We start from the raw sequence: 46,078 nt of genomic DNA, 5'->3' as shown, positions 1-46,078 counted from the left end.
ATTTACGAACTATATGACAGGGCAGCCTTTATTCTGACATCAAATAAGGGGCCAGGTGAATGGGGAAAGTTCTTGGGTGATCCTACTCTGACTACAGCAATCCTTGATCGTCTTCTTCATCGCAGCGAAATTCTTACATTTAGTGAAGAGCAGGATAGCATTCGGATGAAATACAGAAAAACCCTTTTTACAGAATGAAGTGTTGAGTCTTAATTGATGAAAACTGTTGAAAGTTATTTATCGAAAACTGTTGAATTCTACTTGACGGTTACAAAAGGTTGGAAATCCTATAGCTATAATTTCTTTTAAAGTAGAAATCCTCATTCTTATATAGTTAAGATGAATTGTAAGAGAGCTATAGCCTTTATGATAATATATTAAAATGATTATACTCATGATCGCGTGTGAGATTACAGTTGCTATTCCAGCTCCCATAACTCCTAACCCAAAACCGAAATCGAATATAAGGATAGGGTCTAGGGTTATGTTAAGTATGGCAGGGATAATCATTGCATACATTGCAAATTTTGCATTTCCCTCTGCACGTATCACAATGTTTGTTGCCATTGAAAAACTAACGAAAATGAAACCTAAAAGAATGGGTAACATATAAGCAGAAGCATACCCAATAATGTTTTCTGTTGCTCCAAATAAAATTAAAAGATCATCTAATAAAAAAATTCCAACTAGTATACTCACTATACTAATGAGGAGAAGCAAATATATATAAGTCCCCAAAATTTTGTTGGACTCGTTGAATCGTTTTTCTCCTAATCTTCTAGCTATTACTGAAGACGTACCCACTCCTACAGCTGCTGCTAAAGTCATAACAATCATCATAACAGGGAAAGAAACAGTCAAACCCGCAACTGCATCTACACCTTCTGCAAGTGAAATGTAGAACATATCAACGAGATTGTATAAAGCCATTACGAATATACCTATCATTGCAGGTATAGATAAATTTACTATTAATTTAGAAGGTTTTTCAGTTCTAAGTTTGTCACTAGAACTCGGCTTTTCTTTTGAAAGCATTTAATACTCCTTTTACATTACCTAATAAAACTAGTTGTTAAATTTAAATTAACAACTAGTTCAATACTGTTTTATTTATTTTTTTGTGCCACAACTATATACACAGATTGGTTAGCCAATTTAGTTTGCGGATAAAGAACATCGACGAGATCAAAGCCAGCAGCAACAACTTCTTCTTTCATATTTTCGGATGAAACTCTCGGACCAGTTGATAAATCTGATTTCTCTAATTCAATGCAAAGAAACGTTCCTTTATTTTTTAAGACTCTATATATTTCGCCTAATGCAAGCGAAAGTGGTTTCACTTCGTGAAGTGATATCGAAGCAACAGCCTTATCAAATTCTTCGTCACCTAGTTGTATATCTTTGAAGTCTGATACAAGCGTTTTAATATTGGTAATTCCATTTTCTATAGCCTTTGTTTCCAAGTATTTTAAAATGTCTTTATCAAAATCAAGTGCAGTCACTTCATCTACATACTTAGAAATGGGAAGACTGATATAACCAACTCCTGCTCCAAGATCTAATAATTTATCCTCTTTATTAAGTGATACGAACTGAAATAACTCTTCAGCAGAGTCCCTCTCAATATTTTCCAGATTATTAATTTTCCTTAATAATTTTTCATTCATCTCATTTCCTCTTTTCATTATAGATATTCTGAATCTATAATTACTGTAATTGGTTTATTATTATTTGTAAACATTTTTGTTTCATATGATATGAAAATCGCATCCTTTATCAAAAGCTTATTGGAAATTTTAATTTAAGCTATCATGCTATTCCAATAGCGGAAAGCAATAGGAAAACAAATAAAAAAACAAACGGTCCCTATACGCAAAGGAATCGTTTGTTTTTGTACATGTGTTCTTGGTGTTGTAAATCGATATTCCTACTGTTATACCTTTTTAATAAAAGAGATAATTTTTGCGATTCTAACAGATTTACATTGTGTTAAATTCATCTTCCTTAATGTGCAATAGTTTGCACGTTTTCTCAGTTCTTGATATCCCAGAATCGCCGGCTTTAGCTCCGATCGACTAAGCGAATGCTTAAAACATTATTCCATAAACAATACACCCGTTTACTGAAATTTAATCAGGTAATATATTTTTGTGTTGTTAATTTTTTTTTACAGTGGATAAAATTGCAATTAATAAAACGATGACGCTATTTATTAATAAATAGTATCCTATCTGCATGCCGTAAAATATCGCAAAAGCATCACGAATAACAAAAAGTGCTAATACACCACCGATTGCTCCCAAAAAAACTGCTGATAACAATATTGTAAAAGCCGCATAGTATATACTTTTCTTTTTCTTGTAAGATATAAATCCAATAATATTTGCAACAACAATAAAAACACCCATAAGTATTAAGAAAAAATTACTCATATATCTGCCCCTCCTAAAAACACATCTCACCATTTAGATTAAAACTATTTGGCCAGATTGAAGCACAAACGTTATGCAAAATCTCTTAACTTCTCTTTTCGGCTTGAAAGTGCAGTTAAAAATGAAATGATTATTATGGAAATGACCACAATATCTCCAATTTCCGAGGTTCCGGTCACTTCAAACGGTGAGATAATGCTGGAATAATAAAGAAAGAAAACGATAACAAGGAAATAATATTTAAATATCTTCTTAATACAATTACTCAGCTCTTCTGTTCTTTGGTCCGATTGAAGTGTAGCCCTTATATTATTTCCGCACCCATTTATACAAAATCGACCTTTCCGAACTAATTTAGCTCGATTTCAGATTTTACTGTATGATAATCTAAAATGAATGAAGAATAAGAACTTTCTTCACAGAACTTTAATTCGTTATAAACACAGAAATTTGCAAATGATAAAAACCCATTAGTTATTCCATTGAGATACTCTTCTTTAGGGATATTTACGACTTTGTTTACATCATAATTCAACATACGATTTGGATCTTCTAATATAAGATGAAACATAGTGTCTTTTTCTGAAACGCCAACTGTAATTAAGGAATCTAGAAATACAATAGTAAAATGTTCATCCAAATCGTGACTCAATAAAGGAGCTATGATGGTTTGCCACGTAAATAATAAATCGTTTGTTTCGAAATCTTGGGTGAAAATAACTTCAGAATTATAAGTCGCAGTAATACAGCCTTCTAAGTAATCCCCATCATTACTGTCTATAATTAGTTGGGCAGCTTTTAAAGCTAAAGGATCGTGAATAGATAAGAATTGCTCTTTCTTCGATGTCATATATCCCAGATCGGGAAGGTGATTTGATATATAACTCTTAATACTAAACACTACATTCACCTCTTTTTCCCGATTACGATTTAAATCCTATCGTTTACAACGCAATCGCTAGAATCTGTTTATGCCGAGAAAACGTTTGCTGTCGGTTCACACCATATGGAAATTCCAATACATGTTATAGGATATAAAATAGTGTTCTTGCAATATAGTAGGCACTTAAAAAGATTAACAAAGGTTTTATAAAGGCTTTATCTTCTTTTTTATAAACAACCATTATGGAAATTGAAAATATAAGAGGTAACCATACAAACCAGAAAAGAATATTGTTGAAAATAATTTCTAGAATTTCAATCACTCCTTTAAATATCGGATCCGTTAATACCCACTGTATTATGTGTTTTCTTCAGTAATGGAAGTGTAGTTCATATGTACATACACTGCATGAGTTTACAACCGGTCTAAATAAATCGAAGTTATCACCATTATATCAATATACTCGACAAATACTTTAATTATTTAATAAAGAGGCTAAGGCAAAACTCAATAAAATGAAAAAACTGCGTGAATCCAAGTTACAAGAACTTTGGTTTCACGCGGCTTTAATTTTGCCTTTTGTTAATTGCAATTTAGGCTTTTCTTCATTATACAATCTGACTCGATTCTAGCGTACTGCGGATTCACTGACTACAAAATCTACTCTTTTAATTGAGACGGTTCTCCAATGATTCAATTGCTAATTTAAGCGCGGTTACACGACGCTCATTCACCGTTTTTTGAGGACTACCATCTTTCGCTTTTGCTAATTGCTTTTCAATAGACGGAATGATACTTTGTAGAATATCTTTAGATTGTACGACCACTTCTTTGTCATAGACAAATTCTCCATCATACCAAACGTCTTGTAAGCTCTCCAACCCAACCTTTACAGCGTCACGTCTTCTTTTTACAAGTGTTGTATTAGAACCTTTTTCCGTCATACTTGTATAAGCATTCTAAAGTTTAATAAATGTGGAATCTAAAGATTTAATGGACAATTCTTGTACTTCTTGGCTAACCGTTTTCATATAGGAACCTCATCTTTCATTTCAAATAATCCAAAAATTATTAGTTTTTATACAGATACCCTTCATTAAAGCTGCGGGAGTGACAGCCCTTTTCCGCTATTGCTACTGTATAGACTTTTCACTCCCTATTCCCTGCTCTTATCAAAATAAAAGTTACGCTATTTTAATCGGTGTTTCTTTCACGATTTTATAAACTGCTATAGCCGTGATCGTCGCTATTGCCAATGATGCAATAATTGCAACTACAACATTAGGTACTGGAATTTCAAAGTTAAATAATCCCATCAATGGTTTAGGTGTATTGAACGCCCACAGTAAATCATTTAAAGATACGACTACGAGAGCAACCACAATGGTTACAAATCCACCAGCCCCTCCATAACGATAAAACCCTAATCCAATTAGCCATCCGACTAGAAAATAGATCATGACTACGAAGAAATAAGAGACACTAGTCAGTAACCAACTATTTACTCCAAGTGAGGATAATACAACTTCTTTGAACACGTTGATGTTAAGTACACGAACTAGCCAAGTTAGAATGGTTGTTAGACCTATGACAGTAATTGCTAAGCCTATCGCTGACAGCAATGCTCCGTGAAAATACGCCTTTCTAGTAACGCCATACTTCACATACGTCGTTAGGAATACTGAGCTTGAAATGATCCCACAAACGAGCATAAATATTGTGGTTGTTTGAAATGTAAAGGTAAGCAACGACATGGACCTTATGTCTGGTTCATCGAGGAACCAAACAATTGCAAAGTAAGCAACATACAAAATCGGCAAATACCACGCTACCCATTTCATTTGGAATAAGTACAGATCAGCACCTATTTTCTTTCCCATTGCGTCCATTTTACATGCCCTCCTTTGTTAAATGAATAAATAATTCATGAAGTGAAACATTTCCTATTTCTAGATCTTTGCGCTTTATTTCGTCCTCTTTTTCTTCCGTTAATTCTCCGTACAGCATCATCGACTTTGTGCCACCTAGCTGCTCTTCATTTAATACATGAAGTCCGGCCACCACTTCTATTACATCGCTACTTGGACCTGTAACAGAATATCCTCTTTCTAGAAGCGTATCCACTTCCTCTTGAAGTAGTAATGTACCTTTATGAATAATAAGAACTTCGTCAAATAGGTATTCCATTTCCGAAATTAAGTGTGTAGATAAAATGAAAATTCGAGGATAGCGTGCTTGCTCTTTTAAAATTTCATTATAAAAAATTTCACGTGTCGGAGCATCCATCCCTTGATATGCCTCGTCAAAAATCGTGACTGGTGTTCTACTCGCTAGTCCGATTGTTACATTAAAAGCAGACTGCATACCTGCTGATAATTTCCTTAGTGGTTTATTTGTTGGGAGGTGAAATACCTTAACTAATTGTTCCGCATATTTCCGATCAAATGTAGGACGATAGCGTTCGGCTAAATCAAAGTATTTATTGATTGTGTCATAATTATCTTTATAGTCCGTTTGGTGAACAAACGTTACTTGAGCCATCGCTTTCTCGTTTTCAAAAATATGATCTCCATCTATTTTCATTTCCCCACTCGTCGCCTTTCGGTAGGCGGCTAATATAGATAGTAGACTCGTTTTTCCGGCACCGTTGCGTCCGATCAATCCATAAATTTTCCCGCTTTCCAACACGAAGTTAATATCACGTAACGCTTCAAACTCGTTATAAGTAACACGTATGTTCTGTGCCTCCACTTTTCTAGTCATCCTTTACACTCCCCTTCAACTTTTCCATTATTTTCACGATATCATGGTCTACCAACTTCAGTTTTTTCGCTTCTTTTAACATCGGCAAAACAAATTCCTCAGCAAATCCTTCTCTTCGTTTGAGTATCAACTTTTCTTTTGCGCCTTCCATCACAAACATTCCTACACCCCTTTTTTTATAAATAATCTCTTCTTCAACCAGGAGGTTAATTCCCTTCGAAACCGTGATGTGATTGATCTTATAAAACTGAACGAGTTGGTTTGTCGATGGAATTTGATCATGCTCTTGTAATTGATTATTAATAATCTGATCTTCAATCCTTTCTTTGATTTGAAGATAAATAGGCTTTTTATCATCAAATGATTTACTCATCTCTTACGTCACCTCTTCTCATGATATGCTGTACTTAGTTATATGGTTATATAGTTATGTATATAACCATATAACAAATGAAATTTCTAGTCAACTAAAAAAACGATCACTTTGGATGTGATCGTTTTTGAAAAGGTTATTTTTTAACAATATAGGTGTATATTGTCGCAATACATTATTCAATAGGAATAAGAGTAAAAGATATACACTTTCAGACTCATCTATAAGATAAGAGCCGTATCTCAATGTGTTGAATCTTAAAACGCACTTATTGCATATTGTCGAGCCTAAACTTCACACCAATTTTCTCGTCTGGTGATAATTGGTTTTTCCATAGATCATAGCTTTTTTCCATCATTGCCCGGGAAAGTTTTTCTGCTTGTTGATCGTCACCTAATAACGCAAAGGCCAATAACTTTTTATAATAACTTAATGAAGCTTCTCGGCGAAATGAGCTCTCAAAGTATTTCAACGCCATTTTCACATAAGCTGGCTCAAAGCTGTTTAGCACGAGCGAAAAGAGTGGATTCTCTGATAATCTGGCTAACTCCTTTTGAACTTTCCAATCATACGACGCAAAAGCTTCCGCTGTGTCTGGTAACTCATCGATTTCGGCGAGTAGTCCCACTACTTTAGGATAATTGAGCAGTATGGCTTTTTGTACATATTGAGGTGTTAGCGCGATACGCAATTCCAAAAAGTAGAGAACTAACGCATCGGGTACTTGATCAAAATATTCTACAATATCTACGATTGTAGTAATATTTCCTCCATTCCAATAATCATTGACTATAGCACGCTGTCCTTTTCGTAACGTCAGCCACCCCCCATGACTCAGGCGCTGTAAGATTTCTCGAATAGCTGGCCGTCCCAGTTCATAAATAGCGGCCAATTCTCTTTCCGTCTCGATTTGACTGCCCGCCAAATATTCACCTTGAAGAATTGCTTTAATCAGTTCTTTTTCAACAATTGCTGTTCGATTCATGGCTAGGTCTCCTTTATTCAACACTTACGTACGATTCTCTAAGTTTTTAGCGGTATCGCTTTTATCGACCTCTTTTTGATCTTTATATGTTCCGAATGTTTTATCGATAGATGTATGTGTAACACCAAACCAATAGTTTTCATTTTTAAAATGATGCCAAAGATGCGCTTTCTTAATACGTCTTCCCATTTCGGTACGCGGTTGAATGGGGCGATGCGCAATATAATGTTTCCATTCATAATACATGAAATAAACGATGATTCCTGCAAGATAAGCAATCGTGAATGGCAAACTACCTGTTATGAAATAGAAAACAAGCGCAAACACGGAAAAGCCAGGTAAGCTGAACCAAATCGGCAAGAATAATAGCTTTAAATTTGCCGGATCCACGTGATGATCAAAATGTAATCGTTTAATCGTTCTCAATAAAAATGGATTCGTTGGCGTTTTCATATGGAATAAAAACCTATGAATCATATACTCACTCATTGCATAAGTAGCCATCCCTACAATAAAGGAAATCCACACACCCAGTGAGAATGCATGTAAAAGAGTATAGCTTATGAGTGGAATAAACAGCACCAACATTATGGTGATATCCGGAAACGTGATGAACTCTTTCATATATTTCGTATTCATGAACCATCCTCCTATCTTATAGTTCATCAATCTATGAAGCATGTTAGTTAATAAATTTTCTTGGTATGACCAGAATATACTTTGGAATTACCAAAAGTATACAGCATTCAGAATTTATAGTCAATTTGGTTTTTTAGAAAATAAAAGCACCACATGAGAAACCATCATGAATGTGCCTTCTGTAGATGCTATTCTATTCCTCCAGTAATAGATGCATGGTATAATGCTCAAGCGGCAAGTTATGAATAGCAACGAACTTATTTCAGCTAAGGATATCTGCTTCTGGTTGTCGCCAGAGTGGGTATCCTTTGTTGCGTCAAAATATGTTTCATGCATATGTACTTTGCGTCAGTCTTTTTTTAGAAAGGAAGTAAATCGTGTCCTCATTACAAATCGTTCAAGTACGTTATCCAAAAGCAATGGCTTTTACTCTGATGTTTGGAGCTTTTATCGGGTTGTTTGGTGAAACAGCTTTAAATATGGCACTTACTAATATTATGGCCGACTTCTCCATTAACTCAGCCACTGCACAGTGGTTGACTACAGGGTATTTATTAACGCTAGGTATTCTAGTACCTGTATCGTCACTCTTAATCCGTTGGTTTACTACGAAACAATTGCTCGTTGCGTCTTTGGCCTTTTCCATAGCCGGTTCATTATTAGCTGGTCTCGCTCCAAGTTTTGCCGTGTTATTTATAGGTCGTGTCGTGCAAGCGATTGGAACAGGAATATTATTGCCATTAATGATGAACGTCATTTTATTAATATTCCCGATCCATAAACGCGGCGCCGTTATGGGCGTCATGGGGCTTGTGATCACGACAGCTCCCGCGATTGGACCTGCACTTTCCGGATTAATCGTCGACACACTCGGTTGGTCATACATTTTCTGGGTCAGCCTGTTATTTTATCTAGGATTAATCGTATTTGGTCTCAAACAAATTGACAACGTCTCACAAATCACGAAGCCTACAATTGATGTCATTTCGATTGTATTATCAACGGTTGGGTTTGGTGGAGTCATTTATAGTTTAAGTACTATGGCAGAAAAGTCTTTAACGTCTGCATACGTATATCTTCCACTAGTAGTCGGTTTCGTTTCTCTACTTTTATTTGCGGTAAGACAGTTCAAGATGAAGCAGCCGATGATCAATTTACGTGTGTTTAAATATCCGATGTTCACGTTAGGGATCGTACTATTGTTCATTGGCATGTTTTTAATCTTATCCACTGCCATTTTACTGCCATTGTATATGAGAACGTCTTTGCTCGTCAGCGCAGCAGTAGCGGGACTTGTTTTATTACCAGGCAGCGCGTTGAACGCATTGTTGTCTCCAGTCATAGGTATGCTGTCAGACAGATTCGGCGTCAAAACAATATTACCGATCGGCTTCCTATTAACTGCGAGTTCGAGTGTATTGTTCATTATCATAATTTCCGCTGAAACGCCTATTTGGCAAGTAGTCATCGCTTTCTTAATATTCTTCGTAGGGATTGCCATGATTATCATGCCTGCCCAAACGAACGGATTAAATGAATTACCGCGCGAACTCTATGCAGATGGTTCGGCTGTCACGAATACTCTCCAACAAATCGCTGGTGCTACGGGAACAGCTTTGGCGATTACATTCATGATACATGGAGAAAACTTATTTCTAGAAGCTTCTCCTAGTGCTTCGTCTGTTGATGTGATTGCAGAGGGTACGAAATATGCATTTTACTTTATAGCTGGATTCGCTATTACTGGTTTTATTGCATCGTTGTTTGTGAAACGTGTTCGGGTGTAAGTGGACACAGTTGGTAGAGGTACCAGGTCCCAACACAATTCTGAATAGTGTCTGGACCTGGCCTGTTAAACTGAAGATGAAAAGACCGCTAATTTGTCTCCATTAGCGGTCTTTCTTATTGGAAAAAGTACTTGGTCATGAAAACGCCACGTTAGTTTAGTACATAAATACTTACTCACTTCTTAAACACATACTTCTTCCCATCCTGGCTAGTTACGATCAGCTGCTTGTCAGTGACCGACATGTGCTTTCCTTGTATATTCGACAGTTTACTAGTCTTCTTTTCAAGCAAACTATACTTATATATACCTGTTTTATTGAAGTAAAACATCGTCGAATGATCGAACAGCACCGATGCATTATTTTGATTTTCATTTGGAATAAATGACTTTTCTTTTGGATCCTCGTAAAATAAGATTCTTGCATCAAAATCACGTTCTTTTTTTCTGTCCGATCCATTCATAGCGACAGAGTTGAGTGTCAACTTACTATCTTTTGGTATGTTAGGTGTTCGGTAATAATCTCTTTTCGTTGCTTCATTTGTATAATAGATGCGGTCATTCCAAATAAATACGTTTCGCATCGTCTCACCGGATAATGATGGCATAATCATAGAATCTTTCGGTCCCGTAAAACGTTCTGTTTTCGTCCGAATGACGCCATACTCCATCGGCAATTCTGAAGCTTGGCCAATTGCACGTAAATAGGGAATGAATACTTCATCATTATAGACAATTATATCAAACCAATTTTCCATATAACTAATCCAGATCCCGTCGCTACCTTCGAAATCTAGCTTACTCAAGATCTCTTCACTTTTATCCGTTTTCAAATCTTTTTTCATCAATCCATTACGTATACTGTATGAAAAACCATTCTGCTCAACCGTTTTTCCTTTTTGGCTGACATATGAATGGTATCGACCTAGTTTCATCGAATCGTCAAGCGCTCGTGTCAGAAAAGCCGAGAACTGCGCGCGCGTCACCGATTGGGATGGCATATACTTGCCTTCCGATCCGCCAGCAATGCGTTGTTTGGCAATGCCATTAATGTCGGCATACGCCCAGTGCGCCGGTACCACGTCGACAAATGTTGGCTGGCTATCAAACGGTATATCGAATGAACGGCGTAAAATGGCTGCCATTTGTGCTCGTGATGTATTTTCCCCTGGGCGCATTAAACCTTGATCCCCGCGGAGAATTCCCTTTTCATTCACCGTCGCCATAATTTTATAATAGGATGACTTTTTCGAAACGTCTTTAAAGACTATTTTTGGATTTTCCACGAGTGGAATCTTTAGAGCCTTAATGAGCATGGCAGATGCTTGTGCTCGTGTGATTGGTTCATTCGGTTTAAATGTTCCGTCTGGATAGCCACCTATAATATTGCGGTCGTATAAATACTGGATTTCCTTCTTCGCCCAATGTCCATTCATGTCTGTAAACTCGGTCGCATGTGCTTGAAACGGCATGGCTGCAACCATGAGTAGTAATGCGATGAATGACGCTGTAATTTTTCTCTTCATCTGTTTCTCTCCTTTATTCGAAATACGCGTTGTGTACTTGTTCCAATTGCGCACCCTACAGACGGAGAAATTCAAAAAAAGTTTCAAAAAAATACCATGTCCTGACATAATAGTGTCGGGACATGGTATCTGAAAATTAGTTATCACCTTGTAATTTATAAATAGTAGATGGCGTGACGTTGATTAAGCCTTCCAATTCTTGGACTACAGGTATTTTAAATCACTTTTTCAGTTTCTCCACTCAATATTTATTACAACCCATTTTCACGAATCAAATTTAGTTGACATCTATATCTTTGACGTCTTCACTTTATAATATAACATATGTTTATCTGGAACTTTCACTTCTACCACATAGCGCACTTCTTTTCCGTCGGTAAAGCGGACTGTCGCGATGAAGTTGCCCGGCTTGTTGACACGAATGAACACGTCCGGCGAATCGGCATACCCTTCAAATGGCATGTTGCTGGATAGTACTTCCCCGTCCGTCCGTACGAAACGAATGTTTTCAACTTCTTCATCCGCAGCCAGTTTCAGTCGCGCACGCGTCTTCAAAACATCGCTCGCGTATAACAACTGCACCTTCAATTTGCCGTCGACCTTCTTCACATCCACATAGTATTTATGATAGTAGCGTTTGATATTTTGATTTTCCATACCATAATTACCGCCTAGCTGCAACGTTCCTCTTCCTTCTTTCAACGGTGTCACTTGCACGCGATCACCGGTATATCCCGACGGCGTCTGCCTGCCTTTAATGATGGCTGCGTGATACAACTCCGAGTTGACCGCAAATTCATCCGTGTCCTCATCGGTCATTATTTCCGAGAAACGCAGCATCGGACCCCATGTCTTTAATGAATATGTCTCGGGATGGACACGCTCCGTTAGTTGCATCAACTTCGCCGCTTGTCCTCTCGTCACCCATTCATTGATGCCGAATCTGTCGGACGTTACGCCTGTCGTAATGCCGAGTTTATGTAGAATCAAGACGTTCGCGCTATGCGACGTGTTAGGCTTGACGTCATGGAATGGATTTTCTTCCGAGTTAAAAGCATAGCGCGGCAAATCGAACGCTTTGACGAGGATGGAAGCCAATTGTCCCCGTTTGACGGGATCATTCGGCCCGAAACTTCCATCTTCATAGCCCCCGATCACTTCGAGCTCTGCAAGCTTAGCAATGGCATTATGATAGCCATTCGCTTTCGAGACGTCCTTGAATCCAGGATCCTTCACCATATGATCCGGATTCAGTCCCATCAACTTCGCAATAATTGCCGATGCCTGACCCCGCGTAATTGGATTGCCCGGCTTGAACATGCCGTCCGCATACCCCGTAATAATATGACGTTCGGCCAATTCATTGATCGCCTCTGCAAAGTGCTTTGTTTCGGGAACATCCGTGAACTTCTGGTTGCTTGCGGCCATACTCGATAATGGCAGGCTGAGGGCAAGAGCCATCGTGCCAACTGTCATCCAAATCTTTTTCATCGTGTTTCTCCCTTTCTATCATGTAATCATAGATCGACGTACAGACGGGGAAATCCGTAAATAGTTTCATCGTAACCTCAATATATTTGTAGACAAAAGCAGGTCTATTCGCAATCTTAAAATGGTGTCAGGTTCCAACACTATTATCATGGCAAGAACATTTGATATGATGGAGTTAGCACTACGGAAGAAAGGACGGATGAAATATGCTGCAATGGATTTCAGTACGGCTAACACTTACCGGCACACCACTTGAGCAGATCAGCCAAGTTCAGACGCTTTTCGCCGAGAAATTTGAATTTGAAAACCTGGATGTTCTGCTTGCGAATGAAGAACCTATTACGAAACAATACCTTCAAGATAAAATGATGAAACAAGAACGTGGTGGTCTGTGCTATGAACTCAACGGCCTGCTGTATATCTTACTTAGGGATCTGGGCCTTCCCGTACAACTCGATGCTGGCACTGTTTGGGCGCCCTCTCCACGAGACAGCTACGTCATGGAGGGGACACACGTTGTGAACTTGCTCGAATACGAGGATACACTGTACTTGATCGACAGTGGTTTCGGCAACCATCTCGTCATGCAGCCTGTCGCATTGGATGGAGACGCCGTCACTTCGCCTGCCGGCACATTCCGGTTGCGGACCAAAACGACCGAAAAAGGTACGATGGTATTTGAACAATTAAAAGATAACGGCTGGGAACTTCGCTACGCCCTCTATCCCGACGCGATCGACTGGGAGCACTTGGATCATGTGAAACAGCAAATTCACCACAGCCCAGAATCTTCATTCAATAAAGCGTTGCTCATTGCTAAGTTAACAGACGACGGCACATATTCGATTAATGAAGACCGTTACTATCGTAAGTCTAGTGGCAACGAGGAAACTCTGACATTCCAAGACCATGATGAACTACTCAAGCAAGTCAGACAACATGCAGCTCCAGCTGTTTACGAAGCGACCGTAAACTATATTAATCAACAAAAGCTCTCCTGCTAAAAAGACATCAGGTCCCGACACAATTCCAAAAAGTGTCGGGACCTGATACCTTACCTCATTCTTGCAATTTTCTTTTTTCACTAAGTAGTCTTTGAAATTCCTTCTCTAATTCGTCTGTCGGACTAACACTTAAAAGACTAATGACTTCCGAAATCTTTGTTTCCAGCAAGAGTAATTCATTTTGCCGCAAGTCGTATTTTTTAATAGGATTGCGGTTTTGATACTGTTCGTAGGTACCATCAAAAACTGTTAGTGCTCTGTTATGAATATCCACTATTCGTGTCGAGACATTTTCTGTGAACTTTCTATCATGTGAAACAAAAATAATCGTTCCTTTGTATTGTCTCAATAATGTCTCCAACGCTTCCAGAGATTCCAGGTCCAGATAGTTTGTTGGTTCATCTAGTATAAGCATGTTTACGTCACTTAAAAAGATCTTTGTTAAAGCGACCTTTACACGTTCCCCACCACTCAAAACGTTCACGGACTTATATACATCTTCATCGAAGAAGTGCATTCTTGCTAGCACTGTTCGAATCAGTGTTTCATTCTGAATTGAAGTGGATTGAACATTTTCCAAAATAGTTTTATCAGGGTCCAAAATAGTTAAATTCTGCGCAAAGTAGCCGATCTTTATAGACGGTGAAATAGCGATACCCGCTTCTTGTTGAATGATCTTTTTAATTAATGTTGTTTTTCCGGTTCCGTTTGATCCAATAACGGCTACTTTATCGCCTCCACGGATATAAAATTTTGCAGCATCCCATAGGACATGTTCCCCCACCATTCCATTTAATTCTTCAGCTCGAACTACCACTTGATTTTTAAACGATTCTTCATTCGGCAAATTCATTTGTATAGGCGGAAGTTCCTTCTGCATTTCGATAATTTCTAGATTTCCTAATCTAGTTTCAAAAGCGGAAACAGTCTTACGTAATTTTTTTTGTTTATTTGCGAAGTATGGTTTTGCACCTACAATTCTTGCTTCTGAACTACTTAAGTTTTTAGGTTTCTTAGTAGCACGTTGGGCTTGCTCTTCTTTTTGTTTAATCGCTTCTTCCAATTGATTCTTTTGCTTTTGGTACTGTTCAAATGCTTGTTGTTTCTGTTGGTATTCCACTTCTTTTTGCTTGGAATAATAAGTGTAGTTTCCTTTATATTTAGTCACGTGTCCTTCATCTATTTCCCATATTGTCGTGCAAAGTGAATCTAAAAATGTACGGTCGTGGGAAATTAATATAAGGGCACCTGGCCATTTATTCAACTTCTTCTCTAACCATTCGATATGCTCTGTATCGAGATTTGTAGTAGGCTCATCCGCAAGCAACAGAGCTGCATCGCTATTTAGTGCCTGCTGAATATATTCTTGTGTAATTTCGCCGCCACTTTTGACTGTATCCGTTCGTTTCAACTGCGGCAAAAGCTCTATGCTAGCATGTTGGATTACTTGACCTCCTTCAGGAATAACTTTATTGGACAGTATATTTAATAAAGTTGTTTTCCCACTTCCGTTACCGCCGACTATCCCAATTCGATCTTTTGGATACACCTCTAGTTTATTTATGTCTAATAACAATCGATCTTGTACGTAGTGTTTTATATGGTTAGCTTCAACTATTATCATACGATCATTCCTCCTTTTTATCTTCGGGGGAATACAAAAATACCCCCTATCATCTTTTCAGAATAGGAGGCATGTATTATATAGGGGTACCAAAAAGAGATCCTTATCCCTTTTGTCCAACTATAGAAATACAATCCTATTCTGAAAAATACAATAAAAGGCATCAAAAATAAAGCAGGATCACCTGCAGAATACCTTTATTGTTTTTCGTAAAATAGGATTAATACTTCATGTAGTTGGGTCACCCTTTCGTTCTAATGGTTTTTAAACTATACACTGACACAATCATAGTTGTCAATGAGTGCTATTTTTCATTAGTATGGTGCCACGTCCTGAAAACTTTCTCAACTGCGACAGAAAAAGGCGCGTATAAATAACATCATTTATATCCCTTTGAAATAACGTATAATGTAAATAATAAAACTTCTAGATAAAGCCATTTCCCCCATGCTTTATCCAAAACCGGAAAGGAAGATCGACGTGACTATTTGTCCAATCTAATAAATCCCCTATGTACCAGTTAATTACGAAATGAACTCTCGGGGGAGTAATGTATGAAACTGAATAGAAATTTCAATTTGTTACTGACTGGCCAGTCTCTTGCCAACATTGGCGACGTACTATACATTGTCAGCATCATCTACTTCATCTTTGAATTGACTGGATCCGCCACCGCAGCTGCTTTCGTCTCATTTACTATCACAAACGCGATGTTTATCTCCAATGCCTTGACACCTTTATTAGTGCAACGCTTCAACCTTAAATGGCTGCTTGCTGCCTCCCAAATCGGAAAAACAATCTTGCTTGTTGCACTGCCTTTTTTCCTGCAGCACCTCTCATTATCCAATTTCTATTGGCTGTTTTTGATCATATTTCTAGTCGCCTTACTGGACGGCTGCGCTAATCCGGTAATCCAATCGCTAATACCAAATTATGTGAAGAGTGAACAGCTACTAAAAGCGAATGGAATTACTGAAACCGTTACTCAACTGATCCAAACTTCTATGTGGTTTGTCGGTAGCTCAATGTTAATTTGGCTCTCTGCAAGTCAGTTGGTCTGGCTCACAGTCAGTGCATTCGCCATATCTAGCCTATTCTTCACCAAGTTGGAAGCTGTTCAACTTACCCCAACTAAAGAAAAAGGCACATGGCAGCAAATGAGCCGAGGCTGGAAAACGGTCTCCACTTCACCTGTATTAAAACGAATTGTCTGGATGGATATTCTCGAAACGATTGCTGGTACGGTATGGATTGCAGCGATTCTCTATGTATTTGTCAGTGATGCTTTGGTAGCTGATGAGAAATGGTGGGGATTCATCAATGGCGCCTTTTTCATAGGGTTGATGAGCGGCAGTCTTTTCTGTCTCCGATTCTCCGACTGGATCAAACCAAAACTTAGCCAGTTCATTTTCCTGGGCTCGTTCTCTAGCGGATTACTCACCATCTTCTTTGGTTTAACTAGCATTCCTGCGCTGTCATTGATTTTCTCCTTTCTTGTCGGTGTTTCTAGTCAGGTCAAAAATATACCGCAACAGACCGTGATCCAGACGAGTGTTCCTAGAGATCGTTTGCCGACCGTATTTACAACAATAGGAGCAATTGGAACCGGAACCTTTGACGCTTACACTTGAAGTAACAGAGTTTCATCATAGCCACTCGTCACCTCGATATCCACATTGTTTACTTTTAACGAAATCGAATCTTCTAGCGATTCTTCCACTACACAGGAAACCCAACTGGTCTCCTGATGTGCGGCAGGATTAACTGGTGACTGCTTACGTAGCCAATACTTCATATTATGGACGGCAACCTCTGCAGTTTCGCACCATTCAGAAAGTGCTAGTCCGCTGTTTTGATATTCATCGATCTTCGCAGACCAGTATGCTTCTTTCTCTTTTCTTTTCAAATAAATTCCTCCCAAGATATGTTCTATGGGAGGAGTATCTCACGAATTCTCTTCTATTAAAATGTGTTCACTATTTGACGCTTACGTTGCTTCTCTCTTAACGGGTGTTCTGGCAGATGCATTTGGGATTCGGGGTGTTTTATCTTATCGGGTGTTTTGTTAATTTTAGTCGGGGTGATTGCTTACAAAGGTAGAGTCTTGCTTACCCGAAACGTGTAGGTGTCAATTACCAAAGATAACAGGGGACAATCGGAATATTTCCAATTGTCCCCTGTTGTTCAGCATTTTTTATACAAACATGTAATATCATTGCTGGTGCCAACAACATGCCTATTATCCTTGAATGGAGAATTATATGGGTACAGCGTATACTCGGTATTCGCTTAAGCTATAGGAACCAATTAAATATCAGTACCATGGTTAATAAAGAAGTGAATTTTTTAATGAGAGTGATTGCTTCTGATCCTTGCACAGTTCTGATTAGTTCTGTGACCTACCAACTTAAACACTGTTCTCCATTTATTCAACAGATAAACAACACTAGTGGATACCTTTAAATATTTAACTAACACTAAATATTATTGTTATTCCTGTTAGTAGCAAAAAGATAAGTATTGATTTATAAAAATTATAAATCGACAAAAAGTTACTTTCTTCTTTTTTTAAAAAGCTGTTATATAAATTTTTATAATCTAATCCAGTATCCGATTGTACAGAGGAGAATTGAATATAGCGTTGCAAATTAATCAATGAATTTTCATGTTGTTTTTTTATTTTGGTTCCTAAATATAGATTTGCTAAGAGAAAGATAACATATGACAAAATAAAAAAGTAGAGTAATTCTGAATTAAATTTAATTTTCAAAACACTTGGTATTAACACTACAAAAACAGAAACAATAAACGTTGATATTAATGTCCTAGTGTTACTTGAAAGATCTGAGGTGTTTTTAGCTATTTGTTTGGTTACCTCTAATGTTTCTTTTAATAATTGATTTTTTTGATCAATAAATATTTTTACTTCATTTTGAATATATAATTCAAAATGATGCTTGATAGTGGAATACATTTTTTCAATGTATTCATTTAAATCTGCTAAAGATGAATTGTTATTTAAATATGTAGTTGCTACATTTCTGGTTATCAACAATTTGTCTAAATGCCTTTTATCATCTAATACAAAATCTACTATATTACAAAAAACGCCAGAGTGTATTTGCGTAATACTTTCTAACTTTCTTGTATCTTTTAGCTTGTTAAATTCCAAGTTATGATGGCCTTTAATTAAATAAATTTCCTCTTTTTCATTCTTCAAAATCAGTTTATTACCAATCATTTTTAAGAACACTTCTAATGTTTTCAGCTTTATAGGGAAAAGAACACTATCGTTTGAAGAAAAGTCCCAAAAATGTGGCAAGTCAAAGTATGTACTTACTTCAATATTATCAAATATATTGTTTGCTGTAGTAACTAATTTTGTTTTGTTCGGTTTGATAAGAATTTTTTTCAGATTTATGAGATTAGATAAACAGTTAATTGTTATAAAACTATTTTCATGATATGCATTATCTAAAATTATTAAATTAACTTTTTCTTCTTGATTAACAATATGTTTAGCTGATTCTATATCATCTAAAAATGAATTTGTGTTTTTATAGAATAAATTATTTTTATTGTCTTGCAAAAAATAATTCATCATAATCTTTTTATTTATATTAATTTTAATTTGACCTTTAGTTAAATCAAAATCACTATAAATAGCAGTATCCTCTTTAAAACTTTCTTTCCTTATACTATCATCACTTAAATATGATATTTTATATTCAAAATATTCCTTATCTATTATCTCTTCTGGTAATAATTCACTATATCTTTCTAGTGTATTAAATTGTAGAGTCATTATATTATATTTATCTAAGACAATATAATCAAAATGGAGTTGTAAATATTTATATAAAGTGTGCAGTTCCTCTTCCATAAAAATACAACTCCTTCTCGTTAGATCATAGGTTTAACATTTAATTCTTTTTTAAATGTAAAAATTATATTTTCTTGTTCATCGACTTGATGAGTATAAAGTTCTTCTGATATATTATTACTAATTTTAATTGTAATACTTTTATCTTCATTTTTGAATTCCAAATCTTTTACTTTTTCAGGATTAGGTATAAACGAAAACACTGCATCTGGGTATTTTACCAAAGTTTTATCTTTAATTGCTTTTAAACTTTGTTCAATTGGAAAATCATTAGGTAATAAGCCTTCTAGCAGGGGTAATATATGTTGTTCAAGGTTAAATTCTTCGTTCGAGCTAAACCTTTTAGTGAGTCTTGAAACAAACGAACTTTTTTTATCATCAGTATCTATATATAAACAAATTTCATTCTTTATATTTTTAAGTAATTCTGGTGTTAAATTGTCCGCGTTTGCTTTTTCTCTCGCTATTAAAAAGTCCAACATAAAATACTTTGCGGGTTCATCCCTTGTCTGTTGTCTATCCAAGATGAATAAATCTGTCTTCAAATCGTCGTCGAACCTTTCTGAAAACTTGATGAATGCAGATTTATGTAGTTTTTCTTTTACGCTTGGAAGCATTTTTTTTCTTACTGTTAATGTAAGGTTTTCATTTACCTGTATCCCCAAGTTTGGATCCATTTTTAATATTCCTAAATAACGCTGTTCTTGGAGTGTATAAACAAAAATGAAAACTGCACCGTCACTCCGTGATTTCCCTTTCATAGATGTATGTAAGTGACCCGTTATAATTTTAGATTGTAAAATAAACTGTTCATCAAAATGATCATCGAAAGCATTTTCTTCTATTAATGGATATAATGTTGTAATTGTATTTCTCACATGATTTGCAGGGTTATTTAGAAATTTACATTGCTTAGTAAAGCCTTGTGTTCTATTGTTTTTAATATGTTCTTTAAAGAACTCTAATCCGTCTAGTGATTCAGAAACATTAATTTGTTCAACATAGTCTTCCGTTATATAATCTTCAAGAACACTCTCATCATCTGTATCAATCAACTCTGTCAGATTTATTAATTTCTCACTAAATTCAGGCTCATTTCCACCCAAATTCAAATCGTGTACTATCATTCTCTCTATTATTGGCAAAAAAACCACCTACCATATTTTATTTAATCAACAAAATTATAGCATATTATTCCTATGGAAGCTTGTGCTAATTTAAGTAATTCCTCTCTGTAATTAATATGTGTATTGAAAATTGCTTTATTTATAATTCAATTAGTAATACGTTCTATGCTTAAGTTCACAATACCCTCGCTATCTACCCAGGAAGTAAAAAATCCATTACAAACCCAATTCCCCTACCTATCTATTCGCCAAGATATAGATAAAATACTCCTCAAGTGCTTCATCATTTCTTATACTCATAATATATTTTCTTACTTCTTCACCTTCATAAACCTTAGTACTTTCGGCATCATTCAAACCAAATATATAATCTTTATCTATTATCACGTAACGGTTTGCTGTGTAACCAATTATATCTCACGCGCTATCTTCCCCATGCCAATCTTTTAACTCCAGTTCAATACATAAAATGCTATGCTTGTTTCATGTATCGCTATCTACTCCCTCCTTAGTAGGATTAATCCACCAGCCCAACTCCTCCAACCCTCTCCCTAATCAACAATCCTCTTCTATATTTGAACACCCCCAAAAATCACCACCGATCCCGCATAAAAAAGGAATAATAAGGACATGATGAATAAAAGAGTGAAGAACCACCAAGTATCATGCGTACAAACGCAAAATACCAAAAAGTAAATGAGGTAGTGTATGGGCTTTTTAAAAAGGAGAAATCATTCTAAAGTACAATCCACTTCCCCTAGCCAAACGAAGGAAACCAGTTCAACAAATGATCTTAAGACAAGTCTTCAAGACAATATACAAAACGTTAAGGATAGCCTAGGCGAAAGCTCAGATATTGTCATTCGAGAAATACGTATTGGTAAAGGTGGATCGGTGAAAGCGGGTATTTTCTATACCGACGGATTGACTGATACACCTGCGTTACAAAATTTCATAATGGAATCCTTGATGTTAGACATACAGGGTACCGAGTTAGAAGAGAAGTTAACGGCTGAACAAGATGTATTAACTTCATTAAAAGATTTTGCGATGACAGTGGGAGACATTAATGATGTAACCAATTTTGATGATCTTTTTACTTCCCTTTTATCCGGGGATACGATTCTGTTGGTTGATGGATATTCTGAAGGTCTGGTCATTGGGAATAGGCATTGGATTGAGCGTGGGGTAACTGAACCTATGTCTCAGACAGTAGTTAGAGGGCCACGGGAAGGGTTCTCCGAAAATTTGCGTGTGAATACAGCATTAGTTCGCCGGAAGCTTAAGGATCCGAGTCTTTGGATGGAGTCAAAGATCATTGGAACACGCACGAAAACGAATGTCGCCATTATGTATATCAACGGCGTCGTCAATGACAAAATTGTCGACGAAGTCCGATTACGTTTGGACCGAATAGATATTGATGGGATTTTGGAAAGTGGTAATATCGAAGGATTCATTGAAGATTCATCGTACTCCCCTTTCCCTACCATTTATAATACGGAACGACCGGATACAGTAGCTGCGGCACTTCTTGAAGGACGCATAGCCATTTTAGTAGATGGAACACCTTTTGTATTGATCGTTCCTGCACTATTCGTCCAGTTTTTTCAATCTCCTGAAGATTATTATGTGCATACGGGTATTGGAAGTCTGATTCGTGCCCTTCGTTTTATTGCATTCATAATTGCTTTGCTTGCACCTGCATTTTTTATTGCGATCACCACTTTCAATCAATCGATGCTACCGCCAGCCCTCCTCATTAGCTTGACAGCCCAACGAGAGGGTGTGCCATTTCCTGCATTTATTGAAGCGGTCATAATGGAAATCACATTTGAGATCTTAAGGGAAGCAGGCATACGAATGCCTCGCACCATCGGGTCAGCTATGTCGATTGTTGGCGCATATGTTATCGGAACTGCAGCAGTTGAAGCGGGCATTATTTCAGCTGCAATGGTCATCATCGTTTCCATCACCGCCATCTCTAGTTTTGTTTCCCCTACCTATAACCTTGCGATCGCTGTGAGGATCCTACGCTTTGGATTTATGGCGTTAGCCGCTTCGTTTGGCTTATATGGAATTGCGGTAGGTTTAGTGGCTCTTACTCTTCACTTATGCAGTTTACGTTCTTTTGGTATACCGTATATGACACCACTAGCTCCATTTAATGTTGCGGATCAAAAGGATACGCTAATTGTTGCACCTATATGGAAAATGTTTACACGTCCTCGCCTAGTTAATCAAAAAGATCAGGTTAGGCAACAAGATCCAGCCTCTGCTAAACCACAACCACCCCAAAAATGAGGACTATGGAGGGAAGTAAATGATGAAAAAGTGCATATTAATACTCCTAGTTCTCACCCTCTTCCTATCTGGATGTTGGGATCGTAGGGAGCTAAATGAGCTCAGTATAACAATGGCATTAGGAATCGATAAGGTGAAAAATGAATACTTAGTAAGCGCTCAAGTGATCGTACCTTCGGAGGTCTCTATGCAGGCAAGCTCGGGGCGTTCAGCAGTTACGCTCTATCAAGCATCAGGCGAAACAGTATATGAAGCCTTTCGGAAAATGACGAAGGATGCTCCTCGGAAAATTTATCCCGGACATCTTCGTATACTAGTCATCAGTGAAGAACTTGCGAAAGAAGGTATAAGTGAATCATTGGATTTGCTAGCAAGGGATTGGGAGCTTCGATCAGACTTCTACGTAGTAATTGCGAAAGATTTGACTGCTTCTGAAGTACTGAATGTGACGACACCCATAGAAAGCATTCCAGCTAATAAAATGTTTAATGCTCTTAAAACATCCGAAAGAATCTGGGCTGCCACGGAAGGTGTTATATTAGACGACTTATTAACCAATCTCACAAGTGACGGAAAAGAAGCTGTATTAACGGGGATTAAAGTAATAGGAGATAAAGAATTAGGATCTAGCAAACAGAACGTGGAATCGATTACTCCTTCTACGCGAATTCAGTATGACCATTTAGGTGTGTTTAAAGAAGACCGTTTAGTTGGCTGGCTAACTGAAGATGAAGGTAGAGGGTACTCGGATATCACCGACACTGTAGAAAAAACCGTAACCGCTATTTCTTGCCCTAAAGGGGGAAAAATCGCTATAGAGATTTTTGATTTTGATTCTACAATTAAAGGCTCTATAAACAAAGGAGAACCTGAGGTAGATATCCATATTCAGGCAAAAGGTAATGTAGGAGAAGTACAATGTTCAATTGATCTTACGAAACCAGAATCCATGAATGAGATACAAAAAATTTATGAAAAAGAAATGAAAGAGCTTATAGAACAGACTATAAATACCGTACAAAGTCAATACGAATCAGATATTTTTGGATTTGGTGAAGCTATTCATCGCTCCAATCCTAAAGAGTGGAAAGAAATGAAAGAGCATTGGGACGAAAAGTTTGCCAATTTGACTGTACATGTTCATGTTGAGATGAAAGATCTTCGAATCGGCACATTAAATAATTCATTTTTAAGAAAAATAGAGGACTAATTTGATATGCTAAATAGTATAGGAATACTCTTATTGGCAGCTGCCATTCTGTGGTTTGAAGTTCCTTCACTCTTGGATAAAAAATATAAAAAAGAATTGCTCGTGTTTTCAATTCTTCTAGCAATTGGAGTTGTGCTAGGCATAATACTTGGATTTGGCGTAATTATTCCACCCCCAGCGGAATTACTAAGTTTTTTGTTTACATTGCTAACTGACCTTATGACTCCATTGTTAAAGTAAAGGACCATATGGAGGGGAAGGTAGGAGATTACATGCAAAATGTTAAAATTAATCCATATCAATATCTAGTTTTGGTTATTTTTTTTACTGTTGGTACAGGTATCTTAATTGTCCCATCTGCTTTAGCTGCTGAAGCGAAACAAGATGCTTGGATTGCCGCTATAGTGGGTATAGGAATCAGCATGTTGGTCATATGGCTATTTACCACTATAGCTCTTTGGTTCCCACATCTCACCTATATCCAAATCAATGAAAAAGTATTTGGTAAATGGATTGGCAAAACCGTTTCGGTACTATTTGTAATCATGGCTACTTATTATACTTCTAGTCTTTTGTATTATTCCGCTACATTTGTAACGACCAATATGATGCCAAATACTCCTTTGGTAGCCCTCCATATTCTTATGATAGGAATTGTCGTGATGGGAATTCGTCTGGGATTGGAAACGATTGCGCGTTCTGCAGAAATCCTAATTGTTGTTTTCGTTGCCCTATTCCTCATTTTAGCAGTGTTTATTTCTCCACAAATCAAGTTTGAAAATTTACAGCCTGTGTATGAGGTAGGAACAAAAATGATCTTTCAATCAAGCATTTACTTAGTTTCTTCATCTTCTGTCAATGCGATTGTTTTATTAATGATCTTCCCTGTTTTTATTAACAAAGTAAAACAAGCTAGAAAGTCCTTTATAATTGGTCACTTAATAGGCGGAATCTTCATCTTCTTACTTACATTTTTGGGTGTTTCGGTATTAGGTGCTGAGGATACGGCAAGACAAATTTATCCAGGCTATGAATTAGCCAAAAGAATAAGTGTTGGGGATTTCGTACAGCGTATTGAAGGATTAATGGGTTCGCTTTGGTTTATTGCTCTCTACTTTAAGACGGTTCTTTATTTTTATGCTTCCGTTTTAGGGATTACACAAATTTTAAATTTGAGAGACTACCGCCCCTTAACATTGCCGTTAGGAATGCTTGCCGTGATCCTCGCTCTCGTGATCTATCCGAACGTCGTGTACCAAAAAGTGGTGGAACAATCGATTGAAATATTCTTTTCCGTATTTATTGGACTTTTCTTACCTCTTGTACTCGCTATCGTATATGCTTTTCGAAAAAACAAGTTTAAACAGGAACCCGACAGCTCTTAGAATGAATTTACTTACTAATGAACGTAAGTTATGTAGCAATCCAGCTGATCTTCTCATGGAAGTTCACTGGATTTTATTATTGTTCGTGAAAACCTAGTGTTTTACGATTCACTTTGCGACTCCACATCCACCCCTCCTCTCGCTCATAACGCACGATGCACCAAGCGCTTTCCCGCTTCTACATGCCCCACATACACTGGAAACTGCACTATGCGCTTTCGATACTCATACAAACTTTCCTCTATCCCCGATTCCACAAATGTTAATAAGTTCGGCATCAACCGGTCTGCGTGTGTGACCTTCACACCGGTTTCACGAAATGTTTCGCTATGTAACCGATAAGCGTCAGCTTCTTTCTTACCGAGATAAAACGCATACCAATTCGGTTGCTTACTTTCCACAACAAACAGCTTGATTTCCCCAATACGTAGCGTGTTTTCTCGCATCGATTGCTGGATTGCTTCTTCGTCGAATTCGATCTCTTTTAGTTTCACACTATCTTCATTTATTCCGATTTTTTGATTCGTGATCGCCCAGAAGATGCTATGAGCGGTCAATGACATATCGGTATCTAGTGCGTAATCAAATAACTCTTCAACTGTGATCATACGTACACTCTCCTTTTTGTGGCGCCAGGCCTCCAGAATACTCGGAATTGTTTGGGGACCTGGCACCGAAGCGGTAATGTGTCACCGAATCGACGCGAGTCGGCCGTTGTCTTTGTTGTAATACACCGTGAAGCCGCCAACTGGACCGTTTCGATGCTTGGCGACCGTGATTTCTAGATGGTTTTTGAGCTCTGATTCCTGGTCGTAATAATCTTCTCTGTAAAGAAAGCAAACGACGTCTGCGTCTTGTTCGATGTTGCCGGAGTCTCGTAGGTCGCTCATCATCGGTTGCTTATCCTGCCGTTGTTCAACTGCTCTCGAAAGCTGAGACAGTACGACGACCGGACAGTTAAATTCTTTAGCCATCGCCTTTAGATCTGCGCTAATTTGGCCGATTGCTTGGTTTTGGTTATTCGTTGTTTCTTCTGGTCGAATGATTTGCAAGTAATCAACGAAGATGATCGGTCGCTTGTTTGGTTGTGATTTAATGATTCTCCGGGCAGTGGCTTTTATTTGACTCACTTTTATTCCGCCTCTGTCGTCAATACGGATCTTAGCGCTTTGCAAATGCTCGAGTGCCGTCATCCACGAACTCTTCTGTGTGTTGTCAAAGTGGTGATATGGATCGCGCATCTTCAATCGACTGTATCCACCCGCTACGGATATCAAACGATTGATCATCGTTTTACGACTCATTTCGAGCGAAAAGACGATCGGTACATGATCGTTTAATCCAGCAGTTAGCGCCAGATGATTGAGTGTATCCGTCTTCCCCATAGAAGGTCTTGCAGCGATGACAATGAATTCACTGTCTTGGAAGCCGTTCAATAAATAGTCCATCGGCTGTAAGCCTGTGCTAATCCCTGTCATAGCCGGTCCTTTACTGAATGGGCGTTCGTACTGACTCACGAGGTAATCGTCGAGTAACAATGATTCATCTGACCTATGATCGGTATCCACTTCATCTAACGCTTTGACAATAGGATTCGTCTCCCATTGTTCATTCTGTGCCAACTGTAGAATTCTCGCCCTCTCTAGAGTCCTCCATTTTTTTACGACGATTTCTAAATACTCGTCAAATCGTGCAGGGTTAGCAAAACGACGTAGTTCTGAGACGTAATTGGCTCCACCAAGCTCAGCCGGTTCGCGTGTTGTCAGCAATGTGATGAAGTCAATCGTGTTCCCTTCGTTAGCTAGCTCTTTCATAGCTAGATAAATATTTTTGTGCAGTTGTGTTTCAAAAAATGCTGTCTGAATCCCACTGTCGAGAATCAAATAATTTTCCTCCATCATCGTACCGAGAAGACTTTTTTCCATTAGTTCGCTATTCATACGTGTTCATCCCCTTTATTGAAATCTAGCATTGGCAGAACGACTAGACGTTTTTTCGGTTTCTGCACCACAGCTAATTCATTCATATAGTTTTCGAAATTCGTTATGCTAAACAATGTGGATGGCCGCAGAAATCGGTTGAATTCAGCATGATTCATCCACTGGGAGGCTTTGAGATCGATAACTTTCATAAAGTCCTCCCGCGTATAGCCTTCTTTTAATCTGCCACCGATCAACTTCTTCGTAGCTGGTGAAGTAGCTTTGAATTGCTTTCCGGTTTTATCATTCAGATAGTCAATCACACTATGTGCGACGTCGAGATTTATCTCGACTTGGTCTTTATTCTTTATTATTAAAGATTCTTTAAGTTCTTTGGTTATTGGCTTGCCCAACTCCGGCACGTGGACTTGCTTAACTTCGACAGGTGCACATGGCACTTCTGAGCAAGTGACTTGCTCAAGTTCGAATGTACTTACTGGCAATTTGGTGTAGTCGATTCGATACCATTTCGTGTTGTCGATCTTCATCCGGTTATGATGATGTGCAGAAATGAGATAGCCCTTTTCTTCAAGATCATAAATAATACGTCTAATCGTGTTCGACGACCAAAACGTAAATTCTTTTGTCCAGTCACTATACGTTTTATAGATCCACCTATGGCCATCCCGAACATTCTTAGATATGAGCGAGCGGAAATGCACTTGTTGCATAACCAAGGCCCCATTAATTCCTACTAAGTGCACAAGCGACGGTAGTAGCGGTATCGGCTCTTCATCAATTAATAATTTCATTTGGTTGATCCCCCTGGAGATAAGTAGTAGATGAGTGCTCACTTTGCACTTCTCATACTCCATATAGAGAGTTTTTTAGAAAAGGATACTCATTTTAAAAAATAATTTTACATACGCTAAAAAAGGGGTGAAAGTTTAGTCCTTCGCCCCTTGTAAATTATGTACGTTTACACACACATCGCCTAATTGATTTTATAGCATTTCGACGTAATGTCTGGTCTGCCGGTCATGACGTTGAGATAGCCTATGTTTTCAAGTATTGCTTCATAGCTATTTGGTGCATATCCAATTCCCCCTCGATTTATATTGCTCGCTTCATAGGTTATATAGAGTAATTTCTGTTTATGGATACACACCAATTGAAACTTCCTAGTAATGGGTTGATCTGGATGCCTCGTTTCGTACTGTTTTTAATTTTCCAATAGCAATTTTGGATATTCTTGGTATAATTATGTAGAAGTATGAAAATCAAGTGGTATTCAACCATTGCGTCCATTTACAGACTGGTTACGAAAAATAACGGGGTTTAAAGAAAGAGGAGGGATTTTGTGTTCTGGTTAAGATTTGGGGTAATTGTAGTATGTGTTTTTGCTCTTAAATCACTACTTAAGACTCTTCTGAGGAAGCTACTTAAAATTGAAAAAGTAAAGAAAGAGTTTTTTTCTACTAATCACATAAATGAATTACATCGTAAAATTGATAAAAGTTTGCGTGTTTTTTCTGCGATTAGCCTATTCACTCTATATTCTGTTCTACTTTTTTATTATGAAGATTTCATTTATCTGTTTTTCTTCGCCATCATAGCTTTTACGATACTAGATTATATAATCACAGCATTTTTCGAATGGAAGTATACACGCTATCCAAAACAATCGATCCTGACGATAACCGAAATGCTAGTAATAGTAGTATCCACCATCATCGTGATTCAATTTAACTTACTTGGTCTCTATTGAACGAAACGACATGAATAAACAAAAGTACCTGTGTGAGAAACTAAAATGAAAGTTTCCTACACAGGCACTTTTTCACAACCAATCATGTATGCTTTTCACACAAGCACTCATCGTAAGGTGTCCGTTTCCTTCAGCCGGCACAGCACATCAGCGACCATGCCATTACTCGCATATTGTGCGAGCGCTCCTGCCGCGAACCGTTCTTCTCGGACCATGCGGGTCAGCAACGCCTTGAGCACTTTCATATCCGCAATTGGAATAGCCACTGCCATCTGTTCGGCAGTGGAGATACCCGCCGCTTCGAGCGTGTTCGGATAGCGGGTATCTGTCCAATCCAGATCATGATAGTCTCTAAGAAATTCATTCAGGTCCTGTTCGTATTCTGCATGAAACAGCAATTCTTCTGTTATGAAGCTCTCGGGGTTCCGTTCAGCCGCCTGTTCGAAATAAGGTAGGTGCTGATACAACTTCCGCCATCTTGTCATACGATTTCCTCCTTCATTGCAGATGCCTTTGTAACACTCAGCTCGGGACTTGTCTTCCGCACTCCGCCATCACCGTCCGAGCACATCCAAATTTAACAGGTTCCCCGGCTTCTTGCCTTCGAGCACAGCCGTCAGGTTATCCGCAGCAAGCTGCGCCATCGCCACTTCCGTTTCATACGTCGATGAGCCGATATGCGGCAAGGTGACGACATTTTTCATCTGCAACAGCGGATTACTAGGGTCGACGGGTTCCTGTGCGAACACGTCGAGGCCAGCTGCGGCAATTTCGTTTTGCTGTAGTGCATCGATCAGGTCTTCTTCTACGACAGTGCCGCCGCGCGAGATGTTGAGGAAGATAGCGGACGGCTTCATGAGACGGAACTGCTCACTGCCGATCATGCCCCGCGTTTCTTCGGTCAGTGGGGTAACGAGGCAGACATAGTCAGATTCTTTCAGCAGGTTCTCAAGGCTTCGGTAGGATGCATTGAACCGCTCCTCTGCTTCCGGCTTCTTCGTTCTCGTATGGTACAGGATGTCCATATCGAAGCCGAACCGCGCGCGTTTGGCAATGGCATTACCGATGCGCCCCATCCCGATGATACCGAGCGTCTTATGATGAACGTCCATGCCATACCAATCATTCGTCAGGAGCCCTTTCCATAAGCCCTGTTTGACATAGCCATCGAGTTCGGGTATCCTCCGAGCCGTCGCAAGCATCAGTCCCATCGCCATATCGGCCACTGTGTCGTCGAGCACACCAGGCGTATTTGTCCCCATGACGCCGCGCTTCGTCAGCTCGGCAAGGTTGAGATTGTTGTAGCCGACTGAGACATTGCTAATGATTTTCAAATTGGGCGCCTTGTCGAGCATCGCTGCGTTCCCGGGAAATCCGAATCCAATCACGCCTTCCGCTTCCCGCAGGAACTCGAGGAAATCGGTGTCGTGCTCTGGATTTTCGAACAGCCGCACGTCATAGTCCTCCATGAGCCGGTCATACACCGGTTGCTCCAGCCACTGGTAAGCGAGTATTTTCTTCTTCATGTACATTCCTCCTTTAGGTTACTGCATACTGCCAGTATACCTGAATGGACTTTGAAAATTCAAAATCGAAAAGTACCTATGTGAGAATTGTATCGGGACCTGGTACCTCAAATCCAGAATGTGTGGCTCTTGTGATCACCTCACTTGTGATGCCGTATGACTCAGTGAGTTTTGCATACATTGACAGTGTCTTTACTCAATAAAAAATGCCCAGCTGTTAGCTGAGCACTTCTCGGAAGGATTATCTATGTATTTCACAATTTAGTAACTCGTGCGAGTAAGCACAACAGATGTTAACTTCTCAGCCCACGGCCTTTTTCAATCAAATACCAATTGATTACATAAAGCACTACAATAAAAGTAATTGAAATGAGAATAGAAAATAAAATCGGAACGTCGATCACACCGAGAATCCCGAATCGGAATCCGGAAATCATGTAAACGATCGGGTTAAAATGTGAAATCACCTGCCAAAATGGAGGCAACATCGAGATGGCAAAAAACACCCCACCTAAGTAAGTCAACGGCTGAAGAATAAACGTAGGCACAATAGACACATCGTCAAATGACTTGGCAAAAATACCGTTCAACAGGCCGGCCAACGAGAACAAAATAGCCGTCATCAAAAACGTCAAGATGACAATGCTCCACGAGTGGACTTGCAACGGAACGAAAAACAGAGAGATAATTGTGACCAGTATCCCTACGAGAATACTTCTTCCTATTCCTCCAATGACAAAGCCCCAGATAATGATATGAGTCGGTACAGGGGCAACTAATAGTTCTTCGATGTTCTTTTGAAACTTTTGTGAGAAAAATGATGACGAGACATTTGAGTAGGAACTGGTGATGACTGACATCATGATCAATCCTGGGACAATAAATTCCATGTAAGAGAATCCGTCCATTTCGCCAATCCGTTTACCAATCAAATTCCCGAAGATGATAAAGTACAAAGTAGTTGTGATGACTGGCGGGACCAATGTTTGGACCCAGATTCTTAAATAGCGGTTCGTTTCTTTGACCGATAAACCTTTTAATGCTGTTAAATATAATTTAAACATGTACATCCTCCACTACGCAGTTTCTTCTGTAAGCTTTAAAAATAACTCTTCTAATCGATTGGACTTGTTGCGCATAGATAACACTTTAATCCCTTGTTCTGTCAATTGGTTGAACACTTCGTTGATTCCTTGATCACGCGCTACCTCTACAGAAAGAGATCCATCGTCCATGAGTTCACTGGTATAACCTTTGATCACTGGCACCCGTCCTGAAGATTCGATATCTAAAATAATTGTTTCATACTGGAGCTTAGCCAGCAATGATTTCATACTAGTATCTTCAATCAGCTGCCCTTTTTGAATGATCCCTATGTTGCGACACAACATCTCCGCTTCTTCCAAGTAATGTGTTGTTAGAATAATCGTCGTACCGTTTGCATTCAATTCTTTAAGAAACATCCACATCTCTCGTCTTAATTCAATATCTACACCAGCTGTAGGCTCATCAAGAATAAGTAAGCGCGGTTCATGCATCAAGGCACGTGAGATCATCAGTCGACGTTTCATCCCTCCAGATAGCATCTGTGCCTGAACATTTCTTTTCTCCCACAAATCAGACTGCTTCAAGTATTTTTCGCTACGCTTTAGTGCCTCTTTCCTTGACACACCGTAATAGCCCGCCTGGTTCACTACAATCTGCTGAACCGTTTCAAAAGGACTGAAGTTGAATTCTTGAGGAACCAAACCGATTTGCAGCTTAGCTTGCATTAACTGCGTGTCCATATCATAGCCGAAAACATTCACTTTACCTGATGTCTTATTGACGAGTGACGTCACAATCCCGATAGTTGTAGATTTGCCGGCACCGTTAGGACCCAAAAGAGCGTAAAAGTCTCCTTCTTCGACTTTCAAATCAATGCCACGCAAAGCTTCAACACCACCAGCATAGACTTTTTTCAGGTCTTTAATTTCTAATGCGTATGTCATTCTTATTATCTCCTCACCATCTTTTTTATCAGCTACATGTAAATATCCATTTGCCAGTATACCATTCCTATATTAAAGGTACCAGGTTCCAGCACCAGTCTGAATGGTGTTAAAACCTAGTACTGTCAATAAAAATAAACTCAATAAAAAGTACCCGCCACCGATACGATTATCGAAAACGGGTACTTTATTGGAGTAACATTTAGTAATTAAGAGATAAATAATAGAACAGTTGTAAAGAAGAAATACCATCTAAAGCTATCGGGATATCTTCGTTCTGTACTAGATGGTTTTTCTGTAAGAACTATTATTTTTTATTGTGATCTACCTTCACAAACACGAGTAATACCCCAAGAAGCGGCTACTCCAACAAACAAAGTTGCTTCTATTGGAGAATATTCTCTTTGAAATTGATTATACTGTTTTTCGAGTAGCATTTTTATTAAATGCATAATAGGCGGTACCAGCTATAAACAATCCTGTACTGAGCCACATCGTTATGCCGTTCCATTCCCCTTTTGATAACGTAATATTTGCGAGATTGACAAGATGTATAGCTATAAAGAAAAGATATAATCCAGTCGTCGTCTTCATTATTTCACACCTCCAACACATAACTATTGCGTAATCTGAACACTATCTCTTATTGAAAAATCCTTTAATTAATTCATGTTATTCTTACCTTTGAGGCATCGTGTACGTCACAGAAGCACCGGCACTCTCTTCAATCCTACTATATATTTCTTCAAGAATCTCTATTGCTCTTTCATTAGATTCATATTTACCCATACTTTTATTCCATTGATCCAAAAGACTACTTTCAATAAACCCTACGATATGTTTTCCTTTTACAGAGACATCTCTTACATTCATCAAGCTTTGTTTATTTTGTGTAAGTATCCATAACATATAATCATTCATCCTTTCTGCCCAAACTTCTCGCTTTCATTAGTAAACCCTTTATGATTTAATAATTCATCTTCTACAACTGCACCAGTTTGCTGGGAGTCTTTATATTTTTACAACCTGTCTCATCCCCAATTATTTTGGAAGTATTTAATCACTTATTTTAATTTGATATGAAGGAACTAATACATGATCAACGAAGACTTTACAGTGGATACTAAAAAAACCACCCAAAGTCACTTTTATGCTCTTTGATTCATTTTCTTTATTCCTAATACGCCCATTTAAAGTCCCTCTAAATGCTAAGCCTAAATTTTCATCGTGCAATTCTCCATCTACATACAACTTCTCGCCTGTAAACCATCTATTCTCAACTTGTAATCGATGACCCTCATATATAGCTTCAAATACCTTCTTCATTCCGTCACCCCTATATTAGTTTTTGTCCGGTTATATAAAAACTGCTTATTCTACGAATACATCCATTAACTATATTACTTTCCTTTTTCTCCTTAATTTATGTACGGATGAATGCCCTATAGGTTTCATTAAATTAAATGGCTCGATTACTGAAAAACACAGATCCTTCATTTTATAATCGCATTCAATAAAGGGATAACCTTCGGAAAACGTGTATATGATATAACCGGACATGTTCCGGAGGGCGATGAACCACTCCCCAACTGCAAAGATAGCCCATACTACTTTTCAAGTGCCAGGTCCCAAAACAATTCTGAATAGTTTCGGGGACCTGGCACCTCGATTAACTATCGATTCATCGCTATTTTCACCCAGACAACGTATAATAGGAGATGCAGAAGAATCTATTTTTTCTTTAGTTAAAAAAAGAGGTGCAATTAAGTGAAAAAGATCGAAACAGCATTACCTGAGCAGTATGAAGCATTAAAAAAACAGGCCAATTATACGTCTAGTTGGCGAGAGCGTTTGGAAGCAGTCAACATATTATCGGATTATAAACATGACAAAGTCATAGATTTATTAAAAAATCGTATGCAGCATGATACTGTCCACCAAGTGCAATTAGCAGCCTATGAAGCACTTTTGGCGTTTGGCGAAGACGTGGAGAAACCATCACTTGCACGTTTTGATATTATCAAAAACACAGACAAGATCTTCCTGCGGGTCAAAAAGAGCTTGCCGAAAGATCATACTGTGGCTGATTTTGCGGATAAATTAAAGCGTATGCGTGTAGACGTCTTTGATGCGTATGAAGGTGACAAAGGCGTAGAATTTATGAGCTGGTTAGAGGAACGTTGGTCAAAACTCTAATCCGTAATTTTACAATATGTGAAAGTTAGCCATCCTTTCTCCTAGTGGAGAGGATGGCTTTTTTATCTTACGGTACGGTTCTTCTAAACTACTAGTATGATCGAATGAAGTTTCACCGTAGATACTAAAAGAAGCACCGATATTTCTACATTGTAAATATCCATTTTATAAAAATATTAATTTTCAACCTCTTTTATATACTCCCAAGTTACACCTTTATCATTTGATTGATAAAGTCCACTACTATTACCATTATAATCACCATCTGATCCTTGCCCAACTAACAAATTAAGAACCCCATCTTTCACAAAGGGCAGACCTGGAAAATCAAAAGGGTTTATAGATTGCCCACTATCTACCTTCATTTCCTGTATGGCATAACTTACCTCTTCGAAGGATATCCCTCCATCATTTGTACGATATAGTACTCCCTCAGTACCAGAAGGTCTTGCTGCCCTTAAGAATCCAATTTCATCATTAATAAAAGTTATTCCTGCTGCACTACCAACTGTTCCATTGAATGGATTTTGATTTATGACTGTCCAAGTTTCACCACCGTCACTGGTCTTCCTAAGTGAATACAAAGTACTTCCTAATGCTTTATCCGTAACATTTAACATATATCCTACTTCTTTTGAGTAATAAAACTGTTCATTGCTATTAGCTATCTCTTGCCGATCAGCTTCAAAACTTTCTTGATTTTGAGTCGTATTTGACTGACTCCAATCTGGATCACCAATTAAATTATATCTTGCGGGTAGTACCTCTTTCTCTTTTCCAGGGACAAAAATAGATACCGTATAGCCAATTATTTCAGAAGTGATTTTTGTAGGAGTCTGCTCCATACCATTCTCATCGATGTGAATAATCCCCTCAGTATTGTAGCCCCAATTTCTCTTCCCGTAATACACTACTCCATACTTACCTTCATTCCACATACCAACTGTCTGCTTAACTGGAATAACTTTAACCGTTCTTATTAAAGGCTCCACTAGTTTGTCCTCATCATAATCGGCATGTAGATATCCGTTTACTCTTATAGTAATAGTGAACGCTTTATTTTGATCATAAGTGATTAGAAAACTTTCCTCCTTCTCATCAGCGTTTTTCCCATAAACAAATGTATCGAAAGATGTGATTGTTCCATCCGGATTAAATTCAAGATGAAAATCACTTTCCATATATAATTTCTTCGGCAAAGCATATTCTTTATTTATATCTGTAAAAATCCCTTCTACTCCATCCACATATATATTGTTATGTTCAAATTCAACTGAAACTTCATTTTTTAATCTATCAATAAACCAAGCTAGTTCGCCTCCGAAATTGGTTGCGCTTTGATAAATCTTCATTCCATAAAATAAGGTTATGACTATCATAATTACAATAGAAACATATTTCCATGCCTTTAAATGAATCCATTTGTTGGGTTGTAGTTCTTTACCTTTTACAATTTTTATTGCAGAAAATGCAATGATAGAAATTAAAGATACTGTAGATATGAATAAAATAGAAACAGTATGATCTATTCTTCCATACATGCAGAGTAAAGCTAATTCATAACAAAAAATCCAATATACAAGTATGAATAATGGATTTGTTAATAATGATAGCAATATCTTTTTCGGGTTCCCTCTAAATATGTAAACCACTCCTAACCAAAATTCGTAATCACTTCTTATTTTGAATATGCTTTTCGTGAAATTTCAGTCTACTATACTATTGATTGAAGCAGGCGAAATCGTTATTGAATCATCAGCCCCAATTGAAGCTTAATTATTGTTTATTCTTTATTTCCTCTAAGAGAGATGATCTTATCATTCTGCTCAATCACTGTTTGATTCTGTTTTCTTATTTTTGCAAAGTCGAACAAATATACGATCAAAACTACTAATATAAAAATCGCTAACACTTTTCTCCCTCGTTTCATACACCGCTCTAACGAAAATATTTACAAACCCAACGTAAACGACAATTTGGCCCGTTTGGTGCGCAACAGTTGTTCAGTTAACGCACCTGTTTGGGGCATAGTTATTATTCCTTTTCCCACAAAATCCCGATAGGATTAGGTGGTTTGTTTTCTTTTCCACCATTCACAAAATATATATGCGAATTAACATCACAATACTGCGTAATATATGGCATTTCTAAAGACTCAAATAATTCCCTCTCATCATCTTCAATCCTAAATATGTATGCCTCATAACCTTCTCCATCAGACGCAGTAAGATATCTTTCAGATTCGCGTTTCTTCAAGGCCTCATCAATCGCTCGTCTCAATTCTAATAGTGCTAATTTATTTCCCACAATCACTGCCCCGTCGTGCGGAAAATGCTGAGCGTAAATATGTAGATATTTTTCATCTTTAAAAGTCATCCCAAACGCCATCTTTCATCTGTTTTTAATAAAATAGTTTTTCTTTCTTCTGGTTTTAGTACATAATGACCCGTTAACAGCATAAATTTTGTTAAGCTATCGCCCCTGTTAAAGGAATAATAGCGTTCAATTGGTTTTATAGTTTCTAACCAAGTAAGTACCTGATATAACAAAGAAAGCCACGATAGCTGTACCAGTTGTATAACCGATTACTGTCCAATTTATTTCTCCGTTTCGCATCATACTCACAATTGTAATCCCTGTAAGTAAGCCTAGAATTAGATAGAAGAATGCTCTCGATATATTAACCAAATTGTGACCTCCTTAAATTATCAAACAATCAATCTGGCCCGATAGAGGCACTAACCTTCTGCCGTTAATACACCCTAGAAAGATCAGCTTTTGAACCCGTTGATCTGCGCTGCAGCCGGACGCGTGTCTTATGGGCGGGCGGTGAACCACACTCCTCGCTTCGCTCGCTAGGTGTTTCACCTGTCCCGCTGATCCTTCCAGAGTCGCCGGCTTCCGCTCCGATCAACTAAGCGACTACGAATAATTTTCTTCGACAATCGCCCCAGATAAATCAATACGGTTTATTTTTCTCTATTCATTTGAAAGGCTGTTATGATGCCCGAGAACATCAACAAACCTCCTCCGAAATGCATTATTTTATTACCTGTGTCGCCCAAACTATTAATCGTCAACGAAAGCATAAAACCCCCAATTGCCACCGTAAAAATTACTAATATCTTTTTCCACATGGTAAATCACCCCTAATATTTACGTCATTTTGCTACAAAATGGACCGATTGAAAAAAGGTAATACTTTACATAACATAAACTAATCACTTCTCTTTTTGTACTCAAGAGGTTTACTTGCCCAATCTACAAACGTAGACACTAACGTAACTCCAATAGTTAAGATTATATTCTCAAGCCATTGAATTTTCGAAGTAGAAAACCACTTCCAGAGCGTTATCAGCACAAAAAATATTAAGGAGAACTTAAAGCTTTTTTTCACCAAACGATCACCTCATAATGAATTCGCTATTTTAACTTCCAACAAATGGACGGATTGTTGAAATCTATTCTTTCTTAATCTACCTCTATTTTTTATATTATCCCAGATGATAATACCATAAAAAGTAAGTGTGTTTTTTGTTTTTTCTGATCTTTTCTCTTTTCTTAAAACTTATTAAGTAGCCAGAAAATCAGTGTAAAAAACAACATTAAACTTATTTCTTTTATACCTACATCTGGATTAAGAATAAGTGTATATATAGAGATAAGCCCGAAAAAAGTAAGTGTGGTATTCAAAAATTTTTTATTTGTAGACTCTTTTTCATTCATTCCAAGCACTCCTTTATATATTTTTTCTTAATCAAGTTTACAGAAAAAAATGTAAATACTCTCCCCTCATTCTAACTTTTATACTCCTAGATATTTACAGCCCTTTTAGTAAATTCAACAAACTCTTCTGGAGATAATTCACGCAATTTACTATCGTACTTCGAAGCTTTCCAGAGAGAACGGAGCAAATGCGTATAGATATTTTCATCTTTTTCTCTGAATCCGTTCAAATCGCTTTTTTCGTACTTTTTGGCCTTAATACTGAATAGAGTGCAGATCTCTTATACAAGAATCGCATTCGCTTGTTTAAGTCAAATAGATGAAAGCTTCCTTTATGAACCTAACATAGTTACATTGTGTTAGCTCCGCTGATTTAAGAATATTATAGTAAACTTTCTAATTTAATATGGACTTTTAATAGTTTCTTCGTCTACGATTAAATTCCGATACACTTTTTCGTTAATCATCAAAGAATTTGCTTCAATAAAAAAACAATCTTTATTATTAACTTGGAAATAGAAATTAGTTGAAGAACTTATAGATTCAATTTGTGGTAATTCGGGTTCTAGGCTCTTAATATTTATTTTTCCAAATCCATTAGGATGATAACTAATTTCTGAAAGTAAAAAAGGATCATTTTCTTTATAGTTATTTAATCTATATGTTTCTATTTCAGCGTCTTGATAAATAAACAGTGACATAACTTGTTTAAATTTAATAAATGTTTTTAAAATCTGTTGATTACTAACACTTACTAAATTTAAGACAATGGTTTCTTCTAAGTAATTAACTTGTATGTCATTAATAATCCAGAATTCAGCATTGTCGGCAAATAAACTTCTTATTTCTTGAGATACTAAGTCATTATTATTTTTCATTTATATCACCTTTCAATCATCTCTTGTTTTATATAAAGTATAATAAATTTTATTACGTTCTAGTTTTTCATTATAGTTATTTCTTCATTTTAATTCACTTTTACTTCAAATGTATTTTCAGGAAGTTATAAAACCTCTTCTTTCACTAAGTCTATCCAATTGCCAAGTAAATTTATTGAAGTGATTTCAAAATCCTTCTTTTATGCGACGTGTTACTAGAAGTTATTTACTCTTTTCCATAACTGCAAAATAATTTTGTTCGCTATCGGCAAAATTGAATACTTTTCCGGAAGGCATAGTTACAATTTCTCCGACTGTGATATTTTTATTTGACAGGGTGCTATGCAACTTATCAAGATCTTCCGAGAAAAACATTAATGAAGGTGTGCCAAGATTCAATTTGATATTTATACAATCTGTTGACCTTATTACTAAAAGACCACAAATCCTTCATGATACAATCGCATCCTATAAAGGGATAGTCTTCGGAAAACGTTGATGTATGATGTAGCAGGACGCGTTCCGATGGCCGGTCAACCATAACCCAACCGCAAAGATCGGCTTCTCAGGTACCAGGTCCTAAAAACACTCAGAATAGCGCCATAAATTGGCGCTTGAATACAGGCACTCGATTGCAGTGAGTTAACAAAAATACAGTTCCATTATTTTGTCTTCGGTTAATGTATTTAAGGTCCTCATATCAACAAAATGAGGTAACTGCCATTGCTGTGTTTTCATCGCTTGTTTACTAGTGGGACTATCCCAGCTTGGATACACTCTTATTGCCATTTTTCCTTTTGTTGAACTGGATCTGAGAATATTCTGTTTGAACATAACTTCCTTTGGGAAAATAAATTGTCCAAACTCATGTTCACTTTTAAAAGTAGTGATCACGAACAAATCAGGTGCTTCCTCATATGAATACGGCTGGTTTTTATTGTTTTCATCCTTTTCCCAAAACGCAACAAACTGCCCTACTTTACTAGGTGTGATATTCGCTACTCTGAATCGAACTGTTCTAGAAGATATTTGAAATGTACCAGCCCCATACTTAGCATTTTGTTTTTCTTCATGCACCGAATTTAAAATTAAATGATTTGGCTCATACATCATTTCGCTAATATAGGTTAATGCTCTATAAAAATCTTTCATTGTTTTACTCCTCGAACTCGTTATCTTTTACAATATTATCCTGATAAATATATTTACTAGCATAACACCCTTATATCAATTGTAGGGTTCGGTTCATTCGATAACTTGTTTCACACCTCAAAAAGCTGGAAATAATCCTAGTTGTTCACTTCACGAACGCGTCCTTTTTTGTAATCAGGTGCCAGGTTCTTTAGAAATAGTACCTGTGTGAAAAACAAACATTCATGAAATATTCTTGCACAGGCACCTTTAATTTTATTGGAATCAACATCAAATCCATCATTCTAAATGAGTACAAAGAAGGCCATCTGAATGATTTCTCAATCAGATGGCCTTCTGCTATACCTATATTGTACGGGAACTACTACTCCGATTCCCACGTATAAACTTAATAGTTCCAGGACCTGGTACTTTGAATCAATAAAGTGGCGTCAAATACGGATTCTTCGGCTCCTCGATTTTATCGACTTGCTCCGCCCGTACGGAAGCCATCCTCTGATCGTGATAGACCAATTCTTCTATCGTCCCGGTCACCTCGATCCACGTGTCATCTTGGAGGGACCCAACCTGTTCGCCGAACGCAATGGTGCCGAATACGCTGGCATCGGCGACACAGCAATTCATCGCATAACGAGCTACGATGATCTGGTCTTCGGCGAAGTCCGGCTCGCGGTAGACAAAGCCTTTGATGGAGACAGTTTTGCCGGTGAAATCGTCCAGAAAAAAGTTGATCAGATAGCTCACATCTAGATAGTTTTCATCCGTGATTTCAATATGGTCCATGGCTGAATATTCCTTAAGCTGATCGCCGTAGATGGCCATGATTTCCGAGTCGGCGTCCGCCTCCGTGGTGCCTTCTTCGTCGCTGACGCTGTTCGCCCCTTCTACCCCGCCGTATTCACTGTCCGTCTGTGCGATGCCCGGCGTATTGTACAACCCGCCGCCATATTGGACACCCCTGTTGGAGGCGACCGTGCTGTCGACGGCCTTCTCGGGTAGCCCTAGACCGAGGACGACGGGCAGGATGAACAGCAGATAGATGCAGGTCTTGGTAATGAAAGAGCCTTTCATCTGATGGTCGACCCCGCAGTTGCATTCCATATCTTCCTTCAGTTTCGGCGACAGGCTCTTGAATAAGAGAAAGATCCCGATAATTAGGAAGCAGCCCCCGGCAAAATAGACGAATGGCAACATTTTAGGCGCGATATACAGCTGAATCGTATCATTCACGACGAATTTTATGATGAGCAAGGAGAAGCCAAGGAAGATGATGGCCCTCAGGAACATGTGGAATTGCAGTGAAGCGTTCGTTTTCCTGTTTCTCATGAGTTTCCCTCCTCCCTACATCAGTAAATAATGGACCAGCATTACTGAACCGAATGTGACGACGGTGATGGTGACCATCAGTATGAGTACGAATTTGGTCTTGAAATAGGCAAAGTACAGCAAGGTGTTCTTCAGGTCGAGCAGCGGTCCGAACACTAGAAACGCCAGCAGGGAAGTCGTCGAGAATTGATTGGAGAAGGAGGAAGCCACAAATGCGTCGGCTTCCGAGCAAAGGGACATAATGAACGCCAGGCCCATCATGATTCCAGTCGCTCCCGCTTCCGTTGATGTCAGCGCAGCGAGCATCGTCCGGTCCAGAAAAACATTGACGATACTTGCCAGGGAAGCGCCAAATATCAGATATTTTCCCATGTCAAAGAATTCATCGCTCGCATGATAAAACGTCTGCTTGACCTTGCTGGTCCTGACGCTTTTCCGGATACCCGCCGCGCCGGTCAGACCGTCCTTCGTCCATCTTAGCTGGTTGGTGCTCCCAAACAGCCGGTAGATAATGAAGCCAATGACGATCGACAAGATAAAGCCGAGTCCCATACGGAAGTACAGCACGGACAGATCTTGTTGGAACGCATAGTAGGTGGAGGCGGCAACGATCGGATTCAGGATGGGCGCTGACATCATGAGGACGACGCCGAAATGGAGCGGCATCCCTTTCTTAATGAGCCTGCGCACTACCGGGATGATGGCGCATTCGCAGACAGGCAGCACCGCACCGAGGAGAGCCGCTGAAATTAAGCCGAAATAGGCATGTTTCGGCAGCACCTTCCGCAAGGTTTCCTCCGAAACGAACATCTGGATGAACGCCGACGTGAACACACCAAGGAGGACGAACGGGAACGCCTCCAGCAGGATACTGATGAAAATGGTGTTCACGTGCAACCATTGGTCGGGAACTATGATACCGAAGTACTCAAGCACTTCGGTGTTGTAAAGGAATAGCATAACGAATACGAGAAAAGCCAGTATTCCGATTATATCTCTCATTATAGTTACCATCTATCGCGTCACATCCTACTTTTTGATCGGTTTGGTGATGGCGGCGCGTTCATTTGCTATATGTGTGGAAGGTGGTCATGGGACGGAACCCGCCTTCGCGTGTTCCAGGAGTCTCCGGTTCATTGCTTCCTCTTGCAGACCTTCGCCGATCAGGATGATGACCGGTTCACGGCCATCTTCCTTCATGCGTTCCAAACTTAGCTCCCCCGAGGAAAACTGGATGAGATAGGTGCCCGGTTCATTCAGCAGATGGACGAGCCCTTTTCCTCTAAGGACGTCCAGCGGCAGCTGTTCAATCCACCGAATGAGAGATTCCCGGGTCATAGCCGGCACGTCTTGTATACGAATGGAACGGATGACGGCTTGATGGTGACTGTGCACTCGGTCGGATGCTGCCTGTGCGTGCGGTCCAGACAATGTGTACCTCCTCCTGAACAATTGTGCGATTTCCAAATTGCCAAACGTGGTGCGGAAGACAGGTGTGTCCGGTTGCAGCAAGATTTCCATCTTTTTCTCGACCTTTGCGAGTACCGATGGTTTTGTTAGGTCCGTTTTGTTGATGACAACCATCTTTGCGCATGTCATTTGATCCTGCAGCAACTGGCGAATTTCCTTGTTACTGGAAAAGCGGTTCCGGTACTCGAGGAATTTGCTTGCGTCCACCACGCTGATCATGGAATACAGATCAAATAATTCCCGAAATTCCGCACTGATGAGCGTTCGTTCTATCGCCAGTGGATTCGCCACGCCTGTCCCTTCGATGAGGAGGATATTTATCGGCTCGGCCGCGATGGAGCGGAGCGTTTCCTGAAGACCGTCCTGCATCGTGCAGCAAATGCAGCCGTCTAGCAGCTGTTTCAGATTCTGTCCTTCGAAATAGTCTTCCTCTATAGTTTTCTCTCCCAATTCATTCAGGATGATCCCCGCTTTCCAACCGTTCCGCTTGCATTCTTCCATCATCGCAAGCAAAATCGTCGTTTTTCCACTGCCGAGAAATCCATTAATCGTATATACCGGTATCTTCATTTTCTTCTCCCCTTCTGCCTAATTGTTTTGCCGCAAGTGCGTTAATCGGAATGATTACGATTTGAAAATCGCCGTCTTTCCACTATAGCACCCACTATACGCAGCAGGCGGAGGGAATATGAACGGAGTATGAAAACATGCGGGGAATAACTTACTCGCCGTTTATCGCAACGAGCAGGATAAAGCGCTTCATTCCGGCCACCGAAGAGGTGTCGGTTTTGGACAAGTAGACTGCTTCACTTTAACAGGCGCATTTGCAATTCTAGGCAGGCGGTCTGTCCAATCTCGAACGCGCTTGTGCCGAATCGTGTGTGACGACCACAACGAAAAAACCAAAGTCTACTCGTCTATCTACTATAGCTAGGATTTTCACCATACGATCGTTTAAACGTAAAGATGTTGCACTTTTTCACTCCTTTATAAAGTATGGACTCAAATATGCGATTCCTAGACTAACACCGAGCGCTACTGAAAAAGCAGTTAATACGTTGAGATCATCTTTAAAAATGATATTACTTAGTATACAAATAACGAAAAGAATTAAAAAATATTTCAAAAATTTAATATGACGTTTTCTCAAATTCTTGTCTCCCCATTCACCTTGCCCAGCGCTAAACTGTAATTATTGGATCAGCACTCACTAATCACTTTTTAGCGTTATTGAAATATTCTTCCCTTCGTAGAAGGCATGACCCAAACTTTATATCGATCCTCTATTGAGTTATCTGTAATCACTCTGAATTCTTCTATCGCAGCAAGTCTAAAAGCTAACGAATACGCTATTTTATAATCACACGTGTCATAGCCATCGTACAGCTTTGCATACATTTCATTTGCTATGGAATCGGCCCAAACATCTGCTTCGAACAAGCTATCAAATATACTATTTTCTATTTTCCATTTAAGCGTCATCTTTCAACCTCCGATCCAGGCAAAGTACTTCTACAGCAACCACACCTGATGACCTTATTACATAATTAATGTTGCAATATTACATACCTAGCAATTAGTTACTTGATTTTAATTCATAATGATAGAGTTGTGTATCGCGCTCATACCCGTTATTCTCATAAAGTTTTTGAGCCGTGTAGTCATCCGCTGCTGTCTCTAAAACAATGCTTTTTGCGCCTATTTCCTGTACATAGTCTTTTGCTTTTTGTAAAAGCGTTTGACCAATTCCTAGCTTCCGAGCTTCTGGATCTACAAACATATCGTTCAGTATCCAGGCTTTTTTCATAGTCCACGCGGTATGCATCGAATAAATTTGCTACACCTTCCAAGTCCTCAATCGTAGTTTGATATACTTCCATTTGAATTCCCCTAGTCATTTTTACATTTCCGTTTTGTATGTCGATTGTATATTCATTATTCCTTGAAATGACCTGCAAGTTGATTATTGATTCTTGATCCACCAGGCATCCTTTTCTATTAAGAACTTGTGGTACCATCATCTTAATCTTGTTGTCCAGAATTTCCATCTGTATATTTAACAATTACTTCGATTATTATGTCATCAACTATTACTTCATAATGAAATTGTTTTTGCTGGAAAGTTTACTCCTCGTAATAGAGTGGTTGTACAAAGATTGTTTTTTAAATATTCATTAAAGTAGTCATATCTTTTCTCTAATCCGTTGTGGTACTCCGCAAAATGATAAACAAAATCTTTTTTCAAAATGACAGGATTAAGGATTGAATTACAGACAGAGGAGGTTGTCTCCTTTATGTATATTAATAATCTCTGTGTTATGATAGCAGGATAAATTAAATATTGTCGGTGGAAGAGGGAAAAGTCTCCAAACCGCAAATTAAATATATAAAAAGAGGAGCATTCCTGTTAGAAGCTTTTTCGGGGACTTGAACACAAAGAGCCCTCTTGGTATGATGCGGGGTGTCAAATCTGCACGAATTGACCCCTAATTTAAATACCAAGGAGGACTCACAATGAATTTTACGCAAAACGCTAAGATTAATCAAGTTACAGATAAAACGCTAGTCATCGGAATGGACATTGCCAAACGAACACATTACGCCTGCATGGTCGATGAACGTGGAATGATCCTGAAGAAATCGTTCCCTGTACATCAAACCAATCAAGGATTCGAATACTTCTATGAATGCATTCTTAGCGCCAAGAAACA

47 protein-coding genes and 2 pseudogenes are annotated in these 46,078 nt (G+C 38.5%); 10 read left to right on the top strand and 39 right to left on the bottom strand.

Going from position 1 to position 46,078, the window contains the following annotated elements; translation table 11 throughout:
• On the top strand, positions 1-198 hold a 198-nt coding region (locus H605_RS0115360; protein WP_029055025.1), incomplete at its 5' end, for an ATP-binding protein.
• Positions 199-237: 39 nt separating this feature from the next.
• Here H605_RS0115360 and H605_RS18130 read toward each other — a convergent pair.
• The 10 genes from H605_RS18130 to H605_RS0115310 form a co-directional block, all read right to left on the bottom strand.
• Entirely contained in the window at positions 238-1,035 is a 798-nt protein-coding gene (locus tag H605_RS18130; protein ID WP_051210626.1) for an MATE family efflux transporter, read from the bottom strand.
• Positions 1,036-1,106: 71 nt separating this feature from the next.
• Positions 1,107-1,667 (bottom strand): class I SAM-dependent methyltransferase, encoded by a 561-nt coding sequence (locus tag H605_RS0115350; protein ID WP_029055024.1) that lies wholly within the window; start codon positions 1,665-1,667, stop codon positions 1,107-1,109.
• A gap of 489 nt (positions 1,668-2,156) precedes the next feature.
• On the bottom strand, positions 2,157-2,432 hold the full coding sequence (locus tag H605_RS0115345) for a hypothetical protein (protein ID WP_029055023.1): 276 nt from the start codon (positions 2,430-2,432) through the stop codon (positions 2,157-2,159).
• A gap of 349 nt (positions 2,433-2,781) precedes the next feature.
• Complete coding sequence (locus H605_RS0115340; protein WP_083065486.1) at positions 2,782-3,333, bottom strand: hypothetical protein; 552 nt, start codon at positions 3,331-3,333, stop codon at positions 2,782-2,784.
• Between the two features lie 650 nt (positions 3,334-3,983).
• Positions 3,984-4,259, bottom strand: a complete 276-nt coding sequence (locus H605_RS18125; RefSeq protein WP_232321232.1) for a hypothetical protein — start codon at positions 4,257-4,259, stop codon at positions 3,984-3,986.
• A gap of 240 nt (positions 4,260-4,499) precedes the next feature.
• Positions 4,500-5,204: a hypothetical protein gene (locus H605_RS0115330; RefSeq protein WP_029055021.1), complete on the bottom strand. Its 705-nt coding sequence runs from the start codon at positions 5,202-5,204 to the stop codon at positions 4,500-4,502.
• Between the two features lies 1 nt (position 5,205).
• Positions 5,206-6,078, bottom strand: a complete 873-nt coding sequence (locus H605_RS0115325; RefSeq protein WP_029055020.1) for an ATP-binding cassette domain-containing protein — start codon at positions 6,076-6,078, stop codon at positions 5,206-5,208.
• Positions 6,071-6,451: a GntR family transcriptional regulator gene (locus tag H605_RS0115320; protein ID WP_029055019.1), complete on the bottom strand. Its 381-nt coding sequence runs from the start codon at positions 6,449-6,451 to the stop codon at positions 6,071-6,073. Before H605_RS0115320 ends, H605_RS0115325 begins: the two co-directional genes overlap by 8 nt.
• A gap of 268 nt (positions 6,452-6,719) precedes the next feature.
• Entirely contained in the window at positions 6,720-7,436 is a 717-nt protein-coding gene (locus H605_RS18120) for a GntR family transcriptional regulator (RefSeq protein WP_037562221.1), read from the bottom strand.
• A gap of 24 nt (positions 7,437-7,460) precedes the next feature.
• Positions 7,461-8,075 carry a sterol desaturase family protein gene (locus H605_RS0115310; RefSeq protein WP_029055018.1) on the bottom strand — a complete coding sequence of 205 codons (615 nt, stop codon included), beginning with the start codon at positions 8,073-8,075 and terminating at the stop codon, positions 7,461-7,463.
• A 419-nt stretch (positions 8,076-8,494) separates the two neighbouring features.
• On the opposite strand from H605_RS0115310, the gene H605_RS0115305 reads away from it, so the two are divergent.
• Positions 8,495-9,862, top strand: a complete 1,368-nt coding sequence (locus H605_RS0115305) for an MDR family MFS transporter (protein ID WP_051210627.1) — start codon at positions 8,495-8,497, stop codon at positions 9,860-9,862.
• A gap of 175 nt (positions 9,863-10,037) precedes the next feature.
• Here H605_RS0115305 and H605_RS18480 read toward each other — a convergent pair whose 3' ends face one another.
• Together H605_RS18480 and H605_RS18110 are read right to left on the bottom strand one after the other, a co-directional pair.
• On the bottom strand, positions 10,038-11,387 hold the full coding sequence (locus H605_RS18480) for an S-layer homology domain-containing protein (RefSeq protein WP_029055016.1): 1,350 nt from the start codon (positions 11,385-11,387) through the stop codon (positions 10,038-10,040).
• Positions 11,388-11,675: 288 nt separating this feature from the next.
• Complete coding sequence (locus tag H605_RS18110) at positions 11,676-12,878, bottom strand: S-layer homology domain-containing protein (RefSeq protein WP_037562232.1); 1,203 nt, start codon at positions 12,876-12,878, stop codon at positions 11,676-11,678.
• A gap of 206 nt (positions 12,879-13,084) precedes the next feature.
• Here H605_RS18110 and H605_RS0115290 point away from each other — a divergent pair, with 206 nt between their 5' ends.
• The gene (locus tag H605_RS0115290; protein ID WP_029055015.1) at positions 13,085-13,882 is read left to right on the top strand and encodes an arylamine N-acetyltransferase family protein; all 798 of its coding nucleotides are present in this window, start codon (positions 13,085-13,087) and stop codon (positions 13,880-13,882) included.
• A 55-nt stretch (positions 13,883-13,937) separates the two neighbouring features.
• On the opposite strand, the gene H605_RS0115285 is transcribed toward H605_RS0115290, so the two are convergent.
• Positions 13,938-15,506: a Vga family ABC-F type ribosomal protection protein gene (locus H605_RS0115285; protein WP_029055014.1), complete on the bottom strand. Its 1,569-nt coding sequence runs from the start codon at positions 15,504-15,506 to the stop codon at positions 13,938-13,940.
• Positions 15,507-16,060: 554 nt separating this feature from the next.
• Here H605_RS0115285 and H605_RS18105 point away from each other — a divergent pair.
• Entirely contained in the window at positions 16,061-17,137 is a 1,077-nt protein-coding gene (locus tag H605_RS18105) for an MFS transporter (protein ID WP_081657971.1), read from the top strand.
• Here the strand turns inward: H605_RS18105 and tnpA are convergent.
• The 3 genes from tnpA to H605_RS0115265 form a co-directional block, all read right to left on the bottom strand.
• Complete coding sequence (gene tnpA / locus H605_RS0115275; RefSeq protein WP_029055013.1) at positions 17,128-17,412, bottom strand: IS66 family insertion sequence element accessory protein TnpA; 285 nt, start codon at positions 17,410-17,412, stop codon at positions 17,128-17,130. The genes H605_RS18105 and tnpA overlap by 10 nt on opposite strands.
• 561 nt (positions 17,413-17,973) lie before the next feature.
• On the bottom strand, positions 17,974-19,389 hold the full coding sequence (locus tag H605_RS0115270) for a hypothetical protein (protein ID WP_029055012.1): 1,416 nt from the start codon (positions 19,387-19,389) through the stop codon (positions 17,974-17,976).
• 20 nt (positions 19,390-19,409) lie between these two features.
• Positions 19,410-20,534, bottom strand: a complete 1,125-nt coding sequence (locus H605_RS0115265) for a nucleoid-associated protein (protein WP_029055011.1) — start codon at positions 20,532-20,534, stop codon at positions 19,410-19,412.
• Between the two features lie 690 nt (positions 20,535-21,224).
• Here H605_RS0115265 and H605_RS0115260 point away from each other — a divergent pair.
• From H605_RS0115260 to H605_RS0115245, 3 genes are all read left to right on the top strand, one after another.
• Positions 21,225-22,820, top strand: coding sequence for a spore germination protein (locus H605_RS0115260; RefSeq protein ID WP_029055010.1), 1,596 nt, complete (start codon positions 21,225-21,227; stop codon positions 22,818-22,820).
• 19 nt (positions 22,821-22,839) lie between these two features.
• Positions 22,840-24,030 (top strand): Ger(x)C family spore germination protein, encoded by a 1,191-nt coding sequence (locus tag H605_RS0115255; RefSeq protein WP_338062919.1) that lies wholly within the window; start codon positions 22,840-22,842, stop codon positions 24,028-24,030.
• A 272-nt stretch (positions 24,031-24,302) separates the two neighbouring features.
• Positions 24,303-25,415, top strand: a complete 1,113-nt coding sequence (locus H605_RS0115245; RefSeq protein WP_029055007.1) for a GerAB/ArcD/ProY family transporter — start codon at positions 24,303-24,305, stop codon at positions 25,413-25,415.
• Positions 25,416-25,558: 143 nt separating this feature from the next.
• Here H605_RS0115245 and H605_RS0115240 read toward each other — a convergent pair whose 3' ends face one another.
• From H605_RS0115240 to H605_RS18100, 3 genes are all read right to left on the bottom strand, one after another.
• Positions 25,559-26,023, bottom strand: coding sequence for a hypothetical protein (locus H605_RS0115240; RefSeq protein ID WP_029055006.1), 465 nt, complete (start codon positions 26,021-26,023; stop codon positions 25,559-25,561).
• A gap of 81 nt (positions 26,024-26,104) precedes the next feature.
• The gene (locus H605_RS0115235) at positions 26,105-27,355 is read right to left on the bottom strand and encodes a replicative DNA helicase (protein ID WP_029055005.1); all 1,251 of its coding nucleotides are present in this window, start codon (positions 27,353-27,355) and stop codon (positions 26,105-26,107) included.
• A complete protein-coding gene (locus H605_RS18100) occupies positions 27,352-28,146 on the bottom strand; it encodes a conserved phage C-terminal domain-containing protein (protein ID WP_051210625.1) in 795 nt (264 codons plus the stop codon). The genes H605_RS0115235 and H605_RS18100 overlap by 4 nt, the downstream gene beginning before the upstream one ends.
• Positions 28,147-28,694: 548 nt before the next feature.
• On the opposite strand from H605_RS18100, the gene H605_RS0115225 reads away from it, so the two are divergent.
• Complete coding sequence (locus H605_RS0115225; protein ID WP_029055004.1) at positions 28,695-29,102, top strand: DUF4181 domain-containing protein; 408 nt, start codon at positions 28,695-28,697, stop codon at positions 29,100-29,102.
• Between the two features lie 107 nt (positions 29,103-29,209).
• Here H605_RS0115225 and H605_RS0115220 read toward each other — a convergent pair whose 3' ends face one another.
• The 7 genes from H605_RS0115220 to H605_RS0115190 form a co-directional block, all read right to left on the bottom strand.
• The gene (locus H605_RS0115220; protein ID WP_029055003.1) at positions 29,210-29,587 is read right to left on the bottom strand and encodes a DUF6508 domain-containing protein; all 378 of its coding nucleotides are present in this window, start codon (positions 29,585-29,587) and stop codon (positions 29,210-29,212) included.
• 69 nt (positions 29,588-29,656) lie between these two features.
• Positions 29,657-30,628 carry a 2-hydroxyacid dehydrogenase gene (locus tag H605_RS0115215; protein WP_029055002.1) on the bottom strand — a complete coding sequence of 324 codons (972 nt, stop codon included), beginning with the start codon at positions 30,626-30,628 and terminating at the stop codon, positions 29,657-29,659.
• Between the two features lie 293 nt (positions 30,629-30,921).
• Positions 30,922-31,692, bottom strand: a complete 771-nt coding sequence (locus H605_RS0115210) for an ABC transporter permease (RefSeq protein WP_029055001.1) — start codon at positions 31,690-31,692, stop codon at positions 30,922-30,924.
• A 12-nt stretch (positions 31,693-31,704) separates the two neighbouring features.
• Positions 31,705-32,619: an ABC transporter ATP-binding protein gene (locus tag H605_RS0115205; protein ID WP_029055000.1), complete on the bottom strand. Its 915-nt coding sequence runs from the start codon at positions 32,617-32,619 to the stop codon at positions 31,705-31,707.
• Positions 32,620-33,033: 414 nt separating this feature from the next.
• On the bottom strand, positions 33,034-33,213 hold the full coding sequence (locus H605_RS0115200) for a hypothetical protein (protein ID WP_029054999.1): 180 nt from the start codon (positions 33,211-33,213) through the stop codon (positions 33,034-33,036).
• 84 nt (positions 33,214-33,297) lie between these two features.
• Entirely contained in the window at positions 33,298-33,528 is a 231-nt protein-coding gene (locus H605_RS0115195) for a hypothetical protein (RefSeq protein WP_029054998.1), read from the bottom strand.
• A gap of 147 nt (positions 33,529-33,675) precedes the next feature.
• Complete coding sequence (locus tag H605_RS0115190; RefSeq protein ID WP_029054997.1) at positions 33,676-33,945, bottom strand: hypothetical protein; 270 nt, start codon at positions 33,943-33,945, stop codon at positions 33,676-33,678.
• 441 nt (positions 33,946-34,386) lie between these two features.
• Between H605_RS0115190 and H605_RS0115180 the strand changes: the two genes are divergently transcribed.
• Positions 34,387-34,815, top strand: a complete 429-nt coding sequence (locus H605_RS0115180) for a HEAT repeat domain-containing protein (RefSeq protein WP_029054995.1) — start codon at positions 34,387-34,389, stop codon at positions 34,813-34,815.
• 176 nt (positions 34,816-34,991) lie between these two features.
• Here the strand turns inward: H605_RS0115180 and H605_RS0115175 are convergent, their stop codons facing one another.
• From H605_RS0115175 to H605_RS18090, 13 genes and pseudogenes are all read right to left on the bottom strand, one after another.
• The gene (locus H605_RS0115175; RefSeq protein ID WP_029054994.1) at positions 34,992-36,467 is read right to left on the bottom strand and encodes a WD40/YVTN/BNR-like repeat-containing protein; all 1,476 of its coding nucleotides are present in this window, start codon (positions 36,465-36,467) and stop codon (positions 34,992-34,994) included.
• A gap of 382 nt (positions 36,468-36,849) precedes the next feature.
• Positions 36,850-37,191 (bottom strand): hypothetical protein, encoded by a 342-nt coding sequence (locus H605_RS18095; protein ID WP_051210624.1) that lies wholly within the window; start codon positions 37,189-37,191, stop codon positions 36,850-36,852.
• A gap of 126 nt (positions 37,192-37,317) precedes the next feature.
• On the bottom strand, positions 37,318-37,503 hold the full coding sequence (locus tag H605_RS0115165; protein ID WP_029054993.1) for a hypothetical protein: 186 nt from the start codon (positions 37,501-37,503) through the stop codon (positions 37,318-37,320).
• Between the two features lie 281 nt (positions 37,504-37,784).
• Entirely contained in the window at positions 37,785-37,952 is a 168-nt protein-coding gene (locus H605_RS19270; RefSeq protein WP_156875511.1) for a hypothetical protein, read from the bottom strand.
• A 424-nt stretch (positions 37,953-38,376) separates the two neighbouring features.
• Positions 38,377-38,541: a hypothetical protein gene (locus H605_RS19035; RefSeq protein ID WP_155979551.1), complete on the bottom strand. Its 165-nt coding sequence runs from the start codon at positions 38,539-38,541 to the stop codon at positions 38,377-38,379.
• Positions 38,542-38,942: 401 nt separating this feature from the next.
• A complete protein-coding gene (locus H605_RS0115145; protein WP_029054991.1) occupies positions 38,943-39,419 on the bottom strand; it encodes a YxiG family protein in 477 nt (158 codons plus the stop codon).
• A gap of 222 nt (positions 39,420-39,641) precedes the next feature.
• Positions 39,642-39,821 (bottom strand): annotated as a pseudogene (locus tag H605_RS19490) (VOC family protein); the annotation flags it as partial.
• A gap of 240 nt (positions 39,822-40,061) precedes the next feature.
• On the bottom strand, positions 40,062-40,571 hold the full coding sequence (locus H605_RS0115140) for a MepB family protein (protein ID WP_029054990.1): 510 nt from the start codon (positions 40,569-40,571) through the stop codon (positions 40,062-40,064).
• Positions 40,572-40,988: 417 nt separating this feature from the next.
• Entirely contained in the window at positions 40,989-41,897 is a 909-nt protein-coding gene (locus tag H605_RS0115135; RefSeq protein WP_029054989.1) for a TIGR03943 family putative permease subunit, read from the bottom strand.
• Positions 41,898-41,912: 15 nt separating this feature from the next.
• Complete coding sequence (locus H605_RS0115130) at positions 41,913-42,788, bottom strand: permease (RefSeq protein WP_338062918.1); 876 nt, start codon at positions 42,786-42,788, stop codon at positions 41,913-41,915.
• 198 nt (positions 42,789-42,986) lie between these two features.
• Entirely contained in the window at positions 42,987-43,937 is a 951-nt protein-coding gene (locus H605_RS0115125) for a CobW family GTP-binding protein (protein ID WP_029054987.1), read from the bottom strand.
• Between the two features lie 657 nt (positions 43,938-44,594).
• Positions 44,595-44,849, bottom strand: a complete 255-nt coding sequence (locus H605_RS0115115; RefSeq protein WP_029054986.1) for a hypothetical protein — start codon at positions 44,847-44,849, stop codon at positions 44,595-44,597.
• A gap of 94 nt (positions 44,850-44,943) precedes the next feature.
• A complete protein-coding gene (locus H605_RS18090) occupies positions 44,944-45,174 on the bottom strand; it encodes a GNAT family N-acetyltransferase (RefSeq protein ID WP_335695474.1) in 231 nt (76 codons plus the stop codon).
• Between the two features lie 707 nt (positions 45,175-45,881).
• On the opposite strand from H605_RS18090, the pseudogene H605_RS18085 reads away from it, so the two are divergent.
• Positions 45,882-46,078, top strand: a pseudogene (locus tag H605_RS18085) (IS110 family RNA-guided transposase); the annotation flags it as partial.

Source organism: Sporosarcina ureae DSM 2281 (assembly GCF_000425545.1).
Classification (GTDB): Bacteria; Bacillota; Bacilli; order Bacillales_A; family Planococcaceae; genus Sporosarcina; species Sporosarcina ureae.
Note: the sequence above shows the minus strand (reverse complement) of the source record. Positions and strands in the feature narration are given on the sequence as shown.

Excerpts from the sequence above, each read along its gene's own strand:
- H605_RS18130 (WP_051210626.1), bottom strand. The coding sequence starts at position 1,035 with ATGCTTTCAAAAGAAAAGCCGAGTTCTAGTGACAAACTTAGAACTGAA.
- H605_RS0115350 (WP_029055024.1), bottom strand. The coding sequence starts at position 1,667 with ATGAATGAAAAATTATTAAGGAAAATTAATAATCTGGAAAATATTGAG.
- H605_RS0115345 (WP_029055023.1), bottom strand. The coding sequence starts at position 2,432 with ATGAGTAATTTTTTCTTAATACTTATGGGTGTTTTTATTGTTGTTGCA.
- H605_RS18125 (WP_232321232.1), bottom strand. The coding sequence starts at position 4,259 with ATGACGGAAAAAGGTTCTAATACAACACTTGTAAAAAGAAGACGTGAC.
- H605_RS0115330 (WP_029055021.1), bottom strand. The coding sequence starts at position 5,204 with ATGGACGCAATGGGAAAGAAAATAGGTGCTGATCTGTACTTATTCCAA.
- H605_RS0115325 (WP_029055020.1), bottom strand. The coding sequence starts at position 6,078 with ATGACTAGAAAAGTGGAGGCACAGAACATACGTGTTACTTATAACGAG.
- H605_RS0115320 (WP_029055019.1), bottom strand. The coding sequence starts at position 6,451 with ATGAGTAAATCATTTGATGATAAAAAGCCTATTTATCTTCAAATCAAA.
- H605_RS18120 (WP_037562221.1), bottom strand. The coding sequence starts at position 7,436 with ATGAATCGAACAGCAATTGTTGAAAAAGAACTGATTAAAGCAATTCTT.
- H605_RS0115310 (WP_029055018.1), bottom strand. The coding sequence starts at position 8,075 with ATGAATACGAAATATATGAAAGAGTTCATCACGTTTCCGGATATCACC.
- H605_RS0115305 (WP_051210627.1), top strand. The coding sequence starts at position 8,495 with ATGGCTTTTACTCTGATGTTTGGAGCTTTTATCGGGTTGTTTGGTGAA.
- H605_RS18480 (WP_029055016.1), bottom strand. The coding sequence starts at position 11,387 with ATGAAGAGAAAAATTACAGCGTCATTCATCGCATTACTACTCATGGTT.
- H605_RS18110 (WP_037562232.1), bottom strand. The coding sequence starts at position 12,878 with ATGAAAAAGATTTGGATGACAGTTGGCACGATGGCTCTTGCCCTCAGC.
- H605_RS0115290 (WP_029055015.1), top strand. The coding sequence starts at position 13,085 with ATGCTGCAATGGATTTCAGTACGGCTAACACTTACCGGCACACCACTT.
- H605_RS0115285 (WP_029055014.1), bottom strand. The coding sequence starts at position 15,506 with ATGATAATAGTTGAAGCTAACCATATAAAACACTACGTACAAGATCGA.
- H605_RS18105 (WP_081657971.1), top strand. The coding sequence starts at position 16,061 with ATGAAACTGAATAGAAATTTCAATTTGTTACTGACTGGCCAGTCTCTT.
- H605_RS0115270 (WP_029055012.1), bottom strand. The coding sequence starts at position 19,389 with ATGGAAGAGGAACTGCACACTTTATATAAATATTTACAACTCCATTTT.
- H605_RS0115260 (WP_029055010.1), top strand. The coding sequence starts at position 21,225 with ATGGGCTTTTTAAAAAGGAGAAATCATTCTAAAGTACAATCCACTTCC.
- H605_RS0115255 (WP_338062919.1), top strand. The coding sequence starts at position 22,840 with ATGATGAAAAAGTGCATATTAATACTCCTAGTTCTCACCCTCTTCCTA.
- H605_RS0115245 (WP_029055007.1), top strand. The coding sequence starts at position 24,303 with ATGCAAAATGTTAAAATTAATCCATATCAATATCTAGTTTTGGTTATT.
- H605_RS0115240 (WP_029055006.1), bottom strand. The coding sequence starts at position 26,023 with ATGATCACAGTTGAAGAGTTATTTGATTACGCACTAGATACCGATATG.
- H605_RS0115235 (WP_029055005.1), bottom strand. The coding sequence starts at position 27,355 with ATGAATAGCGAACTAATGGAAAAAAGTCTTCTCGGTACGATGATGGAG.
- H605_RS18100 (WP_051210625.1), bottom strand. The coding sequence starts at position 28,146 with ATGAAATTATTAATTGATGAAGAGCCGATACCGCTACTACCGTCGCTT.
- H605_RS0115220 (WP_029055003.1), bottom strand. The coding sequence starts at position 29,587 with ATGACAAGATGGCGGAAGTTGTATCAGCACCTACCTTATTTCGAACAG.
- H605_RS0115215 (WP_029055002.1), bottom strand. The coding sequence starts at position 30,628 with ATGAAGAAGAAAATACTCGCTTACCAGTGGCTGGAGCAACCGGTGTAT.
- H605_RS0115210 (WP_029055001.1), bottom strand. The coding sequence starts at position 31,692 with ATGTTTAAATTATATTTAACAGCATTAAAAGGTTTATCGGTCAAAGAA.
- H605_RS0115205 (WP_029055000.1), bottom strand. The coding sequence starts at position 32,619 with ATGACATACGCATTAGAAATTAAAGACCTGAAAAAAGTCTATGCTGGT.
- H605_RS0115200 (WP_029054999.1), bottom strand. The coding sequence starts at position 33,213 with ATGAAGACGACGACTGGATTATATCTTTTCTTTATAGCTATACATCTT.
- H605_RS0115195 (WP_029054998.1), bottom strand. The coding sequence starts at position 33,528 with ATGTTATGGATACTTACACAAAATAAACAAAGCTTGATGAATGTAAGA.
- H605_RS0115190 (WP_029054997.1), bottom strand. The coding sequence starts at position 33,945 with ATGAAGAAGGTATTTGAAGCTATATATGAGGGTCATCGATTACAAGTT.
- H605_RS18095 (WP_051210624.1), bottom strand. The coding sequence starts at position 37,191 with ATGACTTTTAAAGATGAAAAATATCTACATATTTACGCTCAGCATTTT.
- H605_RS19270 (WP_156875511.1), bottom strand. The coding sequence starts at position 37,952 with ATGTGGAAAAAGATATTAGTAATTTTTACGGTGGCAATTGGGGGTTTT.
- H605_RS19035 (WP_155979551.1), bottom strand. The coding sequence starts at position 38,541 with ATGAATGAAAAAGAGTCTACAAATAAAAAATTTTTGAATACCACACTT.
- H605_RS0115145 (WP_029054991.1), bottom strand. The coding sequence starts at position 39,419 with ATGAAAAATAATAATGACTTAGTATCTCAAGAAATAAGAAGTTTATTT.
- H605_RS0115140 (WP_029054990.1), bottom strand. The coding sequence starts at position 40,571 with ATGAAAGATTTTTATAGAGCATTAACCTATATTAGCGAAATGATGTAT.
- H605_RS0115135 (WP_029054989.1), bottom strand. The coding sequence starts at position 41,897 with ATGAGAAACAGGAAAACGAACGCTTCACTGCAATTCCACATGTTCCTG.
- H605_RS0115125 (WP_029054987.1), bottom strand. The coding sequence starts at position 43,937 with ATGAAGATACCGGTATATACGATTAATGGATTTCTCGGCAGTGGAAAA.
- H605_RS0115115 (WP_029054986.1), bottom strand. The coding sequence starts at position 44,849 with ATGACGCTTAAATGGAAAATAGAAAATAGTATATTTGATAGCTTGTTC.
- H605_RS18090 (WP_335695474.1), bottom strand. The coding sequence starts at position 45,174 with ATGAAAAAAGCCTGGATACTGAACGATATGTTTGTAGATCCAGAAGCT.